Genomic DNA, 50,347 nt, shown 5'->3' on the forward strand with positions numbered 1-50,347 from the left:
CTTTGTAAATGATATTAAAATTTTCGATGCATCTTTTCAAGTAATCACCACAGATGATCATATATTTAAATTAAAACAAAGTCAAAGCACAAGCTCTAGCAGTCAAAACCAACAAGAAACCTCCAAGCAAGATGCTACTCCAGAGGAATTAAATGCTGTTTTAAAAGGAATCGGGGGTTAAAGGTAAATCCACCCAATTCTTTGGGCATTCTTTATGGTAAGTCCCGCTTGCATCATAATATTCTTTACAATCATCATAAAAGCGGTTTGAAATTCCTCTTTCATTTACAAAACAACCACCAAAAAATAATGCTAAAAATCCAATGAAAAATATTTTTTTAAACATCTCTTTTCCTATTTTAATCTTATTTGTTTACGCCATTTGTAAGGCTCTATAGGATTTTCATCTACCCATAAGCCTTTTTTATTTTCTTTGGCATAATTTTGCTCATTTACATATAAATCACTATAATGTTCATAAGCCCAAGCAAAACCATTTTTAACCATAACTTGATTGATATCTTTATCATTTAAATACACAATGGCTAAAATTCTACCATATTTATCCTCATCTTTTACATTCAAAACCACTTCTTTATTCAAGACAATTGCATTTAAAAATTGCGCAGCCATCTTTCCATAAGCTTGATCACTTTCAGGTGCATCTATACCAAAAAGTCTAATTTTAAGTTTTTCATCTTCAAATTTAGCCTCAATAGTATCCCCATCTACTACACGACTTACTTTAGCATTAATGTATGAGCCACTATCATAATTTAAAATATAAGCAAAAGCAAATAAAAAAAGTGCAATTAAAAATTTCTTTGGATCTTTTAGTAAAGTTATTAGTAGTTTAATTTGCTTTTGAGAAATTTTCATTTAAACCTCATCTATATAAAAATATGCCATAATTACAACAAAAAGGAGATTTTATGCAAGAAATTATACAAAATTTTAAACAAATTACTCAAATACCTCATTGTAGTTTCCATACTGAAGAATTAAAAAATTTTCTTATTGATTTTGCCAAAAGTCAAAACTGCCAAGTAAACGTTGATAAAGCAGGTAATATCCATGCATATAAAGGAAAACCTAAAATTTGTTTACAAAGTCATTATGATATGGTTTGTATGGGAGAGGCTCCTAATATACAAATGTATGAAGAAAATGGATATTTAAAGGCTAAAAACTCGAGCTTGGGTGCAGATAATGGCATAGGAGTATCATTAATGATGCAAGCTTTAAAAGACTTTGAAAATATCGAATGTCTTTTTACTAATAATGAGGAAGTTGGCCTTTGTGGAGCAAATAATCTTACACATGCTTTGATTTCAAACAAACTATTAAATTTAGATCATGAGAGTGATGATGAAGTTGTTATAGGTTGTGCTGGCGGTGTGGATATTTTTGCTAGCTTAAACTTAGAAATAGACGAAAAAGAAGGTGAATGCTATGAAATAGAAGTAATTAATTTTAAAGGTGGGCATTCAGGGATTGATATTGTTAAAAATATTAAATCTTCTATTAAAGAAGCAAGTTATTTTATCACTCAAAACCAAGGTGAACTTTGCGAGTTTAACGCAGGTGAGAGAATCAACTCTATACCAAAACATGCTAAAATCATAGCATTTTTTAAAAATCCCCCAAAAGAAAATAATCATTTTAAAGTGAATTATATAGGTAAAATCAAAAGGACATATTATAAAAATTCTCAAATCATTTTAAATCTTATCAATGCTTTTGCACAAGGTATTAGAACTTTTAATCATCAATTAAATTTAGTCCAAACGAGTATCAACCTTTCGTTAGCTTATGAAAAAGAAGGTAAATTTCATTTTGAACTTTTTGCAAGATCGAATGATTTACAAGAACTTAAAAATATAGAATTTGAAACATTAACTTATTTTAAAATGCAAAATTGTGAAGTTTCAAGTGCAAATTTTTATCCACCTTGGGTCAACAAAGATACTAATTTTGGAGAAGAAATTCTAAGTTATTTTAAAAAGGAAAATCCAAACGCCAAGCTTTATACTATACATGCTGGTTTAGAATGTGGTATTATAAGTGAAAAACAACCGCTAGAATGTTGCTCCATAGGCCCAAATATTCATAGCCCTCACTCAACAGATGAAAAATGTGAAATAGCTTCTATTGAAAAAATCAGTAAAATTCTTTTTGCTATCTTAAAAAATTACCAATAAACAGAAAAAACCAATATTTTGACAAACAAATTCAAAATATTGGTAAATATTTATTTAAATAAGAAAAAATTTTATTTACTATTAATAAAACTTACACTATACTCTCGCATATTTTAAAAACAAGGAGAGAGTATGGAAATGCTAACCAGCCTTAGCGAAGGCACTCAATTTAGTATCCAACTAGCCGTAGTTCTCATTTGTCTTTTTTATGGGGCAAAAAAAGGTGGTATCGCTCTAGGTTTATTAGGCGGTATAGGTTTGTTAGTTTTAAGTTTTGGTTTTGCTGTAGCGCCTGGAAAACCTTCTATTGATGTTATGCTTACTATCTTAGCTGTTGTTGTTGCTAGTGCAACTTTACAAGCTAGTGGTGGCTTAGATGTAATGTTGCAAATTGCAGAAAGAGTTTTAAGAAAAAATCCTAAATTTTTAACTATCTTAGCTCCTTTTGTAACTTGCTTTTTAACTATACTTTGTGGAACCGGACATGTTGTTTATACTATGATGCCTATTATTTATGACATTGCTATTAAAAACGGCATACGCCCAGAAAGACCAATGGCTGCTTCTAGCATTTCTTCTCAACTTGGTATTATAGCAAGCCCTGTTTCAGTTGCTGTTGTAAGTTTAACTGCATTGCTTTTAAATCCAGAAATTAATAAACATCCTTTAGCAGGATTTGATGGCTATGTAGATTTACTTGCTATTACTATACCTTCTACTTTAGTGGGTGTTTTAGCTATAGGAATTTTTTCTTGGTTTAGAGGAAAAGATCTTGACAAAGATGAAGAATTTCAAGCTAGAATTAAAGATCCAGAGCAAAGAGAATACATCTATGGTGATAGCAAAACACTTCTTGGCCAACAACTTCCAACTATTCAATGGGTAGCTATGTGGATTTTCTTAGGTGCTATTGCAATAGTAGCTATACTTGGAGCCTTCCCAGAACTTAGACCACAATTTACCTCAAAAGGTGTTACTAAACCTATGAATATGGTTGCAACCATTCAAATGTTTATGCTTTTAGCAGGTGCAGCACTCATCATCTTTACCAAGCTTGATGCTAGTAAAATCGCAAAAAATGAAATTTTTAAATCAGGAATGATAGCTTTAGTAGCTGTTTTTGGAATTTCTTGGATGGCAGATACTATGTTTGCAGTTCACACTCCTATGATGAAAGAATCTTTAGGAAATATCGTTATAGAACACCCTTGGACTTATGCAGTTATGCTTTTATTAATTTCTAAATTTGTTAATTCTCAAGCAGCAGCGATTGCAGCTTTTGTGCCACTTGCATTAGGCATTGGTGTTGAGCCAGGTATTATCATTGCTTTTGCAGCAGCTTGTTATGGATATTATATTTTACCAACCTACCCAAGCGATCTTGCAACTATACAATTTGATAGATCAGGCACCACAAAAATAGGTAAATTCGTTATCAATCACAGCTTTATCTTGCCAGGTTTAATTGGTGTAATTGTTTCTTGTATAGTAGGTTATTTCTTAGCTTTAGGCGCAGGATATTTATAAAATTAAAGGGCTTATTTAAGCCCTTTTTTTATTTAAATGCTTTTTCTAAATCAATAGGTATAGCTTGATAACCAGTACTTGCTCCACTAAAGCGAATTTGCACTGAAGGCTCTTTAGCTCCCCATTTAAACTCATCTATTTCAGGTTTTGGCTCTCCTATAGCAACACCCTTGCTTAAATCAAAAGCCATACCAGCGCTAGCGCTATAAACCATAATTGAATTTTTATCTTTATAGTACTCAGCTAAAGAAGTAATAGGCGAAAACCATTTATTGCCTCTTTGTTTGCCATATTCCCAAATTTGTTCTACGGTTTTATTTTTTTGATCTATTTTATATACAACCGCTCTTGAATATTTCATCGAAGCAAAAGCAGGTTGTATTATAGCTCTTGCATCGCCATTGTCAAAAGCTGTAATGTAAATATATCTTTTATTAGATTTTTCATCTATTCTAAAAGCAGTGTGCTGTGTCCATGTAAAATCAAAGCCACCTTCCTTATTTTTATAACCAGGACATTTGCTATAATCATCTTCACAAATTATATTTTTGCCATTTTTATCAACAGGTTGTAAAAGTGCTTTTTTATATTTTTCTCCCCAGCCCTTATGTGCTCCTAATATCCATTTTACTTTTTTATCACGTCCTATTTTTATAATAGCGCTTTGATGACGACTTGAAATGATAATGCTATCATCGCTTGGATCATAATCTATGCTATTTACATGAGCCCAGTTACGCCCTACTCCAGTGCCTGCTATATCCCCAAAAATTTCACTCGTATCCATTTTGGCTAATTCTTCATTGCTTAGAGTTTTACCCGCTTTTGAAACATCTACATTTAAACAAACCGCACCTTGATCTAAAACTTTGATAATATTAGCTCTATATGGATCCAAAATTTCAAAAAGCCTCCACTCATCTACTACATTACCATTTTTATCAACTTCTACTATCACATCACGCACCGAGCGCACATTTTTACCATCAGGACGCTTAACATTAGCCAAAGCCACTCTTAAAAGATAATTACCATTTGGCATTTGGCTCATAGAATGAGAAAAATCTATATAAGAAGAAGGTAAAAGGCGGTTAAAAATTTCTCTACCCATTAAATCATATTTTACGTATCTTTGACCAAACCCAAAGCTTAACGCCCCATCTGAGTTTTGTCTGAAGCCCATCATAATACCACGATTATAAATATTGTTTTTATCCATTAGCTTATCATTATCTAAATACCAACGAATTTCACCCTTTGTATCGACAATGAAGGCATTAGAAGCCTCATCCCATTCTAAAGCACCACCACTTGGATTATTCCATATAGCTTGAGAGCTTTTTGCGCTGTATTTTCCTGGAGTATTATTTACTAGATATAATCTATCTTCAAATTCTTTATCTACTTTAAGTACTTCCACTTTTTCAAAAGGCACACCTCTTTGTATAAGACTTCCGCTTGGCTCTATATTTACCCCGCCTGTTGCTATTTTATATACCTCATCTATTACTTTTTCACTTTTTCCAAAAGCACTTTTAGTATAGCTTACTTTTACTGTGTTTAAATACGATGGATAAAGTCCAAAAATAGGAATTCCTCCATAAGTTTTAATTTTATTAGAACTTACCTTATAAGATATAGTTTGTCCATTTGGCTTTGGAACTATAGTCACACTCACATCACTTAACTCATATCCTCCATCTACAATCACAGCACTAAGCGGGGATAAACCATAAGGATTGAGCTTTATAGCTCCAATTTTTCCTTGCACTTGATAGTCTATCTTAGCTCCGCTTACTCCACCTACAGCTAAAGCTAAATTTGGCACTAAAACCATGCTAGCTAGCAAGCTTAAGCTGATGATTTTTTTAATTTTCATGCTTATCCTTTATAAGATCAATAACACCTTTAAAATAAAGGCATTATTTAACTGAAAGTTCTTTAACTATACGGATTAGTTCTTCTAAAGAAGTAATGTATTCAGGATTGATTTGATATTTACCATTTACTACAAAAGCAGGTGTGCCGTAATTTCTTGAAATTTCATTAGCCACATCATAAGCAGCTAAAAGCTCTTTGGCTTCTTTGGTTTGTAAAAATTTTTGCAATTCTTCTTTGCTAGAACCGATAGCATTTAAACCTATTTTATAAAACAAATCAAGATTATTTAAATTTAACTTTTGCTCAAAATGACCTATAAAATACACATCAGCAAGCTTATAGGTAAGACTTTTTTCGCTAGTAACATCTAAACCTAAGGATTTTTCTTTAAAAGAAGCTAAAGCAAACATCTCATTTAAAGCCCCACCATACTCACTCATAGAACTTACTGAAAAAAGATCATATTTTAAACTTGGCAAAACCTCTTTAACCTTTGCTAAAGTGTGAAATTGATGATGAGTGTAACAATGAATACAACGATAAGAAAATACCTCTATTAGAGAATTTTGTGCATTTGGGATAGGTGTTTTTAAAGCAATATACTCTTTACCCTCACTTAACGCATTTGCATTTATAGCAAAACTGAGCGTACAACAAACAATCAAAAAAATATTTTTTAAATTCAATTTTAACTCCTATATCATGATATTGCAATATAATTATATTGCAATATCATAAACATCAGGATTCAACCACACCTCCAGCATCTTTTCTTGATTGCTCACTAGATTGAACCATAATTCCTTTTGTATATTTCAACAGTTCCTCCCATTCTTTCTTTTGTAGCAAGATGCCTTTTTGAACACTCTCTTCGTAATTTTTTTCAATAATATCATGAGAAATACTTACATTCTCATCATTTCTGATTAAAGGATTTTTAGAAATTTCAATATAAAGCGCTCTTTCATCTAAATCACAAGGTATATTTTTCATTAAAATATCTGGAAAATCTTCATTATTTTTTATAAAGTATTCCACATACTGAGATTGCTTTATGTCATACCAATAAGCTTTAACATATAAATTTTTATTTGATAATCTTTTTAACTGAGAATACACAAAACACCTATTATAACATTTTGAAATTTTTATATTTAAAGAATTATATTGATTTAAAAAATCAAGTGCATACGCAATAATAATTTGAATATGACATAATATGCTATGATGATTAAGATCAACACTTAAATACTCATTTGTAATGTTTAATGTTATATCTAAATTGTCGCTTTTCAAATAAGGCGCAGCTTTAAGAAAATTTGACAATCCATTTAATCCAGCCATTTGCATGTCAATAACCATAGATGCAATTAAATCAGCTTCTCCAAGATTTAATTTTAATCCATTATAAGCTTTAATACAAGCAGCTTTAAGTTCGTTTTTGGAAACATAAACATTATTATTAGATAAATCACAAACACTATGCTTATTTTTTAGCAATAATGGAAACATCCACTCATTAGCATGAATTTCATCCATTAAAGGTGCATTCTGAAACAGTGTCACTTGAACCCATCTATCTGATCTTGGATCATACTTTGTTGCACCAAACATAGACAATTTAGCTCTTAAAAGATGCATAGGCAAAAAGTCTTTTGCTAAAACATTAGCCCTTATATCACCCATTACACAATTTCCCATAGTCCAAACTCTTCTAGCTATAGATGTAAAACAAGGGTTTTCTAGTAAAAATTTACTTATATGTAAATAATCATCCTGATTTTTTAAAGCATTGTAAAATTTAACCACTTGCCTAGCAATATCTAAAGGTTGTTCTAGTTCATCTCCATTATCAATACCTCTTACTCCAAGCCTAGGCTCTTCTTTTTCTTCAGATATATACCAAAACCAATAATTATTTTCAGGATTTTCAAAATTAATACCTAAAGCCCAATCATATTTTTTCTCTATTACATTTTTAATTTCAGAAATTTTAACACCAGTAAGTTCTAATGGAGTTTCATCGATTGTCATCATTTTATCGTGAATATCAACTAATTCAGGATACAGTTCTAATAAACACGAAAGTACGATTTCTTGTGCTTCCAAAGAATATTTTTTTGTATATTCTACAAATTCCTCAATAACCATAGAAGCATTTATTTTTGTTTTTATTTCTTTTACTATATAAGAAAGCTCACTTGAAGCTATTTTGTTTAAATTATCTTGCCTTGAATCTATTGTTGTTATTTCTTTAAGATGTAAACTTGCTCTTTTTAAATAATCAATCAATTCTTTAGCCTTACTCATATCAAGCTTTTGTTGCATAACTTTTGACAACGCTAATTCTCTTTGATAAAGCCAATTATCAACAACTTTTGGGTGTTTAATCAAATAAGGAGCCATACCAAGTCCAGTAGCATTTCCTACACCTAAATATCTTTGAATATCTCTATCAAGTTCTACAGCTTTATCTCCACCACGCTGTTTGGCTATATAATTTACCCAATCTAAACTAAATTGCCTTACAATATAAACAGCGCACATTTCAGCAGAAAATGACTGAGAAAAATCTCCATTTTTTTGCAGATTATCAAAATCAGAAATTCCAAATTTTCCACTTCCATATACAGCTGTGGTTCTTAATATATAACCAACTTTAGCTAGTTCATCTAAATCAGGTTGTTTTCCATTAGCTAAAGAATTAACAATATATTCAAAAATTCTTACACTTTTATTAGCCCTTGCTAAAACAAAAGCATTGTTAAAATTTCTACCAGCTTCTTGCAGTGGAACATTTTCTTTTAAAACAGTCAATAACCCACTATCAATCTCTCCATTTACAAAAGTAAAAGTAACATCCCACTTATTTGCTATAACCCTATCATTTCTTTCTTCATCTTTTATATAATTAGCAAATATAACAAGATGATATATTCCATGAGGTGTTCTAACTTGATATATTACATCACCAAATCCTTTATCATCTAAATCCCATAAAATATTTTTTAATACCCATTTTTCTTGAGCAATTTTCCTCATCAAAGTTCTAGTAAAACTAAGTCTAGATGAGTGCATAGAGCCTAGTCTTTCTAAAGACATGACTTCTTGTGGACTTCTTAATTTCGTATCATTTTTCATTTTGTCTCCTTTTTTGTATTAACGTAAATTTTGCTCATCTGCCATTTTAATTGCAATCTGTATAGAGTTCCATAAGGTTGGTAATAATATAAATGAAACAGGTACAGCAGTAATTACTATAAATGATTGTAAAGCCGAAATTCCTCCCTGTCCGATAGATATTAAAATAATTGCCAATACCCCCATTAAAATTCCCCAAAAAGCTCTAAGAAGTTTACTAGGTTCAGTGTTCCCACTAACAATAACACTCATAGTATAAGTCATGGAATCACCAGTTGTAATAATAAAAATAGCTGCCAATATCAAAAATAATGCTGAAATAAATGTTGATAAGGGTAGTGACTGTGTGATTGCTATTAATGCAGCAGGTATATTAAAACCTTTAAAAGCAGAGCTTATGCTGCCTGGATTTTCAATCTCAAAATATAATCCTGTTCCACCAACAATAGTAAACCAAAACATTGTAATAATTGGTGCGCAAATACTTACAGCTATAATAAGCTCTCTTAAAGTCCTACCTCTTGAAATTCTAGCAATAAAGATAGCCAATACTGGACCATATCCTAAAAACCACCCCCAAAAAAACAAAGTCCAAGATGCAAGCCAAACAGTATCTTCTCTATAAGTAGCCATAGGTATAAAATTTTGTATCAAAGTTCCAACACCTTGAACATAAACATCCAAAATAAATTTTGTAGGACCAAAAATAAAAATAAAAAACATCAAACCTACAGCTAAAATAACATTCCATTTACTAAGAATTTGAATGCCTTTTGCTAAACCCCTAAGCGAAGATATAGTATAAACTAAAATAGCCAAAATAATAATACTCATTTGAGTGATTATATTATCTGGTATTTGAAAAATCATATTTAGTGCATAAGAAATTTGTAAACCTAAAAATCCTATAGGTCCTATAGTACCAGCAGCAACAGCCACAATACAAAAAGCATCTATTAAAGAACCAATCCATCCGTGTATAACTTTATCACCAAAAATAGGATAAAGAATAGTTCTAGGTCTTAAAGGAAGGCCTTTTTCATAGTGTAAATACATTAGCACTATTGTGGTAATAGTTCCAGAAACAGCCCAAGATAAAAAACTCCAATGCATGTAAGATTGCGCTAGAGCTTCTGTGATTTTTTGAAAAATATTACTAGTATTTCCAAATACAGGAGATGGAGAAACAAAATGAGCTATAGGCTCTCCAGCAGCCCAAAAAACACCTCCGCCCGCAAGTAAAGTACACATAATAATAGATATCCATTGAAATGTACTCATTTCAGGATTTTTAATATTACCCAAAACTACGCCGCCTGTTCTTCCCCAACTAAGCCCGATCCCAATAATAAAAGTCAAAAGTAGTAAAATTTGCCAATAAGCACCAAAGTATTTTGCTGAGACATTAAAACCAAACTCAACGATCGCACTAAGTAACTTTGAATCAATTAAAGCTATTACAACAAATATCATCAAAAATCCACTACTACAAATTAAAGTCAACTTATCAATACGAGTATTGTTTTTAGGAGCACTGTTTAACATTTTAACTCCTTAGCAAGTTTGAGCTTTTAAGCCATCTTGTAAAAAATGAAGCCAATTAAGACCCATGATTTTTTTTACATCATTCTCAGAAAACCCATAATTAATTAATCCTTTATAGATATTATATAAGCCACTAGCATCATTAAACCAAGACGCATTTTTAGGCCATGTGGAATTAGTAGCACTACCTTCGCCATAATCTTTTATCTTAGACCATCTACCATTGCGCATCCATTCTAATACATCTAATGGTTGATTTAAACATAAATCACTTCCTATACCTATATGATCAACCCCTATCATATCTGCCAAATCAGCACTCATTTTACAAAAATCATCCAATGTACAATCGCTTCCATTTGGCAAATGAAAAGGATATAAAGACAAACCTATCAAACCTTTTCTCTTAGCTAAAGCTTTTATCACCTCATCGCTTTTATTTCGCAATCCATTGTGCGCAAATTTAGGATTAGCATGAGATATACATATAGGGCGAGACGATATGTCAATAGCTTCCAATGTTGATTTATCACTACTATGAGACATATCAACAATCATACCAACCCTATTCATTTCTTCAATCGCTTGTTTGCCAAAGCGAGTGATACCACTGTCGTTTTTTTCATAACAACCAGTAGCCAATAAGCTCTGATTATTATAAGTTAGCTGCATAATCAACAAACCAAGCTGTCTCATAACAGATATTAACCCTATTTCATCATCAATCAAAGAACAATTTTGTGCTCCAAAAAAAATCCCTACCTTATTTTGAGCTTTTGCTTTTAAAATATCTTCGCTTGAAAAAACAGGCAATATATATTCATTAAATTCTTCAAAAAATCTATGCCACTGGGCAAATCTAGTGAGTGTTTCTCTAGCATTTTCATGATATACTAAAGTAACATGCACAGCACTAACACCACTTGATTTTAAAAATTTAAAATATTCTTTATCCCATTTGCAATATTGCAAACCATCTATAATGATATCTTTCCCAAACATAACCACCTCCTTTTTGTAAACAACATTTAATAAGCTTTTACATAAGTTGTTTTTACAACTGTGTAAAATTCCTTCGCATAAGAACCTTGCTCTCTTGGACCAAAGCTAGATTCTTTTCTGCCTCCAAAAGGTACATGATAATCTGTTCCAGCTGTAGGAAGATTAATCATAACACAACCACTTTTTGCTTCTTTTTTAAATATGTTTGCATTTTTTAAACTCGATGTTACAATCCCTGAAGTCAATCCAAAACGAGTACCATTATTAAGTGCAACAGCTTCTTGTAAATCTTTTGCTTTAATCACACATGCTAATGGAGCAAAAATTTCTTCCTGATTAACATCCCAATCATTTTTAGTATTAATAAATAAAGCAGGAGACATATAGTAACCATTTTTATCAAGTGATAATTTTTCACCACCAAATACCAATTCCGCTCCAAGATCTTTAGCTCTTTGAACCCACTTGAAATTAGATTCAAATTGTTTGTTATCGGCTACTGGTCCCATAAAAATTCCATCATCTAAGCAATGGCCAACCTTTAATGTTTTCATTCTAGAAACCATTTTCTCAACAAAAGCATCATGAATACTTTCCATAACAATCAAACGAGAACTTGCTGTGCATTTTTGTCCAGTACCTGAAAAAGCTCCTGCAATAGCACACTCAACAGCAAGATCAAGATCTGCATCATCCATAATAACTAAGGCATTTTTACTACCCATTTCTAATTGACATTTAACAAAATTTGCAGCCGTAGCACGTGCTATTTTTCTACCAACATCAACAGATCCAGTAAAAGAAAGTGCATTGATATTTCTAGAATTAATAATAGTCTCACCAACTTCCCCACCACTACCTAAAACTAAATTAAATACACCGCTTGGCAATCCATGCTCATGAATAATCTCAGCCAAAGCTACAGCAGAAGCTGGAGTGGTATTAGCTGGTTTCCATACTATACTATTACCAAAACAAAGAGCAGGAGCTATTTTCCAAGAAGCTGTTGCGATAGGGAAATTCCAAGGAGAAATAATACCAACAACACCAACAGCCTCTCTTGTAATCTCAACATCAACACCACTTCTTACAGACGCTGCATTTTCTCCAATTTGTCTTAATACTTCAGCTGCATAATATTGAAAAAATTGACCCGATCTAAACGCTTCTCCTTTTCCTTCTATTTTTGTTTTTCCTTCTTCTAAGGATATAATTTTCCCAATCTCATCGCTTCTATTCATTAAAGATTCACCGATTTTATAAAGCAAATTTGCCTTTTCTTCTAAAGGAGTTTTTTCCCAAGAAACTTGAGCCTCTTTGGCAGCATCAATAGCTAGCTCTACTTGTTTTTTATCAGCCTGTGCTACATCCCCTAGATCATTATCAATATCAGATGGATTAATATTTTTTATAGTATTAACACCCTCTACCCATTGACCATTAATATATAAACCCTTAGTACAATCTAACATTTTATCTCCTTTATAATTTTAATTATGAGTTTGCGCATAAACTACAAATTCAACCAGCATTTCTTCTCTAGCCAAACCAGAAACAATAAATGCAGCTCTATTTGGATAAACTGTATTGAAATAGTTTGAATATACCGAATTTACAAATTTTAAATCTTCTCTTTTTGTAACATAAATTAAAATCTGTAACACATCATCTAATTTAGAACCAGCACATTCTAAAGTATGAATAAGATTTGAAAAAACTTGTTTGGTTTGCGCTTCTATACCACCAGTAACAACCTCTCCATTTTTATCAATAGGAATTTGTGCTGTATATAAAATATTATTTGATACAACCGCCCATTCTAATGGAGATTTTGAGGGGAATAATCTTGTTTTAACCGCTATTTTACTTGACATACAACTCCTTTTTGTATTGTTATATTTTCAAGTCTATAGGAAAAAAACTTAATAAATACTTAATGCCGACAATAAATATATTATATATTTTCTTACCTTGAAAAAACATGTAAATATGTGAATATTGGTAAATATATTTAAAAGATATCCCTATGATTAAAACATCAAATAAGTTAGTAAGGTAGTTTTAGTTGTAAAATTGAATATATACTTATTATATGATTATATCAAATCAAATATTGTTTAACAAAATTCTCAAAATAATCAATAATGTCATCAACATATTCCAAAGCTTTTTCTGTGTTTTTTTGACACACAGCTTTTAATATATTCTTGTGTTTTTCTTTTACAATATCATGTTGACTATTTTGAGCATAGCGATACCAAAATCTCCTTGAAATCCCTTGCACGTTTCTCAATTCTTCGTAAATAAAATAATTTTTAGAAGCTTTAGCTAATACATCTTGTCTTTTATCAAGCCATGATAAAAAATTTATTTCATCATAATTTTCAATTTCATTTAAAAGTTCATTTATAGCTTTTTTATCATCCTCAGTAAGTCTTTTTATAGCACATTCTATACAAAGTTTCAAAATAACTCTTCTTACTTCCAAAAGTTGCATTTGTAAAGAAGCATTCATTTGTGGAACCATTATTCCTGCTTTTGATATATTCACCAAATAACGTTTTGAAAGCAACAATAATGCTTCTCTTACAGGCGTACGTCCAACATCAAGCATATTTGCTATGCCCTGTTCTGTCAAAATACTACCAGGCTCTATTTCACAAAAAACTATTCTTCTTTCTAATTCATCATATACTTGTTCGGCTAAAGTTTTATTTTTCACTTTTTTCATGTAATTTCCAAATATAAAATAAAAATTATAGAATAATATCTAATTATTAATGTATTTAAGACAGAATATTAATGATTAAAATTCATATTTGATATTCAATTTACATTAAATATAATGTATCATAAAAAACAAAAAAAAGGATTTTAAATGCAAATACGAATTTATTATGAAGATACCGATGCAGGTGGAGTGGTATATCATAGCAATTACTTAAAATTTTGCGAAAGAGCAAGAAGTGAGATATTTTTTCAAAAAAACGCAAAAATTTTTGATAAAAACACAGGACATTTCCTACTTACTAAAGTAAATTGTAACTTTTTAAAACCAGCCAAACTTGGAGATCTTGTAGAAGTAAAAACATTTATCACAAAACTTAAAAAAGCTTCAGTTTGTATAAAACAAGAGATTTACAAAGATAGCACCAAGCTTTTTGAGGCTGATTTTACCCTAGCTTTTTTAAAAAATGAAAAAGTAGCCCCTATAGATGAGGCTATAGCTAAGGTTTTTACTGATTTTGCAAAGGAGTAAAACCTAAGCCTTGCGAGCGAATGATTTTAACCTTATAGTCAAATTGATTATCATTTAAACTCTCATCGAAAATTCTTTGAGAGTCTTTATCTAAAAACTGCGTATAAAAATAATCAAGCCCCACGCTAGTTGCATACGCTATCCAGTTGTAATTAATATTTTGCGAAAAAAGCTCATTAAGATAGCTTAGAGTTTGATCCTCATTAGAAATGGAATTTGCTAGTAAAAGTTTTTTTCTATCATTAATTTGCGTTAGGCTTAGCAAAATAGGATTATAATTAATCTGAGTTGATAATAGCACAAAAGGTTCTATATCATAAGTTCTTATTTGCGAGCTTATGAGTGCTGTTTTTATCAAAGAAGTATTTAAAATAATACTAGAATCTTGAAAACTTCTATTTTGATTTAAAATGCTTCTAAAATCAAATTTAGAACTATTAATAGTGTAAATTTTCTCGCTACCATTCCCTATGTTTAAAACATTTTCATCTAAGCGATTTGCCAAAGGTGTTCCATCTGAAAAAATGATATTTTTACCATTTGAATACTCTAAAAGTTTTTGAATTTGTTTTTGATAATCTATACTTCCAAAATATACATTTTCATTTTGCGTATCAAAATTTCTTTTGTGTGCAGTTGGTATGAAAACTTTTACATTAGAATCAAGGCTTTCTTTTGATAAATTTTTTACACCTTTATCTGTAAAACCTGCGATGATGTAATTAAATTTTTCTTCTTGAGCTTGTTTAAAAGCTTTAGTTATCTTGTTCTCATCTTCTGTGCCTATTAAAAACACCTTTACTTTTATTTGCGCTCTTTGTCTTAATAAATACGCTATGCTTGAGTTTATAATAGTATTAGAATAACTTTTAATCGTTTGCTCAGGTATAATAATAGCTAATTTTACGCTAGCATTTTTTTGAATTCTTTTTTCAAAATCTATGATGGAATTTAAAAGTTTAGTATAGATATTAACCAAGAGTTCATTTGCATTATCATTGTTAAATCTTGATAAGAAATTAAAATAAAGTCCTGTTTCTAGCAAAGTAAATAAACAATCATTATCACAATTTTGAAATTCTAAATTAGGATAAAAAGACTCACTAGGTTCTATGGGCGATGGTTTTTGCTCTTTCGCAAAAGCACTTAAAGTTAAAACAAAACTCATCATCAAACAAACTAAACTTTTTCTCATAAATAACCTTTTATTTTTTTAATATCTTCTATAAATTCAGCATAAAAGCTAGGATTTTTACTCAAAAAATTCAAATCATAACTTGGCAAAAGCAAAGCATTATTAAAACGCATACATTGCCCTTTGTATTTTTGAAAGTTCTCAAAACCCAAACTTGCAAAAGCTTCTTGACCAAGACATAAAATAATCTTTGCTTTTACAAAATCAAGCTCGTTATAAAAATACGGCAAGCATAATTTTAGCGCTTGATCATCTATTTTAAAATTACTAAAACATTTAAACATATAAGAAAAATATATCTCATCTTCTTTTAAATTTAAAAGCTCTTTGCATAATCTTAAAAACTCTTGTTTGTTTTTAGAAGCAAAAAACTTTCCACTTTCGTTTTCTTCTTTATCAATAAAAGCTTGATAAATCAGAATTTTAGCATTTTTGGCTTCTTTTTCTATTAAACTATACTTTCTTAATTTAGAAAAATGACAAAGATTGCAAGTTTTTACTCTTTCGTTTAATTCTTTAAAACTTAAGTTAAAATGTCTAATTTGCTTTTGTTCATCAAAGTATTCATAACCAAAAGCTTTTAGATAATACAAACTGCGTTTATTCATCACATCAATGCTTCTAAATTTTCACCCTCTAAACGATAAGTTCTCCACTCACTCATATGTCTTGCATTTAACTTGGTATAAAATTCAATCCCCAAATCATTATCATTTAAACAAACCCACTCTAAGCGTTTAAGATTTTTTTCTTTGCAAATTTGCGCTAGATATTTAAAAACAGCTCTAGCATAACCTTTTTTTCTATGCTTTGGTTGTATGTAAATATCTTCTAAGTACAACCCACCCAAGCCCCAAAAAGATGAAAAAGTAAAATAATACATCACATAGCCTATTATCTCACCATCAACCTTTAGGCTCAAAGCCTTAGCGTATTCATGTTTAAAGAATGATTCTTCAAGTTCTTTGCTTGTGCATTTTACATCTTCAAGCATATTTTCATGAATAGCAAGTTCTTTGAGTAATTCTAAAATTTTTTCCAAATCTTCTTTTTTACTCTCACAAATTTCAAAAGCCATTATTTTTCCTTAGTTTACAAAATAAAATCAAAATTTAGCAAAAAGTTTTAAAATAACTCTTAATTAAAAGCAGATTTAAGTAAGATTTTGCTAACATACTCGCTTATTATTTTGTTTTTTATTTTAAGTTAAGGAAAAAATATGAAAAGAACATATCAACCACATAAAACTCCTAAAAAAAGAACTCACGGCTTTCGTGTACGCATGAAGAGCAAAAATGGTCGCAAAGTGATCAATGCTAGACGTGCTAAAGGTAGAAAAAGATTAGCGGTATAAAAGATTTTCTAAGTATTAACGACTTAGGAGAGTTTGCAGCAATTTATAAAGAAGGTAAAAAATGGCATTGCGAAGGCATGATCATCTTTTACTCTTTAAGCGAAGAAAAAAAATTCGCCGTTGTTGCTAGTAAAAAAGTTGGAAAAGCTGTTATAAGAAATAGAGCCAAAAGGCTCTTAAGATCAGCTTTTTTTCAGGTTAAAAATCAAGTTGAAAACGGAAAATACATACTTGTAGCCAAAACGAGTATCACTGAAATTCCTTTTTTAAAATTAGAAAAAAACTTGAAATGGGGTTTGAAAAAAATAGGATGCATAAAATAGTTTGTCTAAAATTTATCAGATTTTATCAACTCTTTATCAGTCCTTTTAAACCACAATGCTGTAGGTATTACCCAAGTTGCTCTGAGTATGCCTTATGGCAATTTAAAAAAAATAATATTTTTAAAGCATTTGGTGCAGTTTTTTTAAGAATTTTAAAATGCAATCCGTTTTTTAAAGGTGGTATTGATTATCCTAAAATACGCAAGAATAATCTAAACTCAGGTATATGTTTTAAACCTAGTTTTAATGCTTTAAAACAACTCAATTATCTTTATATCCCTTGCAACGATAATCAATTTTTTTTAATTAAGATTATATTTCCAAAGGACAATCCGTGTCAGAAAATTTATCTCAACAAAAACGCATATTAATTGCTGTTGTATTATCATTTTTATTTTTTGTAGTTTATGATTATTTTTTTATACCCAAAGCTCCACAAACTGAGCAAAATATCACTCAAATAGAACAAAACAACTCAGCTCCACAAAGCACTACAAGTACTAACTCTCAAGCTCCAAAAACAGAACTTAGCGTTAATCAAAAAGAAGAAATAGCAGTTGTTAAAAGTGAACATTTTGAAGCACATATTGACTCTTTAGGTAGGATAGCTAAATTTTATCTAAGTGATGAAAAATACAAAGATGAAAATGGCAAAAGTATTAATCTAATAGATACTTCTTTATCACCTTTACCATTAGAAATAAGATTTAGTGATGCAAAAATCAATCAAGAGGCATTTAATACACCATATACCACAAGTCAAAAAACTATCAATGTCAGCGATGAAAACACAACCTTGATCCTTACTCAAAATTTAAATGATTTAGTAGTAACTAAAAAAATCACTTTCCATAAATATGGAAACTATGATTTAGAGGTTAATCTAAGCAAAGACGCAGCTTATTTTATCACACCAGGTTATCGTCCAAATATAGCAGTTGATAGCTATACAGTACATGGGGTTTTAATCTTAGACAAAGATGATAAAATCACAATGTTAGAAGATGGCGATGTAGAAAATGATGAAAGTTTTTCTAATGTAACCCTTATGGCGGCTTCAGATCGCTATTATAGTGCTTTTTTTTATAATTTTGAAAAACCACTCAATGCTGTAGTTACTAAAGATAATCACGAAAATTCTATCGTTTTTGCAAGTGCGACAAATACTTTTAAGGCAAGCGGTTATGTTGGCTCAAAAGAGCATGAAATTTTAAGAAGCATTCATGCGGATTTAGATGATGTTGTGGAATATGGTTGGTTTACTTTTATAGCTAAGCCTATGTTTGAATTTTTAAATTTCTTACATGGCTACATGGGCAACTGGGGTTGGGCTATTGTAGTGATGACTTTAATTGTGCGTATTATTCTTTTCCCACTTACTTACAAATCAATGATTTCTATGAATAAACTCAAAGATTTAGCGCCTAAAATGAAAGAAATCAGAGAACGTTATAAAGGCGATCCGCAAAAGATGAATTTGCACATGATGGAACTTTATAAAAAACATGGCGCAAATCCTATGAGTGGATGTTTGCCTATACTTATTCAAATTCCAATTTTCTTTGCAATTTATAGAGTTTTACTAAATGCTATAGAGCTAAAAGCTGCACCTTGGGCTTTTTGGATTACAGATTTATCTGTGATGGATCCATGGTTTATCTTACCTATATTTATGGGTCTAACTATGTTTATCCAACAACTTATCACACCAATGGCTATACAAGATCCTATGCAAGAAAAGATTATGAAATTTTTACCATTAATTTTCACTTTCTTCTTCTTAACCTTCCCAGCAGGTTTAACTTTATATTGGTGTGTAAATAATATATGCTCACTTATTCAACAAGTGATTGTAAATAAACTTTTCAAAAACCACAAAAAAGAGGAAATAGCTAAACATGAACATAGAAGCTAAAGACTTACAAACTGCACTCATAGAAGCCTCAAAACAACTTGAGTGCTCTGTGATTGATCTAGAATATGAAGTTATTCAACATGCTAAAGCAGGATTTTTTGGTTTGTTTAGAAAAAATGCTATTATTTGTATTAAAGGACACAAAAAAACCAAAAAACCTCATCAAGAAAAAGCTAAAAAAAATCAAAACGAGAATTTTAGCAAACATTCACAAAAAAATCTTGAAAAAAATGAACACTACAAAGAACACAGAGAAAGTTTTCAAAAACCACTTGAAGCCAATGCTCCAACTAAAGAACATTATAAAGTAAAAAATGATGCTATTTTTGATTCATTTCATAAAGAATCACCAGAAGAAAAAAATATCGCTTCTTATATTGATGAGATAAAAATTTCACTAGAAAATTTACTGGCAACTTTTGATTTTGATATCAAGGTTGTACAAGTTAGTGTTTGGGACGAAAATTGTGTATTGATAAAACTTGATGGAGAAGATGCAGCTTTACTTATAGGCAAAGAAGCCCATAGATATAAGGCTTTTTCATATTTACTTTATAACTGGCTTAGCGCTAAATATAAAATTCAGCCAAGACTAGAAATCGCTCAATTTTTAGAAAATCAAACCCAAGCTATAGAAAATTATTTAAAAATTCTTATAGAAAAAGTAGAGAGTACAGGAAGAGTCCAAACAAAGCCTTTAGATGGAATTTGGCTAAAACTTGCATTAGAAAAATTAAGAGAACGTTTTCCTGATAAATATGTAGCTATTAAACAAAATGACGATCAAAGATACATCGTTGTAAATGATTTTTTGAAGAAAAATGAATGAATGACACTATAGCTGCTATAGCCACAGCCCATGGAGTGGGCTCTATAAGTATCATTAGAGTAAGTGGGGAGAAAGCTTTAGAGCTTGCATTGAAAATTACCCACAAAAAAGAATTAACGCCCCGCTATGCACACTTGTGCAAACTTTATAAAAACAACAATGACTTCTTAGATGAAGCTTTAGTGATTTATTTTAAAGCACCCTACTCTTTTACAGGAGAAGATATAGTAGAATTTCAACTTCATGGAGGTTTTTCTTTGAGTGAAATTTTACTTGATGAGCTTATTTTAGCAGGAGCGCGTCTTGCTAGCCCTGGAGAATTTAGCAAAAGAGCTTGTTTAAATGGCAAAATGGATCTTTTAAAAGCTTTAAGTATACAAGATGTCATCATGTCAAAATCAACAAGTGCTGCAAATATCATAGCAAAAAACATTAAAGGTGATTTAAGTAAATTTTTAAATACCATTAGAATAGATCTTGTTCAAACCCTTGCTTTTGTAGAAACTAGCATTGATTATGCAGATGATGATTTACCACAAGATTTACTTGATCAAATTATCACTATGTGCGAAAAAAATTCAAAACTTTTACGTGATATAGTAGATATTTCTTTAAGTAAAAAAGGACTTATAGAAGGCTTTAAAGTTGCTATTATCGGTAAGCCAAATGCAGGAAAAAGCTCATTATTAAATTCACTTTTAGCTTTTGATAGAGCTATTGTTTCTAATATTGCAGGTACTACAAGAGATCGTATCGAGGAAAGCTTGAAAATAGGCTCACATTTAATCAAAATCATCGACACAGCAGGTATAAGAAATGCAGATGATGAGATAGAAAAAATCGGGGTTAATTTAAGCTATGAAAGCATTAAAGAAGCAGATATTATCATAGCTGTTTTTGATGGATCTAAAGAATTTGAAGAAGAAGATGAGCGTATTTTACAAGCTTTAAAAGATTGTGATAAAAAAATCATTTATGTTTTAAACAAAAGTGATCTGACTACCAAATTTAAACATGAAATTAGCACTTCTTGTATACGCACTTGTGCTCAAAAAAACACCCAAGTCATTAAGGAAAATTTAAATGAATACTTAAATACTTTAGATGGCGATGGAATGCTAATTAGCAATACCTTAATACTCAATGCTTGCAAGAATGCCAGTGAAGCTATTTTGCGCGCAAGGGATTTATTAAAAGAAAGTTCTTTAGAACTTTTTGCTTTTGAACTAAATTTAGCCATAGGAGAGATAGCCCAATTCACAAAAGATTTTGAAAGAGATGAAATTTTAGATGCTATGTTTAGTAATTTTTGTTTAGGTAAATAAAAAGGAGAGAAAATGGATAAAGAAATTATAAAACAACACAAAATTAGTGACGAAGAATATCAAGAAATTTTAAATATACTAGGCAGAGAGCCTAATTTACTAGAGCTCGGAGTAATTTCTGCTATGTGGAGCGAGCATTGCTCATATAAATCAAGCAAAAAATACCTTAATGGCTTTCCAACCAAGGCTCCTTGGGTAATCCAAGGTCCTGGTGAAAACGCTGGGGTGATAGATATAGGCAAAGGAATGACAGCTGTATTTAAAGTAGAAAGTCACAATCACCCAAGCTTTATAGAGCCATTTGCAGGTGCAGCAACAGGTGTGGGCGGAATTTTACGTGATGTTTTTACCATGGGCGCAAGAGTTGTTGCAGGTATGAATTCTTTAAAATTTGGCAACATCCACGATGAAAAAATAGGCAAACATCAAAAATATTTAGTTAAAGGTGTAGTAAGTGGAATTTCACACTATGGTAATTGCATGGGTGTGCCTACTATTGGTGGAGAATGTGCTTTTGATGAATGTTTTAATGGAAATATCTTAGTTAATGCTTTTGCGCTTGGAACTTGCAAAATCGAAGATATTTTTTATGCAAAAGCTGAAGGTATAGGCAATCCTGTAATTTATGTGGGTTCAAAAACTGGTCGCGACGGGCTTGGCGGAGCTGTAATGGCAAGTGATAGCTTTAATGAATCTAGTAAAAGCTTAAGACCAACCGTGCAAATTGGCGATCCATTTGCTGAAAAATTGTTAATGGAAGCTTGTTTGGAACTTTTCAAAACTGATTATATAGTTGGAATTCAAGATATGGGTGCAGCAGGACTTACTTCAAGCTCTTTTGAAATGGCAGGACGCAGTGGTAGCGGTATGAAACTTTATCTTGATAAAACTCCTATGAGAGAAGAAGGTATGACTCCTTATGAGTTAATGCTAAGTGAATCTCAAGAGAGAATGCTAATTTGTGCCAAAAAAGGCTATGAAGAAAAAGTTATAGAAATTTTTAATAAATGGGGGCTTGATGCAGCTATTATAGGTGAAGTTACCGATACTGGCAAAATGGAACTATTTTGGCATGATGAATTAGTTGGTTTAATCCCGATTGAGCCACTAAGCGAAAAAGCACCTATACTTGATAGACCTGTGGCTAAACCAAAATACCTAGATGAGATAAAAAACTATCAATTTAAGCTCAACATTCCTACCCAAGAAGCATTTGAAAAACTCCTTGCAGATGAAAATGTTAGCAATAAAGCTTATATTTATGAGCAATTTGACTCAAGCGTACAAACCAATACTTTAAAAAGCAATGGAGCTTTAGGAGCCAATAGTATTAGAATTAAAGAAAATAACTGCTTACTTTCTATGGCCATTGAGTGCAACTCAAGACTAAACTATGTAAATCCAAAAATCGGTGCAGCAGCAGCTGTTGCAAGTGCAGGAAGGAAAATAGCATGCTCAGGAGCTAGACCTTTAGCAATTAGCGATTGTTTAAATTATGGTAACCCACAAAACCCTGAAGTAATGTGGCAATTTGCCCAAGGTTGTGAAGGTATTAAACTCGCTTGTAAAGAACTCAATACACCTGTAGTAAGCGGAAATGTTTCTTTATATAATGAAACCGATGGAGTAAGTATTTTTCCAAGTCCAACCATAGCTTGTGTTGGAGTAAATGAAAAAGCAGAAAATGTTTTAAAATCATATTTTAGCAAAGATACTAGCGCTATTTATCTACTTGGAGAAAGCAAAGGTAGTTTTGGTGGATCTTTAATTGCTAAAGTGCTGGATCAAAAAGTAGCAGGAGAGCTTGAAGATATAGATTTTAACGCAGAATTAAAACTATGGGATTTCCTATTAAAAGCAAACGAAGCAAAATTACTTGATTGTGCTAATAGCATAGGCATAGGTGGTCTTGCTATTACCTTAGCTAAAATGAGTGCAAAGGCAAATTTAGGTATTGAAGTAAAAACTAATTTTGAAGATAAGAGTTTTATTTTCGAAGAAAGTCCAACAAGAGTTATAGTTGGTGTTAAAAATGAAGAAAAATTTATCAAATTTGCAAATGAAATGGGAATTAAATTTGCAAAACTTGGAAATTTAACTGAAAAAGATTTCATTTTAGATGATATTAAGATATCTTTAGCAAAACTACAAACAATTTATTTTGATAAATTTAATGAGTATTTAGGATAAAAATGCTTTTTGTTTTACTCGTATTGGCAATTTTGGCATTTTATTGGTATTATAAAACATGGGGTAAAGATGATCTTTTAGGCTCTTTTAAAAAAGGAGCTAAAAGTTTCTCTCAAGGTTTTAAACAAGGCTATCACGAAGAAAGAATTGATGGATTTAAAAGAAGATTAAACTACTATGTTATAGCACTTTTAGCAAAAATAGCAAAAAGTGATGGCAGAGTTAGTGAAAATGAAGCTAATATGATCTCACAAATTCTTGATTACAATGCCAAAGATTCAAGAGAAAGAGAATTTTTAAAACAAAGTTTTAATGAACACAAAAACACCTTAAATGACACCTATGAAGTAGCCAAAGAACTCATCAAGGAAGTACCTTTACCTCAACAAGAAAGAATTAATATATTAAATGTTTTGGTCGCAATGGCCTTGATTGATGGAGAACTTAACAGCACTAAAAATGATGTATTAAAAGCCATTGTCAAAGCATTTAATCTTGATGTAAATATACTTGAGAGACTTCTAAATTCTATGCAAACTCAAAAGGTAGGTATGAATTTGCAAAAAGCATGCGAGGTCTTAGGTGTAAGCGAAAATGTAAATTTACAAGAGCTTAAAAAACGCTATAGAGAACTTGCTAAAAAATATCATCCTGATATTTTAAACGCAAACAACAGCGATGAAGCAAAAATAAAAGAAGGTGTAAAAAAATTTCAAGAAGTTAATGAATCTTATGAATTTTTAAAACAATACATAGAAAGGAAAAATCAATGAAAGCACTAATTAGTGTCAGTGATAAAGAAGGAGTAGTAGAATTTGCTAGTGAGCTTGCAAAATTAGGTTTTGAGCTTTTATCTACTGGAGGCACTTATAAGCTTTTAAAAGAAAACAACCTGCAAGTACAAGAAGTTAGTGATTTTACTCAAAGTCCTGAAATGTTTGAAGGGCGTGTAAAAACCTTACACCCAAAAATTCATGGCGGAATTTTGTACAAAAGAGAAGATGAAAGCCACCAAAAGCAAGCTAAAGAGTATAATATAGAAAGCATAGACTTACTTTGTGTAAATTTATATCCTTTCAAAAAAACTACAATTTTAACCCAAGATTTTGATGAGATTGTAGAAAATATCGATATAGGTGGTCCTGCTATGATACGCAGTGGCGCAAAAAACTTTAAAAATGTCATTGTAGTTTGTGATATTTTAGATTATGATAAAATCATACAAGCTTTAAAAGATAATACTTTAGATCTTGATTTTAGAAGAGCTTTGATGATCAAAGCTTATGAGCATACAGCAAATTATGATGCTTATATAGCAAATTATATGAACGAGCGTTTTAATGGTGGTTTTGGAGCAAGTAAATTTATTGTAGGTCAAAAAGTGTTTGACACAAGATATGGAGAAAATCCTCATCAAAAAGGTGCTTTATATGAATTTGATGACTTTTTCACACACAATTTTACAACCTTAAAAGGCGAGGCAAGTTTTAACAATCTAACCGATATTAACGCAGCTTTAAATTTAGCAAGTGCTTTTGATAAAGCTCCAGCGGTAGCCATTGTAAAACATGCAAATGCTTGTGGTTTTGCTATAAAAGAAAACTTACTCCAAAGCTATATCCATGCGCTTAAATGCGATACCTTGAGTGCTTATGGAGGAGTTGTAGCTATCAATGGAACCTTAGACAAAGAATTAGCACAAAAAATCAATGAAATTTATATAGAAGTAATCATTGCAGCAAATGTAGACGATGATGCTTTGGAAGTTTTTAAAGATAAAAAACGTATTAAAATCTTTACACAAAAAGCTCCATTTTTAACTAGAGCTTATGATAAATATGATTTTAAACATATAGATGGTGGTTTTGTATATCAAGATAGCGATGAAGTTAGAGAAGATGAATTAAAAAATGCAGTATTAAAAAGCGAAAGAAAAGCTAATGAACAAGAATTAAAAGATCTTGAAATAGCTATGAAAATTGCTGCATTTACCAAATCAAATAACGTAGTTTATGTAAAAAATGGAGCTATGGTAGCCATTGGTATGGGTATGACAAGTCGTATCGATGCAGCTAAAGCAGCTATTAATAAAGCCAAGGAAATGGGGCTTGACCTAAATGGTTGTGTTTTAGCAAGCGAGGCTTTCTTTCCATTTAGAGATAGCATAGATGAGGCTAGTAAAATAGGTGTAAAGGCTATTATCGAACCAGGTGGAAGCATAAGAGATGAGGATATCATCCAAGCTGCCAATGAATATGGTATTGCACTATATTTTAGCGGTGTAAGACACTTTTTACATTAATATAAGGAGCTTCAAATGTTTAAAAGCATAGGTGCGAAGATATCTTTAGCAATGATTTCTACATTGCTAATTAGTTTTATTATCATGCAAATTATCTTACAAAAAGATTCTCAGCAAACGACCGATAGAATCAGCCGTGCACATTTAGATACCTTAAGCACTTCTGTTTTTCAAACATTAAGAATGGCAATGAATTTAGGTGACCCTGCTATTATAGAACAAGCTATAAAAGATGCTGGAGAAATTGAAGGCATAAAAGATATTAAAATTTATCCTTCAAAGGGCACAATTGAACTTTTTGAAATGCAAAAATATACAAAAAGCGATGAAAGTATCATCAACGAACAATTTAACAAGCCGCAAATACAAGCTGTTGAAATCAATAACAATCAAGGACATTATCTAAGACTTATACGCCCATTAATCGCTAATGAAAGTTGCTTAGCTTGTCATGCTAATGCTAAAGAAGGTGATGTTTTGGGTGTTATGGATATGTATAATGATTTAAAACATGTAGATGATGATTTGGCAAACTCAGCTAGAACTTATATTATAATCTTTAGCATAGCTTTACTTTTTACTGTTTTTGCTGTGCTTTATATTTTAAAAATAGTTGTGGGTAATCCTGTTTTAGATCTTTTAAAACACGCTAAAGAATTAGCTAGCGGCGATGGAGATTTACGCGCAAGAATCAACATAAAAAGCACTGATGAAATAGGCAAAGCTTGCACCTACATCAACCAATTTATTGAAAAAATTCAAAATGCAGTGATTTCTACTAATGAAAATTCTCAAATGGTAGATAAACAATCTAAGCTTTTAAATACCAATGCACTTGATCTAGCAAATAGAACAAAAGAAGGTCACACAAAAACTGATGAATCTTATCATTTAAGTGAGCAAATTCATACAGAGTTGCAAGATCTTGCTGAGCTTTCAAACAATGCAAATAAAGCCAATACAAAATCTTTTGAAGTTTTAAACACCATGCTTGATTCATTAAATCAGGTAGTAGATAAAGTAAGAGTTGTTGCAGAAAATGAAGATGTTTTATCTCAAAAAGTTGAAGTTATGGAAAAACAAGCAGAAGAGATCAAAAAGGCTTCTGATATGATGGGAGAAATTGCTGATAAAACCAATCTTTTATCATTAAACGCAGGTATTGAAGCTGCACGTGCTGGAGAATTTGGTCGTGGTTTTTCAGTTATCGCTGAAGATGTAAGAAATCTTGCTCAAAGCTCAGAAGAATTTTTAAAAAATATTGCTATTGTCACCAAGCAATTAGTAGATAGTATTAATGAAGTTTCTAAAGAATTAAAACACAATGCTAAAGAAATTAATTCTTTAAACCAAGATGCAAAAGATCTTGTAGAAGGGACCAATGAAGTAAAAGTTTGCAATGAAAACGCAAGAGACTTAGCAAATGCTTGTATGCAAAAAATCTCAAGCACACAAGAAACTTTACAATCTTTACTTGATAAAATGCAAGAAACGGTAAAATTAAGCGATAAAAATGAAGAAATTTCAAAAATTTTGCTTGATGTTGCTCATGAGTTAAATGTAGTTTGTCAAAATTTAGAAGATGAATTAAAACATTTTCATGTATAAGGAGAATAAAAATGAGAAAAATAATCACATTAAGCATAGCAAGTTTAGCTGTTTTTAGTGGGTGTTCTGTGGCAAATTTAAGTGTTGATGATTTACAAAATAAAGAATTTACCATAAGTTCTTATGAAGCAAATGGAAAAAGCTACGAACTTCCTCAAAATACAAAAACAAGTATTAGTTTTGACAATAAAGACAAAAGGCTTTTTGGAACAGCAGGATGTAATAGATTTTTTGGAAATTATAAAGATCAAGGAAGCAGCATAAAAATAGAAGACAATCTTGCTTCAACAAAAATGCTTTGTGATCAAGAATCTATGAAATTTGAAGACAATTTCCTAAGATACTTTAATGGAGAATTTAAAATCATTAACGATGATGATGGAATTGTTTTAGAAAATAAAAAAATGAAAGTTTATTTAAAATAAGCCTTAAGGCTTATTTTAAATGCTCTAATATATCCTCGCAAACCTTTCTAGGTTCTTTTGCTTTATAAATAGGTCTTCCAACCACAATAAAATCTGACAAATTATCCTTAGCACACTCTATATCAGCTACTCTTTTTTGATCATCTGAATTTTCTTTAAACGGACGAATTCCAGGCGTTAATGTAATAAATTTTGTACTTGTATTTTCTTTTATCAGCAAGCTTTCATATACTGAGCAAACCATACCATCAAGACCACTTTCATAACTAATTTTAGAAAAATCTTTAACAGCTTGTTTAATATCTTGTTTATACACACTAAAAAATTCTTGCTCATCAAAGCTAGTTAAAGCAGATACGGCAAGCACTAAAGGTCTTTTGCTTAAAGCATTTAAGCGCTCCATAATCATACACATAGCACTTTTACCTGCACTTGCATGGATATTAAACATATCTACATCAAGCTTAGCAAGTTCTTCACAAGCATCTGCCATAGTATTTGGTATATCATAAAGCTTTAAATCTAAAAAGATTTTAAAATTATCCACTTTTTTAATCGCTTCTAAAAGCTTTACTCCATCTCTTAAATACGATCTAAGCCCTATTTTAACCCAAAGATCTAAACCTTTTAATTCCTTGGCTAAATTTATACACTCATCATAGCTTGCCACATCAAAAGCCACACAAAGTTTCATTGCTTTTCCTTGTTGATTTTATCCAACACCCCGTTGATAAATTTAGGAGCATTATCTCCTGCCATTTCTTTTGCAAGCTCTATGGCTTCATTAATAATAATCGCTTTTTGTGTAGAAGTAAATAAAATCTCATAAGCACCCAAACGCAAAATAGCCTTTTCTATACTAGCTACTCCATCTAACTTATGCTCTTTTAAACACTCATTAATTTTCTCATCAAGCAAAGTAAGTTGCTCATTAATACCATTATATAAATCTAGAGTGAATTTTCTTTGGTCATTGCGAATTTTTTTCTCATCTAAAAATTCATTAATAAAATCTTTATTTTCTTGGTTTAGCTGTGCTGCATAAAGCAAAGAAACAATACTTTGTCTTACTTGGTGTCTAGTAGCCATTTTAAGCCTTAATTTTTTGGATTAAATTAAGCATTTCAACCACAGTAAGCATAGCTTCAAAACCTTTATTACCTGCTTTACTACCTGCTCTTTCTATGGCTTGCTCTAAAGTATCAGTTGTTAAAACTCCAAAGCTTACAGGCACATTAGCTCCAAGTCCCACACTCGCTATACCTTTAGTAGTTTCAGCTGCTACATAATCAAAATGTGGCGTACTTCCACGAATTACCGCTCCAACACAACAAATTCCATCAAATTTTTTACTCTCACAAGCTTGTTTTAATGCAAAAGGAATTTCAAAAGCACCTGGCACTAAAATAAGACTTAAGTTCTCTTCCTTACCCCCATGTCTTAAAAAAGCATCTTTAGCACCTTCAACTAAACGATCTGTGATAATATGATTAAATCTTGCATTAATAATTGCAATTTTCTCATCACCTTTTAAACTTAAATTTCCCTCTATTATCTTCATATTTTTCCTTTTTTAAATGATTTCTTGAATTTTTAAAAGTGTATTTACGCAGTTTTTAAGTCTTGAAAGATCAAGCATATTTGGTCCATCACATAAAGCCTTACAAGGATCAATGTGTGTTTCAAAGAAAAATCCATCTACACCCACACTAGCAGCAGCTCTTGCTAAAGGCTCTACAAATTCACTTTTGCCTCCACTACTTCCACCATTTGCTCCTGGCATTTGCACACTATGAGTAGCATCAAAAACAACCGGAGCATATTTTCTCATGATAACCAAACTTCTCATATCTACAACTAAATTTCCATAACCAAAACTCGAACCTCTCTCAGCTACAAAAACCCCATTTTCTTTGGCTATTTCAAAACCTTCTTCGTTAATACCTCTAGTTTGTAAAATTTTAGCTACGCTGTATTTAATGTCTTCAGGGTTTAAAAATTGCCCCTTTTTTACATTTACCTTAGCTTTTGTTTTAGCAGCAGCCACCAATAAATCAGTTTGCCTGCATAAAAAGGCTGGAATTTGTAAAACATCTACAACCTCAGCCGCAATACTTGCTTGAGAACTCTCATGAATATCAGTTAAAATTTGCATGCCAAATTTATCTTTAACTTTTTGCAAAATTTCCAAGCCTTTTTCAATGCCTGGCCCTCTAAAACTATTAATACTAGTTCTGTTTGCTTTATCAAAACTTGATTTAAAATAAAAATCAATTCTATCATCTTTTAAAAAGCATTCAAGCTCTTGTGCAACCTTAAAAACAAGCTCTTCATTTTCTATCACACAAGGCCCTGCTATTAGTATCATTTTTTTCATCATTTTTTCCTTGTTTTTTTATTATTTTACTTTATTTTTATTATTTTCTTCAAGAGGAAAAACAAAATTTAAAATAATAGCTGTAATCCCACCTGCTGCAATCCCTGAAGAAAATAAAGTTTTAAACCACATTGGCATAAATTCTAAAATATCAGGATTATTAGAAACTCCAAGTCCTATACCCAAACTCATAGCTATGATGATAATAGAACGACGGTTTAAATTTTCTTTAGAGATAATCCTAACCCCCGTTGCAGCTATAGTACCAAACATCACTAAAGTTGCCCCACCTAAAATAGGTTCTGGAATTTGCAAAGTAATATCAGCCACAATAGGAAATAAACCCAAAATCATCAACATAAAAGCTACAATAAACCCTACATAGCGACTTGCAACACCTGTTAAAGCTATGACACCATTATTTTGCCCAAAACATGAGTTTGGAAAAGTATTAAAAAAGGCCGAAACAAAAGAATTAAAACCATTTGCCAAAACTCCACCTTTTAATCTTTTTGCATAAAGTTCACCTTTAACTGGCTGATTTGAAACTTCACTAGTAGCACTAATATCACCAATTGTTTCTAAAGAAGTTACCATAAAAACCAAAATCAAAGGTAAAATGAGATTATAATCAATACTCAAACCATAGTGCAAAGGATCGGGTAAAAACATTAAAGGTAAATTTTCATTAAAATTAAAGCTAAAATTTTCAAAAGTCATAGCCACTAAAAGCCCTATTATCATAGCTATAAATAAAGAAGAAATTCTTATATATGCATTATTAAAGCGATTTAAAACAATAATGCTAAAAATCACAACTCCGGCTAATAATAAATTTTGCAAAGAACCAAACTCACCACTTGCCTTAGCCGCAAATCCACCTCCTGCACTCACAAGACCAACATTAATCAAACTAAGACCTATAATCATCACTACTATACCTGAAACCAAAGGCGAAATCACTCTTCTAATAAAAGGTAAAATTTGAGAAATAATCATTTCAGTGGTAGAACAAAGCATTAAAGTGCCAAAAATAGCCCCAAGCATTGCTTCTTGTGATAAACCATTATTTTTTAAAACAAGCCCACCTAGTATAATAGGCGCAACAAAGTTAAAACTAGTCCCTTGAATAGATAAAAGTCCACTCCCTATAGGACCCCAAGTTTTAATCTGTAAAAGCGAAGCAACACCTGAAGCAAAAAGTGACATGCATATAATTCTAGCTGTATTAGTATCATCTATTCCAAGACCCTTACAAATTAATAAAGCGGGTGTAATTACAGCCACAAACATAGCCATTAAATGCACCAAAGCAGCAAAAAAAGCTTTAGCAAAAGGCGGTTTATCTTCTAAACCATAAATTAAATCTGTTTTATTTTCCATTTTTATTTCCTTTTGTTTGCTTACTAACCAAAATAATTCCTCCTATAATAATGCTAAAAATTCCTATAAAAACCATCAAACTAGGAAATTCATCTCCTAATAATATGCCCAAAAATAAAGTAAAAACTACATCTATATAACTAACCCCAGCAACAACTCCTGCCTTTTTTGCCACCCCATAAGCTTTGGTAACATGAATTTGATACATTGCTCCAAAAACACCCATTAAAATAATAAAAATCCAAGCTTTAAAACTAGGCATAACAAAAGGAGCAATTAAAAAATCAAGTTCTTTTATTTCATAAAAAGAACCCATAACCATAGACATTAAAGGCATTAAAGTACCAATTAAAACAAAAGATAAAGCTATAAAAGGTGCTGGATATGATTTTCTAAGCTCTCTTACACTAGTTAGTGCCAAGGCTGCACAAAAACCACTTAAAATTCCCAAAATGCTATTTTTTAAATCAAAACCTGAGTGCATAGCACTATCTGCAAAAGGCTGACAAATTAACAATACTCCTATAAAAGCAATCAAAATCCCAAAACAAGCTTTTAATCCCAAGCTTTCTTTAAAAAATAAAAAAGCAATTAAAGCTATAAAAATCGGTGCTGTTTTTTGAAAAGCAAAAGCCCCACCTAAAGAAATATTAGAAACATTATAAAAGAAAAGATATAAGGCAATCGTTCCTATAACACCTCTAAAAATAAGCAAACCCAAACGACCGCCGCTTTTATGAAAATTTAATTTTGAAAGCGCATAAAGCATAAAAGCTGTGCCTATGATATTTCTAAAAAACATAATTTCAATCGATGATAATTCTTCACTAAGAATTTTTGCACAAGCACCTACAAGTGCAAATTCTATGGAAGCAATAATCATAAAATATATACCTAAATTTTTTTTAACTATTCTTAACATATAAATTCCATATAAAAATTCCCGTTATTTTAGTCTTTTTTGCTTAATTTTAAGGCAATTTTTATATAATCACAAATAAAAATTTAAAAATGAGTATTAATGCAAAGTATTATTTTAATAGGAAAACCAAATGTTGGCAAATCAAGTCTTTTTAATAGACTTGCAAGAAAGCGCATAGCTATCACCAGTGACATAAGTGGGACTACAAGGGATACCAACAAAATAGAAGTGGAAATTGATGGTAAAAAAGCCTTATTGATAGATAGTGGTGGACTTGATGAGAGCAATGAGCTTTTTAAAAATGTCAAAGCAAATTCACTAAAAGCTGCTAAAAATAGTGATATTATCTTTTATATGGTGGATGGAAAATTTCTGCCCGATGATGAAGATAAAGCTTTTTTTTATGAAATGAAAAAACTCAACAAACCTATAGCCTTAGTAATTAACAAGGTGGATAATAAAAAGGATGAAGAAAGATCTTGGGAATTTTCTAATTTTGGAGTAAAAGAAGTTTTCAATATCTCTGTTACACATAATATAGGCATTGATGAGCTTTGCATGTGGGCTGGTAAGTTTTTAAATGAAAGTTTTTTAAATGCAGATGAAGAAGAAGACTTTGAAAGCTATTTAGAAAATTTTGATGAAAATAGCGGAGATTTTAAGCTAAAAACTATCAATGAAAACCATATTAAAGTAGGAATTATCGGTAGGGTAAATGTAGGAAAATCAAGTCTTTTAAATGCTTTAGTTAAAGAAGAACGTAGCGTGGTAAGCGATATAGCAGGCACTACGATTGATCCTGTTAATGAAAGCATTATGCATAAAGATAAAATCATTGAGTTTGTAGATACTGCAGGGATTAGAAAACGTGGTAAAATACAAGGCTTAGAGCGTTATGCGCTAAATAGAACTGAATATGCCCTAGCTAATGCTCAAATTGCACTTTTAGTGCTTGATGCAGCTGAGGGTTTTAATGAACTTGATGAGCGTATTGCAGGACTTGCTGCCAAGCATTGTCTAGGTGTGATTATCGTGCTTAATAAATGGGATAAAAGCGAGCTTGATTTTGATAGAACTTTAAAAGAATTAAAACTAGATCGTTTTAAATTTCTAGCTTATGCACCCGTTGTAAGCGTATCAGCTTTAAGCGGAAAAAGAGTACATGTACTTTTAGATAAAATCTTAGAAGTTTTTGCCAATTTTACACAAAAAATTCCAACTGCAAAATTAAATGCCTTGGTAGAAGAAGCCACAAGAGCCCACCCACTACCGCATGATTATGGTAAATTAGTAAAAATTTATTATGCGGTTCAATATGACTTAGCGCCTCCAAAAATAGCTCTAATCATGAACAGACCAAAAGCTTTGCATTTTAGCTATAAGCGCTATTTGCAAAATCAAATTAGAAAACAATTTAATTTTGAAGGTGTTCCTTTGATTTTAGCTTCAAGAAAAAAAGGTAGCAAAGATGAGCAAGAAGGATAATCTCCTTTTTGTAGGCTTTATGGGTTGTGGTAAAACAACCATAGCAAGAGCTTATGCTAAAAAATACAATAAAATATTTTTAGATACGGATAGCTTAATCAAAGAAAAATTTAATCTTGAAATTGATGAAATTTTTAAAACATATGGTGAAAAAAAATTCCGTAAAGAAGAGAAAAAACTTGTTTCTTTTTTAACTTGTGTGCAAGATTGTTCTATTGCAAGTGGTGGTGGTTTCATAGAACAAAAAAAACTAAAAGACATTGGGACAATTATATATTTAAAAGCAAGCTTTGATTATCTTTTACAAAGATTAAGCAAGGAAGAATTAGCCACTAGGCCTTTACTTATAAATATAAATAATGCCAAAATTCTTTTTAATCAAAGGGCAAAAAAATATGAAAAAAAAGCAGATATTATAATTAACATTGAAAACAAAAGTATTAAAGAACTTATCAAAGAGATTAAAAAAGAGGTAAAATGAGAGTTATTACAGGATTGCAACCAAGTGGAGATTTACATATAGGCAATTATTTTGGCTCAATCAAACAAATGCTAAATATGCAAGAAGAAAATCAAATGTATATGTTTATAGCAAATTACCATGCTATGACTTCAAGTTTTGATGGTGAAAAACTCAGACAAAATTCACTCAAAGCTGCAGCAGCTTTTTTGAGTTTAGGGATTGATCCGCAAAAAAGCGTGTTTTGGTTGCAAAGTGATGTAAAAGAAGTAATGGAACTTTATTGGATTCTTTCTCAATTTACCCCAATGGGACTTTTAGAAAGAGCGCATAGCTATAAAGATAAAATCGCCAAAGGTTTAAATGCCAACCATGGACTTTTTTCTTACCCTGTTTTAATGGCTGCAGATATTTTGCTTTTTAATGCTCAAGTAGTTCCTGTAGGCAAAGATCAAATTCAACACGTTGAAATAGCAAGAGACATAGCCTTAAAAGTAAATAATGAATGGGGTGAAATTTTCACTCTACCTCAAGCTAAGGTTAATGATGAAGTTGCGGTAGTACCCGGCACTGATGGAGCCAAAATGAGTAAATCTTATCAAAATACAATCGATATTTTTAATACACCAAAAGCTATTAAAAAACAAATTTCTTCCATTGTTACGGATAGTACAGCTTTAGAAGATCCAAAAGATTGGCAAAATTGCAATATATTTAAAATCGCAAAATTGTTTTTAGACAAAACAGAGCAAGAAGCTTTAAAAAGCCGTTATGAAAAAGGTGGCGAAGGCTATGGACATTTTAAAATGTATTTAAATGAAATCATTAGTGAGTATTTTGCCTCAGCCAAGGACGAATATGAAAAATTATTAGCCAATCCTTCAAAAATTGAGGAAATTTTAGAATTTGGAGCAAGTAAAGCAAAAAAACAAGCCCAAGAAACAATGGAAAAAATTTATGCTAAAATAGGACTATAAAAGGAGTTAGAATGTTAGATTTAAAACTTTTACAAAATAATTTCGATGAAATTGCACAAAAATTAAAAGCTAAAAAAATGGATGAAAATTTACTCAAAGAACTGAGTGATTTATTTATAAATTTAAAAAAAGAAAAAGCACTTTTAGAAGAATTTCAAGCTTTTCAAAACAAATTTAGCAAAGAACTTGCAACAGCACAAGATAAAGAAAGCTTAAAAGCACAACTAAGTCAAAATAAAGAAAAAATTAATACTCAATCAAAAATCGTTAATGAATTAGAAGAAAAACTGGAGCAAATTGCTCTAGCAGTACCAAATACCCCTGATGATTGTGTGCCTTTTGGGGAAGATGAGGATGAGAATGTAGAATTAAAAAAAGTTCTTACCCCACCTAGTTTTGATTTTGAAATTAAAGAACATCATGATTTAGGAGAAAAATTAAATTGGCTTGATTTTACAAGAGGAGTTAAAATCTCGCAAAGTCGCTTTTGTGTACTTAAAAATGAAGGAGCTTTACTAAGTAGAGCCTTAGTAAATTATATGATAGATTTTAATAGAAGTAGAGGTTTTGAGTTAGTTAATGTGCCATTTTTAGTAAATAGTGCGACCATGTATGGTACTGGACAACTTCCTAAATTTAAAGATGATATGTATAAGGTAGAAAATGATGATTTATACCTCATTTCAACTTCTGAAATTCCTGTAACCAATCTTTATTCTAATGAAATTTTAACTCAAGAAGAATTACCTTTAAAAATGACTTGCTATAGCGCTTGTTTTAGACAAGAAGCAGGAAGTGCAGGTAGAGACACAAGAGGCATTATAAGACAACATCAATTTGAAAAAGTAGAACTTGTTAGTATATGCAAGCCTGATCAAAGCGAGCTAATGTTTGAAGAAATGCTAAATTGTGCTAGTGATTTGCTAAGCTCTTTAGGTCTAGCACACAGACATTTGATGCTTTGTACTGGAGATTTAGGTTTTTCAGCCGCAAAAACAGTGGATTTAGAAGTTTGGCTTCCATCTCAAAATAAATACCGTGAAATTAGCTCTGTATCTAATTGTAAAGATTTTCAAGCAAGACGTGCAAAAATTCGCTTTAAAAACGATAAAGGCAAAAACGAATTAGTGCATACACTTAATGGCTCTTCGCTAGCTGTTGGAAGAACCTTGGTAGCTATTATGGAAAACTATCAAGAAAAAGATGGAAATATAAGAATTCCTGATGTGTTAAGAAAATACTTTTAAGAGAAAACATGGCCGAAGAAGTAACACTTAAAGAACAAGACAACCAAGAAAAAGCTTTCTCTGAGTTAGATGAAAATCCAGGAGTAGAAGAACAAGCTATCCCTCCTGGCATGATACCTCCTGAATTAGAGGAGGAAGAAAGTACCTTTCAAAGGGTGGAAGAAGAACCTCAAGCACCGCAACCTGAAGAGAAAAAAAAGCTTTTTGATAAAAAATTTATTATTTTAATTTCTACACTTGGAGCTCTTGCTCTAATATTGCTTGTAGTTTTAATTTTACTCATAGTTTTCAAAGAAGATAAACAAGCTATTTTAAATACTCAAGTCTTAGATGATAATACTAGCTCAAGCATCACTAAAGTAAAACAATCAGCATTAGATCTTGTAGTACAAAAAGCAAATTTATTATATGAAAAAGGTGATGTAGAAAGTGCTTTAGAACTTTACAATAATATTAACATTTTTAATCAATCCCTATCTAGTTATAATCTTGGCGTAGCCCAAATGAAACAAAAAGATTATGCTAGCGCAATTGAAAATTTCAAGCAATCTTTAGAATTAGAAGAGCACAAAGTGGCTGCTGCCATAAACACTGCTGTGTGCTATTTTAATCTTGGTAATAAAGAAAAATTTAATTATTATCTTGACTTAGCAAGAGTGCATTTACCACAAGATTCCAAATCATCTTTGTATGATTATTATCTAGGTTTAATTAATTATTATCAAGGATTTTACCCTGAAGCCTTACAAATGTTTATGCGCTCAAACAACATCAATGGTTATCAAGGTGAATCTTATTATCTTGGAGCAAAAGTTTATGCTTTATTAAAATCAGAAAAAAACGCCATTGATTTTTTACAAAAACAAGAAGATTATGAAGCAAGCTTACCCTTAGGCTTATTATATGCAAAATCAGGAAACTATCAAAAAGCTAAAGAATATCTTGAAAAAGCCTCAAAGATAGGAGAACATGAAGCTAGAAGTAAGGTTGCTTTAGCCTTAGTTGAATTAAAAACTGGTCAATTTGAAAGTGGTGCGCAAATTTTAAAAGCTCTTTACATCAAAGATAAAGATATAGGTTCAAAATACTATAATATCAAAACAAGATTAAAAAGAAATTTTTCAAATATTGATATTGCCCAACAAAATTTTGCCAAGAGATTGATTACTGGAAAACAACAAATATATGATTTACTGTTTTACTTTTCACCATATCGTGTTTTTGATGTTAAACAAAGCATGGAGCTTATTACAAAGGCTGATTTGGGAAATTTTATACAAGGATATGAGTACGAAAATGAATTACTTGTTAAAAGTAAGGCTTTGTCAGGGGTTAATATAGAATTATCTCATGCTATTAACTTAGCTTTTAATTTTCATCTAAGAGAAGCTAATCAAGAATTTAAAAACTTAAGTGAAATTTATCATGCTCATGATGTAATTCATTATAATCTTGCCCTAACTTACGCACAATTACAAGATTATAACAATGCTTACAAGCACTTTTCAACCGCATATCATTTAAATCCTAAAAATTATATTGCAGGAATTTTTGGCATATATTGTATGGATCTAGCAAAGAAAGATTATACAAAACTTGCTAATGAACTTTTAGAAAATCTCCAAGCAGATAATACCATTGATCAAAACAACAATATATATAAATATTTACTATATTTAGCTAAAAATGACTTTACTGCTACTATTCCTTACCTAGATAATCTTTCAAATACCAATAACACGCCTTTGGAGTTAATATTTGCTATTATAGCTGCAAATGGCAATAATCTTGAAACCCTAAGAAACCAAAAAATAAAAGAATTAAAAGATTTATTAAGTGAGGATATTATTAGCAATATTTTATATTTTAACTCCAAAAATATGAACTTAAATATCAAAGAATACGCCAAACAAGCTCAAATGTATTTTTTAAATACCAAACTTGATTATAATTCTTTATTTGGAGGAGCTGGGATAGTTAAAGATAGCTATGTAACGCTTATGCAAATAACAGGCTTGCTTAATCATGTTAGAAATGATATTAAAAAAAGACTAGCCATGAGTAATAAAAATTCCATTGGATTAATCTTTGCTCTAGCTTATGTAGATATATTTGCAAAAGAATACCAAGAAGCATATACACTTTATAATATTTTAATAGATGATTACAAAATTAAAGATGCTCAAACTTTATTTTTAGCTGCAGTCGCAGCAATAGGTTCAAACAATCCAAATTCAGCTATAGCTTTACTCGAACTAGCAAGATTAGAAAATGAAGAAACCTTAGAAGCAAGGCTTGCCTTAGGTCTTTTATATCATGAAGTACAAAATCTAGAACCTGCTATGTTTCAGTATGAAAAAGTAGGCAATAACTTCGAAAGCAAATTCTTTACTTTTGATATCAAAAACTAGTATTTTCATAACGAAAATACTAGTTATATAAAAATCATATAATTTATTTAACACTTATAAAAATCAGGATTATAATCTAAAAAGGAAGTGGCTCCGGATGTAGGATTCGAACCTACGACCAATCGGTTAACAGCCGACTACTCTACCGCTGAGCTAATCCGGAACATCAATAAATAAGAAATGACATTATATAAGAAAAAAACGCTCTTGTCAAGAGTTTTTCAAAAAAAATTATATTTTTTTATAAAATTTCACTCCAGCTAGATTTTTTACAATAATTTTTTGCTCATTAAGTAGCTTTTCTAATATATCTTTGCTATATTGACTAAATTTGTTTTCTATATCAAATTCACTTTGAGCTCTAAGTTGCAACATTTTTAAAAGCTCTTGAGCATTAAAATCAATTTTTTCATCTTTATAATAATGCTTAGCAAGCACAACAGGGGCGCTATTAATATACATACTTAATTCTTCTAATTTTTCCATAGATACACCTTTAACAGGATAAGCTGGAGGTCTATCAATAGTGCTGAAATCTACTCTTAATGGCTTTATTTTATCAAATACCTCATTTAAAGCCAACATTTCTTCTTTATTGTCATTTAAATCTTGTACAACTAAAACTTCCATAACAAGCTCACCTAGAAATTTTTCCCTAAAAGTAATCATTTTATCAATCATTGCTTCAAGTTTAATTTGTTTTAGAGCTTTATCTATTCTATAAAATGTTTTTTCTTTAGCACTATCAAGACTAAATTTAACTACATCAATATCCAATAAAGCATTGAATGCATTTGGATTTAACACACCACTACCATTACTTAAAATCAAAAGTTTTTTATCTTGTTTTATTTTATTTAACTCACAAACTAATTCTTTTAAATAAGGATACAGACTAGGTTCACCATTTGCAGTTAATGTGAGAAAGTCAAATTTCACATCGCTAGCTAAAGATTGCTTTACCTGTTCTAAGATATCTTGAATTTTTGGATATACTAAAGATTTTTCCACAGGTTTTGCAGCTTGTAATTCACAATACACGCAGTCAAAATTACATTGTTTTTGATTTGGACTTAAATCAATCCCTAAAGAAAGTCCAAATCTTCTTGAGCTTATAGGTCCAAAGGTAATTTTATTCACTTTTGTGATTTCTCTTGAACTAGCTTGATAAAATATTTAGCATTTTCAACAGGAATATCAGGCAAAATACCATGTCCAAGGTTAAAAATATGCGCACCATCTTGCATGATATTTAAAATTTTATCTACACCCTGCTCAATAGCTTTTTTATCATACAATCTACAAGGCTCCATATTACCCTGTAAAGTATATTTAGCGCCTAGCTTTTCTTTTGCCAATTCTAAAGGCGTACTCCAATCTACACCAAAAACATCAAAATTTCCATTTATACCATCCAAAAATCCACTAACACCTTTAGGAAATAAAATCACGGGAATATGTGGATATTTTTCTTTAATAAAATTAGCAATTTCAAGCATGTATTTAAAAGAAAACTCAAAAAACACTTCTTTTTCTAAAGCACTTGCCCAACTATCAAATATTTGTATAGCATTAGCTCCTGCTTTAATTTGCTCTTGAACATAATGCTTTAAAGCTAAAGTAAGTTTAGATAAAATTTGATGTAAAAATTCAGGATTTTGATAAACTAATTTTTTGCATTTTGCATAATTTTTACTACCGCCACCCTCTATCATATAAGTAGCAATAGTCCAAGGACTTCCACAAAAACCAATCAAAGCTTTATCATGCGCAAGTTTTTCTCTAGTAAGCGCTAGTGCATCATAAACATAAGAAAGATTTTTAATACTTTTTTCAGCATCTAATCTTTCCAAATCTTCCTTAGTTTTAATGGGATTTGAAAATACCGGCCCTTCGCCTTTTTCAAATTTTAAATCCATACCCATTTCTAAAGGCACCACTAAAATATCTGAAAAAATAATAGCTGCATCAACGCCCAAAATATCCACAGGTTGCAAAGTAACTTCACTTGCTTTTTTATAGTCCTTGCAAAGTGATAAAAAATCCCCAGCACTTGCTCTAACTTCCATGTACTCAGGCAGATATCTTCCTGCTTGACGCATCATCCAAACCGGAGTATAAGGAGTTGATTTTTTAAAACACGCATCAATAAAAATCATTTTTATTCCTTATTAATGATCACTTTTATGCAAGAAATAAAGCCCCACACAAAGAGCCAAAATAGAACCTGCTAAATAAGTCATATCCAAAACTGTATTAAGTTGCATTTGTAAAATTCTTTGAAAAAAATTTACAACTAAAACCATGATAATTACTTTTGCAAGCTTATCTTTTAGCTGATCCAAACTATGTACTTCTAAAACTTTTGACTGCTTTGTTTGTTTAAAATCCTCTATTTCGCTAATAAAAAGCTCATAAATTCCAAAAGAAAAAATAAATAAAACCAAAGCCATCAAATATAAATCCACAGCTCCTATAATCAAACCAACAATATCTTCATGCAAATCTACCGTAGAATTTGGCAACATAAAGTATTCAAATACATATTTTAAAACTTTAATCACATCATAACTTGCGATAAAAAATAAAACAAAAGCCCCTATTAAACCAAAAATCACAGGTAAAATAGTAACCAAACGACTTTTAACTAATAAATTCTCAAAAAATCTTTCTAGCATTTTTCTCCTTTTTAAACCAATTCTAGCCATTTTTGCGCAATACGCACTGCATTTGTAGCAGCTCCTACACGAATTTGATCAGCCACGCACCATAAATGTAAAATGTTTTTGTGATTAATATCACGTCTAATTCTTCCTACATAAGTTTCGTTAGTGTCACTTGTAAAAAGTGGCATAGGGTATTTTTTATTTTCTACATCATCAATCACAACAACACTTGGTGCCTTAGAAAGTATCTCTTTAACTTTAGCAACATCAACATCTTTTTCAAAATGCATAGTAATGGCTTCACTATGGCTTCTAAGCACAGGAACTCTTACGCAAGTTGCTGAAATTTCAAGTTTTTTATGCAATATTTTTTGCGTTTCATTTACCATTTTTAATTCTTCTTTGGTATAGCCATTGTCGCTAAAAACATCAATTTGAGGAATTAAATTTAAAGCCAAAGTATATGGAAAAGTTTTTGCTTCAAATTCATCCAATTTAAAAGCAAAAAAACTTTGCATTCCTTGAACTAGTTCTTCCATACCTTCTTTACCTGCGCCACTTGCTGCTTGATAAGTACTTACATCTACTCTTTTTAGATTAAATACATCATCAAGTGGTTTTAAAACATGTACCATTTGTATGGTAGAGCAATTTGGATTAGCAATAATCCCTGTTTTTTCCCAATCTTTAATATCTTCACTATTGCACTCAGGAACCACCAAAGGAACATTCTCATCCATTCTAAAATGACTCGTATTATCAATCACCACAGCACCACATTCTACTGCGTATTTTGCATACTCAGCACTTATATTTCCTCCAGCACTAAAAAAAGCAATATCTACAGGATTTTCTTTAAAAACACTTGGAGTTAATTCTTTTACTTTATAGCTTTTACCTCTAAATTCTACTTCACTACCTGCACTTTTTGCACTTGCTAATGGCAAAATACTTTCAACTGGAAAATCAAGCTCATCTAAGACATTTAAAAGTTCTTCACCAACTGCTCCTGTTGCACCTACAATAGCTATTTTTTTCATTGTCCGTCCTTTTTAAGTAATATTGTATTTTTTCATTTTTTCGCTAAAAATTTTCTCACTCATCCCTATAAGCTTAGCTGCTTCTGTAATATCTTGCGAATTTTTTAAAGCTTCTAAAATCAATTCTTTTTCAAGATTTTTAATATCTTTACTTTTTCTACTTTCTAAAAATAAATCTTGAGCACTAATCTCATCATTTTCACTTAAAATGCAAGCTCTTTGTATAATAGAAATCAATTCTCTAATATTACCTGGAAAATCATAAGCTAATAAAGCATCTTGTGCTTCTTGGCTTAAAGTTTTCTCATTAAAATCATATTCTTTACACGTATCAAGTAATACCTTTTGCGCAATTTGCAAAATTTCTTCTTGACGCTCTCTTAGCGGTGGTATATTAATAGGAATAGTATTAAGTCTATAATATAAATCTTGTCTAAATTCATTATCTGCAATCTTTTTTTCTATATGAGCATTAGTTGCACTGATAATTCTTACATCAATCTTTATACTTTTAGTACTCCCTAATCTTGTAATTTCTTTTTCTTGTAAAGCTCTTAATAATTTTGCTTGAATTTCATAAGGCATTTCACCTATTTCATCTAAAAACAAAGTGCCTTCATTAGCGAGCTCAAACAACCCTATTTTAGTAGTATTAGCATCAGTAAATGCACCTTTTTCAAAACCAAAAAGCTCACTTTCTATCAAATTTGATGGAATTGCTGCCATATTAATAGCCACAAAAGGTTTTTGTGCTCTTTTTGAATTTTTATGCACAAAATTTGCAAAAACTTCTTTACCTACCCCACTTTCTCCAAAAAAAAGCACACTTGCATCTGTCTTAGCAGCTTTTAAAGCCAAATTTAGACAATTTTCCAAAGCCTTAGAAGTACCATAAAAATCTTGATTTTCTTCTTTTTTAGAAGTCTTTTTATTTGTTTTTTTAGAAGTCTTTTCTTGAATTATTTTTGCGCGTTTTATTGCAGTTACTAAAGTATTAATATCAAATGGTTTTACTAGAAAATCTTTTACTCCAAGCCTTACTGCCTCTATAGCGCGATTTAGCGTTGCATTGCCTGTGATAATGATAAAATCATATTTATTCTCACAAGCTTGTACAAATTCAATACCATCCATACCCGGCATATTAATATCTGTAATAATTAAATCAACATCATCATTTAATTTTTTTAGCGCTTCAGTTGCTGATTTATAGGATTTTATAGTAAATTCTTCATACTCACCCAAAGCTATTTCGAGTGATTTTCTCATATTTATATCATCTTCAACTATAACTAAATTCATCTCAAACCTTAAGCTAAAATACCTTTTTTAGGACCACTTTTACCATGACATTCTTTATATTTTTTGCCACTACCACAAGGACAAGGTGAATTTCTAGGCACTTTAGTAATTTGTGCTTCACCGTTTTCATTAATACCACTTTCTGTAGTATTTGATAAAAACTGCTCATTTTGTTCATGGCTTTTTTCTTCAAAATTTTGTGCTTCTTTTTGAGTAAAAACTACATTAAATAACAATTTTAAACTGTCAAATTTAATACGCTCAACAAGCTCCATGAAAAGATTATAACTTTCTTTTTTATACTCCACTAAAGGATCTTTTTGGTTATAACTTCTTAAACCTATACCAGTTTTTAAAATATCCATTTGGTATAAATGTTCTCTCCATAGATTATCTAAAATTTGAAGATATAAAATTCTTTCAATTCTTCTAGCTTCCTTATCTTCAATAATACTCATTTTGTCTTTATAAGCTTTTTCTAAAATTTCACTTAATTTGTTTTCTACTTCAATCGTACCTAAATCTTTAAAATCAGCTTCGTTTAGTTCAAGGTTACACTCATAACTTACTTTTTGCTTTAAGCTTTCAAAATGTTTAACATCATCTTCAAGCTCTGCATTTAGATAAATTTGACTTACCAAATGATTGCTATATTCAACAATATTTTTTAAAATTTTATCTTGCAAATCAAATTCTTCATCTAGTAATTCATTTCTATAATTATAGATAGTCTTTCTTTGCTCATTAGCCACATCATCATATTCAAGCAAATGCTTTCTACTTTCAAAATGTAAACTTTCAACTTTTTTTTGAGCATTTTCTACAGCTCTTGTAACAATGCGACTTTCTATATGCTCACCCTCTTCTATACCCAATCTTTCCATGATATTTTTAATGCGATCACCGCCAAAAATTCTCAAAAGATTATCCTCTAAACTTAAATAAAATCTACTTACACCAGGATCACCTTGACGCCCTGCACGACCACGAAGTTGATTATCTATTCTTCTACTTTCATGGCGTTCAGTTCCTATGATATAAAGCCCTCCTAAAGCTCTTATTTCATCATCTATTTTTATATCAACGCCACGACCTGCCATATTAGTAGCTATGGTTACTGCACCTTTTTTACCCGCATCTTGGATAATCAAAGCTTCTTGCTCGTGATTTTTAGCGTTAAGCACATGATGAGGAATGCGTTCTTTTACAAGCATATTATGAAATACTTCACTTCTTTCAATACTTGCAGTCCCTACTAAAACCGGTTGACCTTTTGCATTTGCTTTTTTTATCTCTTCAATAACTGCTTTAAATTTTTCTTCTTGAGTTTTATAAATCAAATCATCTTTATCTATTCTTGCAACCGGTATATTTGTAGGTATAGAAACTACATCTAAATTATATATTTGAGAAAATTCTGTTGCCTCAGTTTGTGCAGTACCTGTCATACCTGCTAATTTTTTATACATTCTAAAATAATTTTGGAAAGTAATATCTGCTAAAGTTTGACTTTCTTCCTGAATTTTTACTCCTTCTTTAGCCTCTAACGCTTGGTGCAAGCCATCACTAAAGCGTCTTCCTTCACTTAGCCTTCCTGTAAATTCATCAACAATTACAACTTCTTTATCTCTTAATACATAATGCACATCTTTTTCAAATAAATTATGTGCTTTTAAAGCTTGATCAAGCTGATGGGCTAATATTGCATTATCTAAGCTATATAAATTTTCCACTCCAAATAATTTTTCTGCCTTAGAAATTCCAACCTCTGTAATCATGATAGTTCTATTTTTCTCATCAACAACAAAATCTCCACTTGGTAATTCTTGAGGAGTAGTCGCTGCTTGGCCTTTTTGCATTTGTTTTGCTACTTCATTTGCTTTAATATAACCATCTAAAGTTCTATTTGTAGGCCCACTTATAATAAGCGGAGTTCTTGCTTCATCTATTAAAATACTATCTACTTCATCAACTATAACAAAATTATGCTCTCTTTGTACTTTTTCAAGCTTTGAAAATTTCATATTATCACGCAAATAATCAAAGCCAAATTCATTATTTGTACCATAAGTTATATCACACTCATAAGCTTTTTTATGTGCTTCATCGCTATTTTGCTCTGAAAGTATCACACCTACACTAAAACCTAAAAAATTATAAATAGCACTCATTTGCCCTGCATCTCTTTTGGCTAAATAATCATTTACGGTAACTACGTGCACACCCTTACCGCTCATAGCATTTAATACAACAGGTAAAGTTGCAACCAAGGTTTTACCTTCCCCGGTTTTCATTTCAGCGATTTTTCCCTCATGTAAAACCATACCACCGATTAATTGCACATCAAAATGACGCATATTAAGCGTTCTTTTTCCTACTTCCCTAACTATTGCAAAAACATCATTTAGTATTTGGTCTAAAGTTTTTTCTTCTTTTTGAATTTGTGTTTTAAAATCTATAAAATTTTGTTTTAATTCATCATCACTTAAATTTTGGTATTTTGACTCTAAAGCATTAATTTGCGCAACTCTCTTTAAATATTTTTTTACTTCTCGATCGTTTTTTGTGCCAAATATTGCTTTAAATACACTAGAAAACATTTTTTTACCTTTAATTACAAAAATATATGCTAGATTATACCTTGATTTTAATTAGAACTATATAAAATTTTATTTGCATAAATTTTATATAATTTGTAAAATTTTTAAAGGATAATTATGAAATATTTTGTATTTTTAATGATATTTGCTTGTAATATTTTTGCTTTTGATATAAATTTTAAAAATTTTAGCAGTGATTTTGAACAAAAAGTGCAAAGTAATAATTCTTCGCTAAATTACAAAGGAAATTTTATCATCACTCAAAATAAAGCCTTTTGGAATTATACTAAGCCGAATAAAAAGCAAATTTATATCAACAACAAAGAAGTTGTTATCATAGAACCTGAATTAGAACAAGCCATTTATACTCAATTGCAAAATTTACCAAATCTTCAAGCAATTTTTAAAAATGCAAAATCAATATCTCACGAAAGCTATGAAGCAAAATACGAAAATATCATATATAATATCAAACTAGAAAACGGTAGCCTTAACAGTATTTCTTATAAAGATGAATTAGGAAATTTAGTCAGTCTTTATTTTTACAACCAAAAATTTGATCAAAATATCAACGATAATATTTTTATACCAAAAATTCCAAGCCATTTTGATATAATCCATTAATCAAAATGGTATCTCTTTAAACAAATCTTGTTCTTTGCTTGGTGCTAACATTTGCATTTGAGCATTTTCCATAGTTTTTAAAATCATATCCATAGCTTCTTTGCTTGTATTAGTATCTTGATTAAAACTTATATTACTATCTTTAATACTGTTTGTTTGAGTAGCATTTATGTCTTTTGGCTGGGTATTATTTTGATCTGAAGTTTTAGCAACTTTAAGAATATTTTGAATTTCTTCTTGCTTAGCAGTTTCTTTTAAATCTTCTTCCTTTTTTTCTAAATCTTTTACAAAACGCTTAAGCTCTTCTATATCAAATTGAGCCACTGAGTTAATTTTTAAAATATAAATGTTTTTTATTTGGGTTTTGTATTTTTTATTGCTAAATTTAAGCAAAGTTTCTTTGAAGTTATTTTTACCCACTTCTGTAAACAAATCTTCATAAAAATAACTAGATACAATAGTATTTAATGCGTCTGTAATTTTCTTTTGTTCTAAATTTTCTCCCTCAAAATCTAAAGTCATTTCAATCTTTTTTAAAGTATTATTTCCAGCTTTTGAATACAAATCCGTTCTAAAATCTTCTATACTCAAAGAATTGGCGTAAATACTACAAAAAGAAAAAAATAAAATTACTGCCCATCTCATAATCACTCCCTATCTTCTTCTAAATTTATAAACTTTTCTTGCAGATAAAATCGCTTTACCTCTTTATCAAATTTTAAAATTTTTAAAAAATAATCCTCAAAAGGCATTTTATAATTATATATTATTTTTAAATTACTTGGATTAATGGCTCTTGATAAACATACATATAATTGTCCTTTTTCAAAAATTCCATCAATATTACATATTAATTTATCTATACTCATACCTTGAGATTTATGGATTGTTATAGCATAAGCTAATTTTATAGGAAATTGAACAAATTTAGCTTTTGTCTTAACTTCTAGTTTTTCATCTTTGTCTAACTCATACTCTTCTAAGGTATATTCATATGGTTTTAATTTCAATCTTTCACCATTATTTTTTTCTATCAGAATATATTCTTGCTCTTTATCTTTTATAAAATCTAAAACAACACCTTGCTCCCCATTGTAATAATTTTCTTCTTTATTATTCACACAAAAAATAATCTTAGCACCTATTTTTAATTTTAACTCACTCAAAGAATTAAGTCCATTAATCCACTGCTCGTAAGTTTTATCATCTAAGGTACAATCTAGTTTTTCAGCTTTTGCTTTAAATATACTTTCTTTACCTTGCAAAAGATTTAATTTTTCAGTATTAATATGATTAGTCTTTTTATTGGTAGCGCATAATAAAGTATACTCATCCATATACTCAAGTAAATTTTTTGAACTAATTAACATTTTTTTAAAGAAATTCAATATTTCTTTATTTGTTTCACCCATTCTAAGAAAAAACAAATATTCATAAAATTGTTTATCTAAAGTTCTTTTTGTAACACTAAGTTTTAAATTAATAAATTTAAGATCATTCCAAGCTTGCGAAGAAAAAGCATATAAAGTATTTTGAAATAAAGTACTTTGAATTTGATTTTCTTTATGCTTAACCACGGGTGGAAGTTGAAAAAAATCTCCAACTAATAAAATTTTACCATTAAAACCACTTCTTGATAATCTATAATAAATCATTTCCATCAACGAAGCACTTACCATAGAGATTTCATCAATAACCAATAAATCGCATTGTTTTAAAATTCTCTTTAATTTTTCTAGTTTATCTTTTTGCTTTCTATCTTCATAATATAACTCATCATAATTTTGACATCTTTTAAAAGCAAAAAAACTATGTAAAGTAACCCCACCTATATTAAAAGCACTAAGAGCAGTAGAACCCAATACAATAACAATTTTTCCTTGAACTCTATAAGATTTTATAAGCTCCATAGTTAAAAAAGACTTACCAACACCTGCACCACCACTTAAAAATACATTATTATTTTTTAAAAAAAATCTTAATTTATCTACAACTGAGTTCAAGCTACTCTTTCATGCAAGATATTATCAACATCATTGGCCTATGCCATTCTTTTTTAAATTCATTTTTGAATTCAGAAAAAAGATTGATAATTTTATTAGAAGGCTTTGGCTCAATAATATTGGTTATTTTAAAATTATTTTGCAATAAGGGAGAAATATAACTTGTTAAGGTACGGTGATATTTAACCACACCCTCACCTAAAAAATTATATTTATTTTTATTTTCATAAAAATAATTTTTAATAGGAAAAAATTGAATATCCCCATTATTATCATATATAAAATCTTGGGAAATATTTGCGGTAAAAACAGGATGCTCAACACTAAAAACCAAACTACCATTTTTATTAAGAAGATTTGAAATATTAAAAATTAATTTTTCATAATCCTTTATATAATGAAAAACTAAAGAACTAATAACTATATCAAATTTCATATTTTGCAAGTCAGTGATTTTATCTATTTCTTCACAAGAACCTCTATAAAAGGATATTTTATTTTTATATTTACTTGTTTTAGTCTTAGCTTTATCTAACATTTTTAAAGATAAATCAATAGCAAAAACTTTTTTAGCCCCATTTTCTAAAGCATAAATACTATGCCATCCATATCCACAACCTAAGTCTAATATAACTTTATCTTTTAAACTTGGTAAACATGTTTTAAAATCTTCCCATTCACCAGCACCATCCAATCCTACTTTAGATCTTAGCATTAAGGCATATTTATCAAAAAAAATATTATCATCATACTTATTATCTAACATTATACATCCTTATAATAACTTTATTATATCAAAACTTTTCATTTTAATCTCATCAAAAACTC

The 50,347-nt window shown here is 30.4% G+C and carries 49 protein-coding genes and 1 tRNA gene (1 of these 50 only partly in view); 21 read left to right on the top strand and 29 right to left on the bottom strand.

Features of this window, described 5'->3' with window-relative positions:
* Positions 1-181, top strand: the final stretch of a protein-coding gene (locus CAMP5121_RS01775; protein ID WP_263663982.1) for a hypothetical protein. It extends 383 nt beyond the left edge of the window; 181 of the gene's 564 nt are visible here — the last part of the coding sequence; the start codon falls outside the window, past its left edge; the stop codon is at positions 179-181.
* On the opposite strand, the gene CAMP5121_RS01780 is transcribed toward CAMP5121_RS01775, so the two are convergent.
* Both CAMP5121_RS01780 and CAMP5121_RS01785 read right to left on the bottom strand, forming a co-directional pair.
* Positions 161-346, bottom strand: a complete 186-nt coding sequence (locus CAMP5121_RS01780) for a hypothetical protein (protein WP_039668212.1) — start codon at positions 344-346, stop codon at positions 161-163. The two genes, CAMP5121_RS01775 and CAMP5121_RS01780, sit on opposite strands and share 21 nt — an antisense overlap.
* Positions 347-354: 8 nt before the next feature.
* A complete protein-coding gene (locus CAMP5121_RS01785; RefSeq protein WP_263663983.1) occupies positions 355-879 on the bottom strand; it encodes a thermonuclease family protein in 525 nt (174 codons plus the stop codon).
* A 53-nt stretch (positions 880-932) separates the two neighbouring features.
* Here CAMP5121_RS01785 and CAMP5121_RS01790 point away from each other — a divergent pair, with 53 nt between their 5' ends.
* Together CAMP5121_RS01790 and CAMP5121_RS01795 are read left to right on the top strand one after the other, a co-directional pair.
* Positions 933-2,201 carry a M20/M25/M40 family metallo-hydrolase gene (locus tag CAMP5121_RS01790; protein WP_337214636.1) on the top strand — a complete coding sequence of 423 codons (1,269 nt, stop codon included), beginning with the start codon at positions 933-935 and terminating at the stop codon, positions 2,199-2,201.
* 132 nt (positions 2,202-2,333) lie between these two features.
* A complete protein-coding gene (locus CAMP5121_RS01795) occupies positions 2,334-3,728 on the top strand; it encodes an anaerobic C4-dicarboxylate transporter (protein WP_263673966.1) in 1,395 nt (464 codons plus the stop codon).
* A 28-nt stretch (positions 3,729-3,756) separates the two neighbouring features.
* Here CAMP5121_RS01795 and CAMP5121_RS01800 read toward each other — a convergent pair whose 3' ends face one another.
* From CAMP5121_RS01800 to CAMP5121_RS01835, 8 genes are all read right to left on the bottom strand, one after another.
* Complete coding sequence (locus CAMP5121_RS01800) at positions 3,757-5,607, bottom strand: aryl-sulfate sulfotransferase (protein ID WP_337214637.1); 1,851 nt, start codon at positions 5,605-5,607, stop codon at positions 3,757-3,759.
* A 43-nt stretch (positions 5,608-5,650) separates the two neighbouring features.
* Positions 5,651-6,295, bottom strand: coding sequence for a thiol:disulfide interchange protein DsbA/DsbL (locus CAMP5121_RS01805; RefSeq protein WP_263678880.1), 645 nt, complete (start codon positions 6,293-6,295; stop codon positions 5,651-5,653).
* Positions 6,296-6,350: 55 nt separating this feature from the next.
* On the bottom strand, positions 6,351-8,750 hold the full coding sequence (locus CAMP5121_RS01810; RefSeq protein ID WP_337214638.1) for a DUF3726 domain-containing protein: 2,400 nt from the start codon (positions 8,748-8,750) through the stop codon (positions 6,351-6,353).
* A gap of 18 nt (positions 8,751-8,768) precedes the next feature.
* Complete coding sequence (locus CAMP5121_RS01815) at positions 8,769-10,295, bottom strand: BCCT family transporter (protein WP_214126123.1); 1,527 nt, start codon at positions 10,293-10,295, stop codon at positions 8,769-8,771.
* 9 nt (positions 10,296-10,304) lie between these two features.
* Positions 10,305-11,297, bottom strand: coding sequence for a membrane dipeptidase (locus CAMP5121_RS01820; RefSeq protein WP_337214639.1), 993 nt, complete (start codon positions 11,295-11,297; stop codon positions 10,305-10,307).
* A 26-nt stretch (positions 11,298-11,323) separates the two neighbouring features.
* The gene (locus CAMP5121_RS01825; protein ID WP_337214640.1) at positions 11,324-12,769 is read right to left on the bottom strand and encodes an aldehyde dehydrogenase family protein; all 1,446 of its coding nucleotides are present in this window, start codon (positions 12,767-12,769) and stop codon (positions 11,324-11,326) included.
* A gap of 18 nt (positions 12,770-12,787) precedes the next feature.
* Positions 12,788-13,171, bottom strand: coding sequence for a RidA family protein (locus CAMP5121_RS01830; RefSeq protein ID WP_337214641.1), 384 nt, complete (start codon positions 13,169-13,171; stop codon positions 12,788-12,790).
* Positions 13,172-13,398: 227 nt separating this feature from the next.
* Positions 13,399-14,028: a GntR family transcriptional regulator gene (locus CAMP5121_RS01835; protein WP_337214642.1), complete on the bottom strand. Its 630-nt coding sequence runs from the start codon at positions 14,026-14,028 to the stop codon at positions 13,399-13,401.
* A gap of 147 nt (positions 14,029-14,175) precedes the next feature.
* On the opposite strand from CAMP5121_RS01835, the gene CAMP5121_RS01840 reads away from it, so the two are divergent.
* A complete protein-coding gene (locus tag CAMP5121_RS01840) occupies positions 14,176-14,556 on the top strand; it encodes a YbgC/FadM family acyl-CoA thioesterase (protein WP_337214643.1) in 381 nt (126 codons plus the stop codon).
* Here the strand turns inward: CAMP5121_RS01840 and CAMP5121_RS01845 are convergent.
* Genes CAMP5121_RS01845 through CAMP5121_RS01855 form a run of 3 tightly spaced genes read right to left on the bottom strand, consistent with a single transcriptional unit; the run spans position 14,534 to position 16,832 of the window.
* Positions 14,534-15,751 carry a hypothetical protein gene (locus tag CAMP5121_RS01845; RefSeq protein ID WP_337214644.1) on the bottom strand — a complete coding sequence of 406 codons (1,218 nt, stop codon included), beginning with the start codon at positions 15,749-15,751 and terminating at the stop codon, positions 14,534-14,536. The two genes, CAMP5121_RS01840 and CAMP5121_RS01845, sit on opposite strands and share 23 nt — an antisense overlap.
* Positions 15,748-16,359 (bottom strand): uracil-DNA glycosylase family protein, encoded by a 612-nt coding sequence (locus tag CAMP5121_RS01850; protein WP_337214645.1) that lies wholly within the window; start codon positions 16,357-16,359, stop codon positions 15,748-15,750. Before CAMP5121_RS01850 ends, CAMP5121_RS01845 begins: the two co-directional genes overlap by 4 nt.
* A complete protein-coding gene (locus CAMP5121_RS01855; protein WP_153801293.1) occupies positions 16,359-16,832 on the bottom strand; it encodes a GNAT family N-acetyltransferase in 474 nt (157 codons plus the stop codon). Before CAMP5121_RS01855 ends, CAMP5121_RS01850 begins: the two co-directional genes overlap by 1 nt.
* 138 nt (positions 16,833-16,970) lie before the next feature.
* Between CAMP5121_RS01855 and rpmH the strand changes: the two genes are divergently transcribed.
* The 11 genes from rpmH to CAMP5121_RS01910 are packed head-to-tail and all read left to right on the top strand — an operon-like array spanning position 16,971 to position 28,022.
* On the top strand, positions 16,971-17,105 hold the full coding sequence (gene rpmH, locus CAMP5121_RS01860) for a 50S ribosomal protein L34 (RefSeq protein WP_012661270.1): 135 nt from the start codon (positions 16,971-16,973) through the stop codon (positions 17,103-17,105).
* Positions 17,102-17,428 (top strand): ribonuclease P protein component, encoded by a 327-nt coding sequence (rnpA, locus tag CAMP5121_RS01865; RefSeq protein WP_263664026.1) that lies wholly within the window; start codon positions 17,102-17,104, stop codon positions 17,426-17,428. Before rpmH ends, rnpA begins: the two co-directional genes overlap by 4 nt.
* A complete protein-coding gene (gene yidD, locus CAMP5121_RS01870) occupies positions 17,416-17,799 on the top strand; it encodes a membrane protein insertion efficiency factor YidD (RefSeq protein ID WP_263664027.1) in 384 nt (127 codons plus the stop codon). Before rnpA ends, yidD begins: the two co-directional genes overlap by 13 nt.
* Entirely contained in the window at positions 17,763-19,343 is a 1,581-nt protein-coding gene (gene yidC / locus CAMP5121_RS01875; protein ID WP_337214646.1) for a membrane protein insertase YidC, read from the top strand. Before yidD ends, yidC begins: the two co-directional genes overlap by 37 nt.
* On the top strand, positions 19,327-20,172 hold the full coding sequence (locus CAMP5121_RS01880; protein WP_263683038.1) for a Jag N-terminal domain-containing protein: 846 nt from the start codon (positions 19,327-19,329) through the stop codon (positions 20,170-20,172). Before yidC ends, CAMP5121_RS01880 begins: the two co-directional genes overlap by 17 nt.
* Positions 20,169-21,497 (top strand): tRNA uridine-5-carboxymethylaminomethyl(34) synthesis GTPase MnmE, encoded by a 1,329-nt coding sequence (gene mnmE / locus CAMP5121_RS01885; RefSeq protein WP_337214647.1) that lies wholly within the window; start codon positions 20,169-20,171, stop codon positions 21,495-21,497. The genes CAMP5121_RS01880 and mnmE overlap by 4 nt, the downstream gene beginning before the upstream one ends.
* Before the next feature lie 12 nt (positions 21,498-21,509).
* Positions 21,510-23,687: a phosphoribosylformylglycinamidine synthase subunit PurL gene (gene purL / locus CAMP5121_RS01890; protein ID WP_337214648.1), complete on the top strand. Its 2,178-nt coding sequence runs from the start codon at positions 21,510-21,512 to the stop codon at positions 23,685-23,687.
* A gap of 2 nt (positions 23,688-23,689) precedes the next feature.
* Positions 23,690-24,460 carry a TerB family tellurite resistance protein gene (locus tag CAMP5121_RS01895; RefSeq protein ID WP_263678860.1) on the top strand — a complete coding sequence of 257 codons (771 nt, stop codon included), beginning with the start codon at positions 23,690-23,692 and terminating at the stop codon, positions 24,458-24,460.
* A complete protein-coding gene (gene purH / locus CAMP5121_RS01900) occupies positions 24,457-25,989 on the top strand; it encodes a bifunctional phosphoribosylaminoimidazolecarboxamide formyltransferase/IMP cyclohydrolase (protein ID WP_263728036.1) in 1,533 nt (510 codons plus the stop codon). Before CAMP5121_RS01895 ends, purH begins: the two co-directional genes overlap by 4 nt.
* Positions 25,990-26,004: 15 nt before the next feature.
* Entirely contained in the window at positions 26,005-27,597 is a 1,593-nt protein-coding gene (locus tag CAMP5121_RS01905; RefSeq protein ID WP_263725210.1) for a methyl-accepting chemotaxis protein, read from the top strand.
* Positions 27,598-27,608: 11 nt separating this feature from the next.
* Positions 27,609-28,022 carry an META domain-containing protein gene (locus CAMP5121_RS01910; RefSeq protein ID WP_263725209.1) on the top strand — a complete coding sequence of 138 codons (414 nt, stop codon included), beginning with the start codon at positions 27,609-27,611 and terminating at the stop codon, positions 28,020-28,022.
* A 10-nt stretch (positions 28,023-28,032) separates the two neighbouring features.
* Here CAMP5121_RS01910 and pyrF read toward each other — a convergent pair whose 3' ends face one another.
* From pyrF to CAMP5121_RS01940, 6 genes are read right to left on the bottom strand one after another with little or no spacing between them, the layout of a single operon-like run.
* Positions 28,033-28,716, bottom strand: a complete 684-nt coding sequence (gene pyrF / locus CAMP5121_RS01915) for an orotidine-5'-phosphate decarboxylase (RefSeq protein WP_263664007.1) — start codon at positions 28,714-28,716, stop codon at positions 28,033-28,035.
* The gene (nusB, locus tag CAMP5121_RS01920; RefSeq protein ID WP_263659333.1) at positions 28,713-29,111 is read right to left on the bottom strand and encodes a transcription antitermination factor NusB; all 399 of its coding nucleotides are present in this window, start codon (positions 29,109-29,111) and stop codon (positions 28,713-28,715) included. The genes pyrF and nusB overlap by 4 nt, the downstream gene beginning before the upstream one ends.
* 1 nt (position 29,112) lies before the next feature.
* Positions 29,113-29,583 carry a 6,7-dimethyl-8-ribityllumazine synthase gene (gene ribH / locus CAMP5121_RS01925; protein WP_012661257.1) on the bottom strand — a complete coding sequence of 157 codons (471 nt, stop codon included), beginning with the start codon at positions 29,581-29,583 and terminating at the stop codon, positions 29,113-29,115.
* A gap of 12 nt (positions 29,584-29,595) precedes the next feature.
* Entirely contained in the window at positions 29,596-30,399 is an 804-nt protein-coding gene (gene kdsA, locus CAMP5121_RS01930) for a 3-deoxy-8-phosphooctulonate synthase (RefSeq protein WP_240386734.1), read from the bottom strand.
* A 21-nt stretch (positions 30,400-30,420) separates the two neighbouring features.
* Positions 30,421-31,782 (bottom strand): uracil-xanthine permease family protein, encoded by a 1,362-nt coding sequence (locus CAMP5121_RS01935; RefSeq protein ID WP_263658722.1) that lies wholly within the window; start codon positions 31,780-31,782, stop codon positions 30,421-30,423.
* Positions 31,772-32,704, bottom strand: coding sequence for a DMT family transporter (locus CAMP5121_RS01940; RefSeq protein ID WP_337214649.1), 933 nt, complete (start codon positions 32,702-32,704; stop codon positions 31,772-31,774). The genes CAMP5121_RS01935 and CAMP5121_RS01940 overlap by 11 nt, the downstream gene beginning before the upstream one ends.
* A gap of 99 nt (positions 32,705-32,803) precedes the next feature.
* On the opposite strand from CAMP5121_RS01940, the gene der reads away from it, so the two are divergent.
* Genes der through CAMP5121_RS01965 form a run of 5 tightly spaced genes read left to right on the top strand, consistent with a single transcriptional unit; the run spans position 32,804 to position 39,284 of the window.
* Positions 32,804-34,189 carry a ribosome biogenesis GTPase Der gene (der, locus tag CAMP5121_RS01945; RefSeq protein ID WP_263683052.1) on the top strand — a complete coding sequence of 462 codons (1,386 nt, stop codon included), beginning with the start codon at positions 32,804-32,806 and terminating at the stop codon, positions 34,187-34,189.
* On the top strand, positions 34,173-34,670 hold the full coding sequence (locus tag CAMP5121_RS01950) for a shikimate kinase (RefSeq protein WP_337214650.1): 498 nt from the start codon (positions 34,173-34,175) through the stop codon (positions 34,668-34,670). Before der ends, CAMP5121_RS01950 begins: the two co-directional genes overlap by 17 nt.
* Positions 34,667-35,626 (top strand): tryptophan--tRNA ligase, encoded by a 960-nt coding sequence (trpS, locus tag CAMP5121_RS01955; protein ID WP_263683056.1) that lies wholly within the window; start codon positions 34,667-34,669, stop codon positions 35,624-35,626. Before CAMP5121_RS01950 ends, trpS begins: the two co-directional genes overlap by 4 nt.
* Before the next feature lie 11 nt (positions 35,627-35,637).
* Positions 35,638-36,873 carry a serine--tRNA ligase gene (serS, locus tag CAMP5121_RS01960; protein ID WP_263708761.1) on the top strand — a complete coding sequence of 412 codons (1,236 nt, stop codon included), beginning with the start codon at positions 35,638-35,640 and terminating at the stop codon, positions 36,871-36,873.
* An 8-nt stretch (positions 36,874-36,881) separates the two neighbouring features.
* Entirely contained in the window at positions 36,882-39,284 is a 2,403-nt protein-coding gene (locus tag CAMP5121_RS01965; protein ID WP_337214651.1) for a tetratricopeptide repeat protein, read from the top strand.
* An 88-nt stretch (positions 39,285-39,372) separates the two neighbouring features.
* Here CAMP5121_RS01965 and CAMP5121_RS01970 read toward each other — a convergent pair.
* The 7 genes from CAMP5121_RS01970 to secA all read right to left on the bottom strand — a co-directional run bounded on the left by CAMP5121_RS01970 (position 39,373) and on the right by secA (position 46,892).
* Positions 39,373-39,447: transfer RNA gene (locus CAMP5121_RS01970), tRNA-Asn, on the bottom strand.
* Between the two features lie 68 nt (positions 39,448-39,515).
* Entirely contained in the window at positions 39,516-40,424 is a 909-nt protein-coding gene (locus tag CAMP5121_RS01975) for a radical SAM protein (protein WP_263664016.1), read from the bottom strand.
* A complete protein-coding gene (gene hemE / locus CAMP5121_RS01980) occupies positions 40,421-41,443 on the bottom strand; it encodes a uroporphyrinogen decarboxylase (protein ID WP_337206070.1) in 1,023 nt (340 codons plus the stop codon). The genes CAMP5121_RS01975 and hemE overlap by 4 nt, the downstream gene beginning before the upstream one ends.
* A gap of 12 nt (positions 41,444-41,455) precedes the next feature.
* Entirely contained in the window at positions 41,456-41,962 is a 507-nt protein-coding gene (locus tag CAMP5121_RS01985) for a YqhA family protein (RefSeq protein ID WP_012661246.1), read from the bottom strand.
* 11 nt (positions 41,963-41,973) lie between these two features.
* Positions 41,974-42,990, bottom strand: a complete 1,017-nt coding sequence (locus CAMP5121_RS01990) for an aspartate-semialdehyde dehydrogenase (protein WP_263664018.1) — start codon at positions 42,988-42,990, stop codon at positions 41,974-41,976.
* A gap of 12 nt (positions 42,991-43,002) precedes the next feature.
* A complete protein-coding gene (locus tag CAMP5121_RS01995; RefSeq protein WP_263664019.1) occupies positions 43,003-44,292 on the bottom strand; it encodes a sigma-54-dependent transcriptional regulator in 1,290 nt (429 codons plus the stop codon).
* Between the two features lie 8 nt (positions 44,293-44,300).
* The gene (gene secA / locus CAMP5121_RS02000) at positions 44,301-46,892 is read right to left on the bottom strand and encodes a preprotein translocase subunit SecA (protein WP_263664020.1); all 2,592 of its coding nucleotides are present in this window, start codon (positions 46,890-46,892) and stop codon (positions 44,301-44,303) included.
* 117 nt (positions 46,893-47,009) lie between these two features.
* Between secA and lolA the strand changes: the two genes are divergently transcribed.
* Positions 47,010-47,516, top strand: a complete 507-nt coding sequence (gene lolA, locus CAMP5121_RS02005; RefSeq protein ID WP_263678831.1) for a LolA-like outer membrane lipoprotein chaperone — start codon at positions 47,010-47,012, stop codon at positions 47,514-47,516.
* On the opposite strand, the gene CAMP5121_RS02010 is transcribed toward lolA, so the two are convergent.
* The 3 genes from CAMP5121_RS02010 to CAMP5121_RS02020 are packed head-to-tail and all read right to left on the bottom strand — an operon-like array spanning position 47,517 to position 50,285.
* Positions 47,517-48,161: a flagellar basal body-associated FliL family protein gene (locus CAMP5121_RS02010; protein WP_263664022.1), complete on the bottom strand. Its 645-nt coding sequence runs from the start codon at positions 48,159-48,161 to the stop codon at positions 47,517-47,519.
* Between the two features lie 2 nt (positions 48,162-48,163).
* A complete protein-coding gene (locus CAMP5121_RS02015) occupies positions 48,164-49,519 on the bottom strand; it encodes an ATP-dependent DNA helicase (protein ID WP_337214652.1) in 1,356 nt (451 codons plus the stop codon).
* Between the two features lies 1 nt (position 49,520).
* Positions 49,521-50,285 carry a class I SAM-dependent methyltransferase gene (locus CAMP5121_RS02020; protein ID WP_039617845.1) on the bottom strand — a complete coding sequence of 255 codons (765 nt, stop codon included), beginning with the start codon at positions 50,283-50,285 and terminating at the stop codon, positions 49,521-49,523.
* Between the last annotated feature and the right edge of the window lie 62 nt (positions 50,286-50,347).

Source organism: Campylobacter sp. 2352 PW (assembly GCF_024723575.1).
Taxonomy (GTDB): Bacteria; Campylobacterota; Campylobacteria; order Campylobacterales; family Campylobacteraceae; genus Campylobacter_D.

What these genes read in the sequence shown, in the direction of transcription:
- CAMP5121_RS01780 (WP_039668212.1), bottom strand. Translation starts at nt 346, where the DNA reads ATGTTTAAAAAAATATTTTTCATTGGATTTTTAGCATTATTTTTTGGT.
- CAMP5121_RS01785 (WP_263663983.1), bottom strand. Translation starts at nt 879, where the DNA reads ATGAAAATTTCTCAAAAGCAAATTAAACTACTAATAACTTTACTAAAA.
- CAMP5121_RS01790 (WP_337214636.1), top strand. Translation starts at nt 933, where the DNA reads ATGCAAGAAATTATACAAAATTTTAAACAAATTACTCAAATACCTCAT.
- CAMP5121_RS01795 (WP_263673966.1), top strand. Translation starts at nt 2,334, where the DNA reads ATGGAAATGCTAACCAGCCTTAGCGAAGGCACTCAATTTAGTATCCAA.
- CAMP5121_RS01800 (WP_337214637.1), bottom strand. Translation starts at nt 5,607, where the DNA reads ATGAAAATTAAAAAAATCATCAGCTTAAGCTTGCTAGCTAGCATGGTT.
- CAMP5121_RS01810 (WP_337214638.1), bottom strand. Translation starts at nt 8,750, where the DNA reads ATGAAAAATGATACGAAATTAAGAAGTCCACAAGAAGTCATGTCTTTA.
- CAMP5121_RS01815 (WP_214126123.1), bottom strand. Translation starts at nt 10,295, where the DNA reads ATGTTAAACAGTGCTCCTAAAAACAATACTCGTATTGATAAGTTGACT.
- CAMP5121_RS01820 (WP_337214639.1), bottom strand. Translation starts at nt 11,297, where the DNA reads ATGTTTGGGAAAGATATCATTATAGATGGTTTGCAATATTGCAAATGG.
- CAMP5121_RS01825 (WP_337214640.1), bottom strand. Translation starts at nt 12,769, where the DNA reads ATGTTAGATTGTACTAAGGGTTTATATATTAATGGTCAATGGGTAGAG.
- CAMP5121_RS01830 (WP_337214641.1), bottom strand. Translation starts at nt 13,171, where the DNA reads ATGTCAAGTAAAATAGCGGTTAAAACAAGATTATTCCCCTCAAAATCT.
- CAMP5121_RS01835 (WP_337214642.1), bottom strand. Translation starts at nt 14,028, where the DNA reads ATGAAAAAAGTGAAAAATAAAACTTTAGCCGAACAAGTATATGATGAA.
- CAMP5121_RS01840 (WP_337214643.1), top strand. Translation starts at nt 14,176, where the DNA reads ATGCAAATACGAATTTATTATGAAGATACCGATGCAGGTGGAGTGGTA.
- CAMP5121_RS01845 (WP_337214644.1), bottom strand. Translation starts at nt 15,751, where the DNA reads ATGAGAAAAAGTTTAGTTTGTTTGATGATGAGTTTTGTTTTAACTTTA.
- CAMP5121_RS01850 (WP_337214645.1), bottom strand. Translation starts at nt 16,359, where the DNA reads ATGAATAAACGCAGTTTGTATTATCTAAAAGCTTTTGGTTATGAATAC.
- rpmH (WP_012661270.1), top strand. Translation starts at nt 16,971, where the DNA reads ATGAAAAGAACATATCAACCACATAAAACTCCTAAAAAAAGAACTCAC.
- yidD (WP_263664027.1), top strand. Translation starts at nt 17,416, where the DNA reads ATGCATAAAATAGTTTGTCTAAAATTTATCAGATTTTATCAACTCTTT.
- CAMP5121_RS01880 (WP_263683038.1), top strand. Translation starts at nt 19,327, where the DNA reads ATGAACATAGAAGCTAAAGACTTACAAACTGCACTCATAGAAGCCTCA.
- mnmE (WP_337214647.1), top strand. Translation starts at nt 20,169, where the DNA reads ATGAATGACACTATAGCTGCTATAGCCACAGCCCATGGAGTGGGCTCT.
- purL (WP_337214648.1), top strand. Translation starts at nt 21,510, where the DNA reads ATGGATAAAGAAATTATAAAACAACACAAAATTAGTGACGAAGAATAT.
- CAMP5121_RS01895 (WP_263678860.1), top strand. Translation starts at nt 23,690, where the DNA reads ATGCTTTTTGTTTTACTCGTATTGGCAATTTTGGCATTTTATTGGTAT.
- purH (WP_263728036.1), top strand. Translation starts at nt 24,457, where the DNA reads ATGAAAGCACTAATTAGTGTCAGTGATAAAGAAGGAGTAGTAGAATTT.
- CAMP5121_RS01905 (WP_263725210.1), top strand. Translation starts at nt 26,005, where the DNA reads ATGTTTAAAAGCATAGGTGCGAAGATATCTTTAGCAATGATTTCTACA.
- CAMP5121_RS01910 (WP_263725209.1), top strand. Translation starts at nt 27,609, where the DNA reads ATGAGAAAAATAATCACATTAAGCATAGCAAGTTTAGCTGTTTTTAGT.
- pyrF (WP_263664007.1), bottom strand. Translation starts at nt 28,716, where the DNA reads ATGAAACTTTGTGTGGCTTTTGATGTGGCAAGCTATGATGAGTGTATA.
- nusB (WP_263659333.1), bottom strand. Translation starts at nt 29,111, where the DNA reads ATGGCTACTAGACACCAAGTAAGACAAAGTATTGTTTCTTTGCTTTAT.
- ribH (WP_012661257.1), bottom strand. Translation starts at nt 29,583, where the DNA reads ATGAAGATAATAGAGGGAAATTTAAGTTTAAAAGGTGATGAGAAAATT.
- kdsA (WP_240386734.1), bottom strand. Translation starts at nt 30,399, where the DNA reads ATGAAAAAAATGATACTAATAGCAGGGCCTTGTGTGATAGAAAATGAA.
- CAMP5121_RS01935 (WP_263658722.1), bottom strand. Translation starts at nt 31,782, where the DNA reads ATGGAAAATAAAACAGATTTAATTTATGGTTTAGAAGATAAACCGCCT.
- CAMP5121_RS01940 (WP_337214649.1), bottom strand. Translation starts at nt 32,704, where the DNA reads ATGTTAAGAATAGTTAAAAAAAATTTAGGTATATATTTTATGATTATT.
- der (WP_263683052.1), top strand. Translation starts at nt 32,804, where the DNA reads ATGCAAAGTATTATTTTAATAGGAAAACCAAATGTTGGCAAATCAAGT.
- CAMP5121_RS01950 (WP_337214650.1), top strand. Translation starts at nt 34,173, where the DNA reads ATGAGCAAGAAGGATAATCTCCTTTTTGTAGGCTTTATGGGTTGTGGT.
- trpS (WP_263683056.1), top strand. Translation starts at nt 34,667, where the DNA reads ATGAGAGTTATTACAGGATTGCAACCAAGTGGAGATTTACATATAGGC.
- serS (WP_263708761.1), top strand. Translation starts at nt 35,638, where the DNA reads ATGTTAGATTTAAAACTTTTACAAAATAATTTCGATGAAATTGCACAA.
- CAMP5121_RS01965 (WP_337214651.1), top strand. Translation starts at nt 36,882, where the DNA reads ATGGCCGAAGAAGTAACACTTAAAGAACAAGACAACCAAGAAAAAGCT.
- hemE (WP_337206070.1), bottom strand. Translation starts at nt 41,443, where the DNA reads ATGATTTTTATTGATGCGTGTTTTAAAAAATCAACTCCTTATACTCCG.
- CAMP5121_RS01985 (WP_012661246.1), bottom strand. Translation starts at nt 41,962, where the DNA reads ATGCTAGAAAGATTTTTTGAGAATTTATTAGTTAAAAGTCGTTTGGTT.
- CAMP5121_RS01990 (WP_263664018.1), bottom strand. Translation starts at nt 42,990, where the DNA reads ATGAAAAAAATAGCTATTGTAGGTGCAACAGGAGCAGTTGGTGAAGAA.
- CAMP5121_RS01995 (WP_263664019.1), bottom strand. Translation starts at nt 44,292, where the DNA reads ATGAATTTAGTTATAGTTGAAGATGATATAAATATGAGAAAATCACTC.
- secA (WP_263664020.1), bottom strand. Translation starts at nt 46,892, where the DNA reads ATGTTTTCTAGTGTATTTAAAGCAATATTTGGCACAAAAAACGATCGA.
- lolA (WP_263678831.1), top strand. Translation starts at nt 47,010, where the DNA reads ATGAAATATTTTGTATTTTTAATGATATTTGCTTGTAATATTTTTGCT.
- CAMP5121_RS02010 (WP_263664022.1), bottom strand. Translation starts at nt 48,161, where the DNA reads ATGAGATGGGCAGTAATTTTATTTTTTTCTTTTTGTAGTATTTACGCC.
- CAMP5121_RS02020 (WP_039617845.1), bottom strand. Translation starts at nt 50,285, where the DNA reads ATGTTAGATAATAAGTATGATGATAATATTTTTTTTGATAAATATGCC.